Here is a 57,671-nt window from a genome sequence, read left to right as displayed (position 1 = left end):
GTCGCCACATCCCGGCCGGCGGGCGGGCGGACGTTGCCGTCCCCGTCGGCGAGCAGGGTACCGAGGAATCGTTTCCGCGAGGCCCCGACCAGGATCGGGAATCCGAGACCGACCAGCGTGGGCAGCGCATGCAGCAGCGCCCAGTTGTGTCCGGCGGTCTTGGCGAAACCCAGTCCGGGGTCGAGGATGATCCGGTCGGGATCGACACCCGCGCCGACCGCGGCGTCGACCTGCGCCAGCAGTTCCCCGCTGACCTCGGCGACCACATCACGGTAGCCGCCGACATCGCCGATGCGATGGGTGAAGTGACGGTCGGAACTGTCCCCCGCGGGACGCCAGTGCATCAGGATCCAGGGCACACCGGCGTCGGCGACGACACGCGCCATGTCGGCGTCCGCGCGACCGCCGGAGACGTCGTTGATCAGCTGCGCGCCGGCCTCGATGGCTGCGGCGGCGACCGATGCACGCATGGTGTCCACCGAGATGCGGGCACCTTCGGCGGCCAGCACGCGGATCACCGGGGTCACCCGGGCGGCCTCGAGTTCGGGGTCGATCCGCACCGATCCAGGGCGCGTCGACTCGCCGCCGATGTCGATGAGGTCGGCGCCTTCGGCCAGCAATGTGCGGCCGTGCGCGATGGCCGCGTCGGTGTCGAGGTAGCGACCGCCGTCGGAGAACGAATCGGCGGTCACGTTGATGACACCCATCACCAGGGCACGGGCGTCGTCGGCCGCCGGGGTCACCGCGAGATCAGGTCGAGTGCTTCGCCTCGCGACACCGCACTGGTCTTGAACAGGCCGCGGACCGCCGAGGTGGTCGTCGTCGCACCGGGTTTGCGGATGCCGCGCATGGCCATGCACAGATGTTCGGCCTCGATGACGACGATCACGCCGCGCGGGCTGAGTCGCTCGACCATGGCATCGGCGATCTGGCTGGTCAGCCGCTCCTGGACCTGCGGTCGCTTGGCGTACAGGTCGACCAGCCGTGCCAGCTTCGACAGGCCGGTCACCTGCCCGCTCTCACCGGGGATGTACCCGACATGGGCGACGCCATGGAAGGACACCAGGTGATGCTCACAGGTCGAGTACATCGGGATGTCCTTGACCAGCACGAGTTCGTCGTGGTCCTCGTCGAAGGTGGTCGCGAGCACGTCGCTGGGATCGGTGTACAGGCCGGCGAACATCTCCCGGTAGGCGTTGGCGACTCGGGTCGGGGTGCGGCGCAGACCCTCGCGATCGGGGTCCTCACCGACGGCGAGCAGCAGTTCCCGAACCGCGGCCTCGGCACGCTCCTGGTCGAATGCACCCACCGCCTGCGTGTTGCGTCGCTCCGTGTCGAGACGCACCGGGTCGATCCCGGTCTCGGTGTCGTCGCGTTCGCTGATCGTCATCTCCCCTGCCTTGTCGTCACCGACCGCCGTGGGCGGTCGCGTTTCGGTCTGTCGCCGGCCGCGTATGCGGAGTCAGCTGTCCTGGTCCCGGCCCGGCTGAGGGTGACCGTTCTGACCGCTGCCGTTCTGACCGTGCTGACCGGCACCGTTGGCGTGGTGCTGACCGGGTGCGGGCGGTGTGGCCGGCGGCCAGCCCGGTGCCGACCAGTCGCGCGGGGCGCCATAGTCGGGCCGGGTGCCACCGGCACCTGGGTACTGCCCCTGCGGCGGATAGCCCGGCTGGGCGGCTCCCGGTGTGCCACCGGTGTAGGGCGGGTAGCCCTGGTACTGCGGATACGGCTGGTCCTGCGGCGGATAGGCGGGCACCTGGCCGGGCACCTGCGGACCGCCCGGATACGCGGGGGCACCGACCGGTTCCGGAACCGGAGCCGGTTCCGGCGGCCACGGCTCGCCACGTTCGATGGCCAGCTCGCCCGGCGTCTTGATGGGCGGCTTGTCGCTCGGGGTACGGTCGCCGAACTCGTTGAACGCGGTGATCCGCGGGCGTTTGACGACGTTCTCGAAGATCTTCTCCAGATCCTTGCGGGTCAGCGTCTCCTTCTCCAGGAGTTCGGTGGCCAGCACGTCGAGGGTGTCGCGGTACTCCGACAGGATCGCCCAGGCCTCGGTGTGCGCCGCTTCGATCAGTCGGCGGACCTCGTCGTCGATCTCGCTGGCGATCTCGGCCGAGTAGTCGGTGTGGTTGCCCATCGACCGGCCGAGGAACGGATCGCCCTGGTCCTGGCCGTAGCGCACTGCACCGAGCTTCGCGCTCATGCCGTATTCGGTGACCATCGCCCGGGCGATCTTCGTCGCCTGGTCGATGTCGGAGGACGCGCCGGTGGTCGGCTCGTGGAAGACGAGTTCCTCGGCGGCGCGACCACCCATCGCCATCACCAGCCGGGCGATCATCTCCGAACGGGTGAGCAGATCCTTGTCCTGCTCGGGGACGGCGAGCGCGTGACCGCCGGTCCGGCCTCGGGCCAGGATGGTGACCTTGTAGATCGGGTCGAGGTCGGGCATCGCCCACGCGGCGAGGGTGTGTCCGCCCTCGTGGTAGGCGACGACCTTCTTCTCGTGTTCACTGATGATCCGGCTCTTACGCCGCGGCCCGCCGATCACCCGGTCGACGGCCTCTTCGAGCGCCTCGGCCGTGATGACCTGCTTGTTCTCACGGGCGGTGAGCAGCGCGGCCTCGTTGACGACGTTGGCCAGGTCGGCGCCGGACATACCCGGGGTCCGCTTGGCCAGACCGTCGAGATCGGCGTCGGGATCGATCGGCTTGCCCTTGGCGTGGACGTGCAGGATCGCCTTGCGGCCCGCGATGTCGGGGTTGCCGACGGGGATCTGGCGATCGAAACGGCCGGGACGCAGGAGCGCCGGGTCCAGGATGTCGGGGCGGTTGGTGGCCGCGATCAGGATGACGCCGGAACGGTCACCGAAGCCGTCCATCTCGACCAGCAACTGGTTGAGGGTCTGTTCGCGTTCGTCATGTCCGCCGCCGAGCCCCGCGCCGCGCTGACGGCCGACGGCGTCGATCTCGTCCACGAAGATGATGCACGGACTGTTGTTCTTGGCCTGTTCGAACAGGTCACGCACGCGCGAGGCGCCGACACCGACGAACATCTCCACGAAGTCCGAACCCGAGATCGTGAAGAACGGCACGCCGGCCTCACCGGCGACGGCCCGCGCGAGCAGCGTCTTACCGGTTCCGGGCGGACCGAACAGCAAGACGCCCTTGGGGATCTTGGCGCCGAGCGCCTGATACCGCGTCGGGTTCTGCAGGAAGTCCTTGATCTCGTAGAGCTCCTCGACCGCCTCGTCGGCGCCCGCGACGTCGGCGAAGGTCGTCTTCGGCATGTCCTTGCTGAGCTGCTTGGCGCGGGATTTGCCGAAGCCCATCACCCCGCCACGGCCGCCGCCCTGCATCCGACTCATCACGAAGAAGAACAGGCCGAACAACAGCAGCATCGGCAGCACGAAGATCAGGATCTGCCAGATCGCCGACTGTTCGTTGACGTTGGTCGTGTACTGCGAGCCGGTCGCCTTCACCGCGTCGAACACCTGATCGCCGGCCTGGGCCGGGTACTTGGCGCTGATCTTGTCGGCTTCGTCCTCGCCGACCTTGATCGGCTTGTTCAGCTCGATACGCAGCGTCTGCTCGCGGTCGTCGATGCTGATGAACTTGGTGTTCTTGTCGTTGAGCTGGGCCAACGCGATGGACGTGTCGACGCCCTTGTACTCGCGGTTGGAGTCACGCAGCACCGTCCAGCCCCACACGGCAAGCACGAGCAGCACGACGATGACGACGTTGCGGATGACAGTCTTACGTTTCATGCCAGTTGGTGGAGGTCGGGTTCCGCGGCCAGTTCAGGCGATCGCGGGACGCCCGGTCCCGTGTCCTTCCGATCGGTGTGTGAACGAAGTGAACGGGCACAACCCGCATTCGTCCCTATAGAGGCTACCGGTCAACGATCACGCGGGCGAAACCGTTCCCGGAGATACGGCGTACCGATTGTGCTGGGCCGATCCGATCGTGAACGCCGACGGGAGCCGCGTCAGGACGAGTAGACGGCCGACTTGAGGCGGCCGATGTAGGGCAGGTCGCGGTAACGCTCGGCGTAGTCGAGTCCATATCCGACGACGAATTCGTTGGCGATGTCGAACCCGACCTCGGCGACACGCACCGGCGAGCGCACCGCCTCCGGCTTGCGCAGCAGCGTGCACACCTCCAGGCTGCGGGGCGAACGGGTCGCGAGATTCTTCATCAGCCAGGACAGGGTCAGCCCGGAATCGATGATGTCCTCGACGATCAGGACGTCCCGGCCCTCGATGTCGCGGTCGAGATCCTTGAGGATGCGGACGACGCCCGACGACGAGGTCGCGGATCCGTAGCTCGACACCGCCATGAACTCCAGCTGCGACGGAATCGGCAACGCTCGAGCGAAGTCGGTCATGAACATGACCGCACCCTTGAGAACCCCGATGAGCACGAGATCCTCGTCGATGTCGGCGTAGCGGGCGGCGATGGCGTCGGCCAACTCCTGGGTCCGCTGCCGGATCTGATCCTCGGTGATCAGGATCGCGTCGATGTCGTCGTGATAGGGATCGACCCGGCTGCGATCGGTGGTGGGATCGGTACCCGTGGGATCGGTGCTGGTGGAATCGTCGCGCTGCACGCTTCCAGGGTGCCATGCCGCCGCGTGCCGCAGTGCAACCACCCGCCAACCCGGCCCGCCGAAAGTAGGGGACGAACATTCCTCCCCGACTTCCGCGCTCCTCCCGTACTTACACCTCGGGGACGACTACAGACCTCGGGGACGAACAGTCGGCGCCAGAAGACCCGCGAGGTGTGGTCCGAGCAACGTCAATCCGACACCCTGACCGGCGCCAATAAATATCACTAGCCCAATTTGCCGATAACTAATCACGTCGATTAACAATCTCCAAACAACGGTTAGTAATTGTTGAATGCGACGACAATTCCACCACTTCCGATTGGCACACTTCACCACGCCAATGACCAGAGAGTAGAAATATTCCACGACTATTTACAGCCAGCTAATCACGCTCAGATAACTGCTGTTATCATCTGAAACTTGGGCAACATTTTTCGACATTTATCCGTCCGGAATCTGTGATTGTGTTGCCAGGCGGCAGCCGCCGTCCGATATGTCCACCGTCACCGAGATCGCCACCGTCAGCCCCGGTGCAGTCCCCCAAGTTGCACTGGCAGAGTCGATTTCGCGTGCACAGAAGCCGAAAGTCGAGGATCATCTCCATGCCAGATCACCAGCGGTGCCCGCATGTCCGCGTGCCCCGATCAACCAGTGCAGCCCCGTCGACAAAGATGTCGGTACTGGCCGCCCTATCCCTAGCGGTGGCCGCATTGTCGTTCTTCGCCACCACCGCGACCGCGGCTCCACGCTCGGCCCCAAACGTCGGATACACCCTCTCCACCACTGCGACGACCGTCGATATCACCGTCCGCGACGGATCCGTCGGAGTCGCCAACGGCATCGCGTCGATCCGCAACCTGGCCGGTCGAGAGGTATTTCGTCTACCCCTCACCTATCGGATGGAAACCCATCAGTTCCCGATCGACGCACGCACCGTCGGTAAGACGTTGACCCTCACCCCGTCGAAGAACCTCGCCCGCTCGACGCCGGTGAACCCGATCGAGGTCGAGGCCGTCCGCGTCGCCGCACGCACCCAGGTCGACGCACCCACGACCCGGCAGGAGCGCGACGACGCCGCGTTGGGCCGCCTACTCCAGACGATCAGTGCCGGGATGACGATCTCCTCCCTCGTCGGCCTGGCCCTCGGCGCGGTGGCCGGCGGTGTCATCGGATGCGCTCTCGGACTGTCCATCGGCGGATTCGGATGCCTGCCCGCGATCCCCTTCGGCGCGTCCATCGGCTCGATCATCGGGACCATCCTGGGCGGTGGCGGCACCGTCGTCCTCGCCGGTATCCAGTACCTGCAGACGATCACCTCGCCCTTCGTCCCAGGTCGCTGAGTTCGCTCGTTTCGATGCTCACGGGTGTCGATATGTGGCGGCACCTGGCCACATATCGACACCCGAGCCGACGCTCAGCGCGGAACCGAGCCGACGACCAGCACACCCCCGACGTGGCGGACCACCAGCCGCGCCGACGGATCACCGCCGATGGCGACCGTGGCCGTCGGCGGTCCCGACGCCAGGTCGTCGACAGCCCCGATGACACGCGACGTCGGCTCCGTCGCCCCGACCTCGATCAACCACGCGCGCAACACCCGGGTCCGCAGCGCGGTCGGCACGCCGCGCATCGGCGCGAGGTCGAGTCCGTCGGTCCGACGTGCACGCTCCAGTAGATCGTCGGCCAGCACGTCCAGCGCCTCGGCATCGGCGCGCAGCTGCTCGGCAGTGCGGGCCAACGCGCCGACGACACCACCGCTCAGCACGTCGTCGAGCAACGGCATCACCTCGGTGCGCAACCGGACCCGGGTGAATCGTGGATCGCCGTTGTGCGGATCGGTGTGCGGATCGAGTCCCCAGGCGGCGCACGCGTCATGGGTCTGCGCGCGGCGAATACCCAGCAGTGGCCGCCCCCACGGCGACCGCCACGCGCGCATCCCGGCGATCGACCGCGGCCCCGACCCGCGGGCCAACCCCAGCAGCACGGTCTCGGCCTGATCGTCCATGGTGTGTCCGAGCAGCACCGGAACCTCGTCGCGGGCCGCGTCGAGTGCCGCATAGCGAGCGGTTCGGGCAGCGGCTTCCAGACCACCCCGCGCGCCGACGTCCACCGGCAGAATCGTGGCGCTCGCCCCGAGATCGCGGGCCGTCGCAGCCGCATCCGCGGCGACCTGAGCCGACGACGATTGCAGTTGATGGTCGACGACCAGCGCGTGCACGCGCAGTCCGGCCCGCACCGCGGCGGCGGTCAGCGCCAGGGAGTCGGGTCCGCCGGACAGACCGACGCAAACATCCCTGTGGGTCAGGTGGGCGGCCGCGAAATCGGCGACCGCGCGGGTTACAGCACCCGCCGGATCCATGCCTGCGGCTCGTCGATCTCGGCGGGCAGGGGCATCGTCTCCGGCGACGTCCAGATCACGTTGAAGCGGTCCATCCCGACGGTCCCGACGACCTCGTCGACGAAGGCCTTGCCACGGACGTACTGCGCGATCTTGGCGTCCATGCCGATCAACGCCCGGATGATGCGCTGGATCGGATTACTCGGCGACTGCCTGCGCTTGTCGAAGGCCGCGCGAATCGACGCGACGGTCGGAACCTGCGCGGGGCCGACGGCATCCATCACATGATCGGCGTGCCCCTCCAGCAACGTGCCCAGCACCATCATCCGCTGGAAGGCGGCATACTGCTCGGGCGACTGGAGCAGCTGCATCGCCCCGATGATGCCCTTCTCGCGCGGCTCGTCGGAATCCTTGAGCGTCTTGGAGATCCGGGCCATCACCGCACCCGCGGATTCACCGGTGTCGGTGGTCAGGGTGGCGACGTTGTCCTGCATGTAGCCGCGCAGCCAGGGGTTGGCGGAGAACTGCACGCGGTGGGTGACCTCGTGCAGGCACACCCACAGCCGGAAATCCGACGGCACCACCTTCAGTGCGCGTTCCACCGAGATGATGTTGGGGGCCACCACCATCAGAACGCCGGGTTCACCGGTCTCCGGGTCCGGGGTGAACGGATCGTACTGACCGAGGATCGCGGTGGACAGGAACGCCAACAGACCACCTGCCTGCAGCCCGGCGAACTTTCCTGCCAACCCGGTCGATTCCCCAGCACCGGCGTCACCCGCGCCCAGCATCGAGCGCATCGACTGCGACGACGCATCGATCCAGCCCTTACGGTCGAGGATTCGTGTGGTCGGCACGCGCAGACCGTCGGCGAGTCGGGTGACCTCCCGAACCGGCCCCTCCGCGCGCGTCGCGGCGTCGGCGAGTTCAGCATGGGCCGCCTCGATCGTGTACGTGGTGACCTTCGGTCCGGGACGGGTCAGCCGTTTGGCCGTGGACGCCGCGAACGACCAGTCGATCTGGGCGCCGATGGACGCACCGTCGTCGTCGGCGTCACGCGTGAGCGCATTCTCTGCTGATGTCACCGGCACCCACACTCCCTCAGTTCACCGATCACCGCGTCGAGTGCGGGCCGGGCGTCGGCCGGGGAGGTGCCGCCCGACATCATCGCGAACGACAGGACCCGGCCGTCGACGGTCTGGACTATCCCGGTCAACGAACTGACCCCGGTCAGTGTTCCGGTCTTCGCCCGCACCCAACCCGCACCCGGATTCGTCGTCGGGTCGAAGCGGTCGGCGAGGGTGCCCGTTCCGCCCGCGATCGGCAGTCCGTCGAGCATCGGGCGCATCGTCGGCTGTCCGGGGCCGCTCGCGGCACCCATCACCGCGTCCAGCAGCGCGGCCGGGACCCGGTTGGCGTAAGAGATCCCCGACGCGTCGTGCAGCGTCGTGCCCTTCCACTGCGCGGCGAAGGTCTTGGAGAGCGTCGCGACGATCGCGTCGACACCACCGTCGAGGGTGGCCGGGCCGCCCAGGTGTGTGGACAGTTCGATGGACAGGGTCTCGGCCAGCACGTTGTCGCTGTAGCGCAGCATGTCGTTGACGCGGGTCACCAGCGGTGCCGAGGAGACCTTGGCGACCACCCGGGCGGTAGCCGGAGCGGTGGCCTCGGTGACGTCGCCGTCGACGCCCAGGGCGGCGGCCAGCGCCTCCCCGGCCGCGATCGCGGGACGTTCGTGGCGTGGGGAGAACTCGTCGAGCGGATCGATGCGTGCGCCATCCGCCATCACCGGCTGGATGGGGGCCAGGTCACCACCGGCGATGTCCCGACGATCCCAGGTGGTGTCGTAGTCGGGGCCGTCGTAGGCACTCAGGTCGACCGCCACCGACGTCACCGGGATCCCGGACGCCTTGATCTGCGCGGCCAGATCGGAGATCCGCGCGGGTTCGGTGTAGAAGGTGTCGGCGCCGGGCGGCTGCGCACTCAGCGTCGGGTCACCGGCGCCCTTGAGGATCACCTGCCCGCCGGTGCCGGTCACGACGGTGGTGGTGAGTCGCTGATCGTGCGGCAGTGCCAGCAGGTAGGCGGCCGCACTGAGCACCTTGTCGTTCGACGCCGGGATCCGCGGCGTCGTCGCGCCCTTCGACCACAGCACCTCGCCCGTGATCGAGTCGCTGATCTGCCCGGTCAGCTCGCCGAGCGCCGGATTGCGCAGCCGCGCGGCGATCTCCTTGCGCACCCCAGCCGGGGTCGGGACGGGTGCGGTGTCGGCGACTGGGGAGATGTCCGGTGCGACGACGATCGGTGCCGGTTGCGGACCGATCCCGGCGGGTAGCGGCGGTTCCGGATCGTCGTCGATGCGCAGCGCGACCACGACGACGCAGACTGCCACCAGGGCCAGGGCGATCACACTGACCACGGTCCACAGGACGGTTCGACGACGCCGACGAGGCGCAGGCGAGACGGGTGCGACCACAGAACCTCCGGGTCAGTGACATGGGCGGGTTGCTCACAACAGTATCGTTGTGGCAGCGCGCGGCCCGCCGCACCGGCATCTTCTTCGCGCTGCGCCGCTTGACCCCACTACCGCACACGCCAGGAGGAACCGTGGAATTCGATGTGGTCATCGAGATCCCCAAGGGCAGCCGCAACAAGTACGAAGTCGATCACGAGACGGGCAAGGTCTTCCTCGACCGCTACCTGTACACCTCGTTCGGCTACCCCGCCGACTACGGCTACATCGACAACACCCTCGGCGAGGACGGCGACCCGCTCGACGCGCTGGTCCTGCTGCCCGAGTCGGTGTTCCCCGGTGTCACCGTCAAGGCCCGTCCGATCGGCATGTACACCATGACCGACGAGGCCGGCGGCGACGACAAGCTGCTGTGCGTGCCCGCAGGCGACGTCCGCTGGGATCACATCCAGGACATCAGCGACGTGTCGGAGTTCGAACTCGGCCCGATCGCCCACTTCTTCGAGCACTACAAGGACCTGGAGCCCGGCAAGGAGGTCCAGCCCGGCGGTTGGGTCGGTCGGGCCGAGGCCGAGAAGACGGCCGACGAGGCCGTCGCCCGGCTGGCCGAGCAGGGCCACTAGGCCGACCGCGAACCCGGTTCGCCCGCTGCAGAACGACGATGCCCCGCCATTTGGCGGGGCATCGTCGTGTGTGGGTATCGCGTCATCGGCGGGTGTTGCGCGGGAGTCCGCTCGGGTGTGTGTCAGGCGGAGAGTTCGGAATTCGGGTCGCCCAGCGGTTTACCCTGCCGCAGTGGCAGTTCCCGCCAGGTGACGGTGCCGATGATCGCCAGCAGCGAGATGATCGAACAGACCAGGAACACGGTGTCCATCGAGTTGGCGAACCCGGTCTTGATCGGATCCCCGAGCGCGACAGGCAGTTTGTCGATGACCGAGGTATCGGCCATCACCGAGTCCGACGACGCCGACGCACCGCCGCCCTGCTGGTTGGCCTCGATCAGCGCCTCCGCGAAGCCCCGGACCTGGCCGTCGTCGCTGTGCGCCGCCTCGACCACGGCCGTCCGAAACTCCGGGGTCTGCGCCGCGGATGTCATCTCGTCCTTGATGTTCGGGCCCATCAGCGAGAACAGCAGCGAGAAGAACACCGCCACACCCAGCGTGCCGCCGATCTGACGGAAGAAGGTCGCGGTACCTGTCGACAACCCCATATCCTTGGGCGGCAACACATTCTGCAGGGCCAGCACCAACGGCTGCATCAGATTGCCGAGGCCGAAGCCCAGCCCGAAGGCATAGAGCATGACCACCGCAACCGGCGTCTCGATACCGACCGTGTGCAGCAGGAAGGTCATCACCGCGATCAGCACCGAGCCGATGATCGGGAAGATCTTGTAGCGTCCGGTTTTCGCTATCAGCTGGCCGGACACGATCGAGGCACTCATCATGCCGAGTACCATCGGCAGCATCTGCAGACCGGCCACCATCGGCGACGACCCGCGCAGCACCTGGAAGTACTGCGGCAGCATCGAGATGGCGCCGAACATCACCGCACCCACGATGACCGCGATGATGATGCCCTGCGCGAACACCCGATTCTTGAAGACACGCAACGGGATCAGTGCGTCGTCGCCCATCAGGTGTTCGATCCAGATGAAGGCGGCGATGCCGACCACGCCGATGGCGTAACAGATCATCGAGGCGGCCGAACCCCAGCCCCACGTGCGGCCCTGTTCGGCGACGATCAGCAGCGGAGCGACGGCGACGGCCAATGCGCTCGCACCCCAGTAGTCGGTCCGGCCGCCGTCGGCCTTGTACTGGTCGTAGTTGAGGACCCGGTAGACCACGAACAGCGCGACCAGCCCGATCGGCACGTTGACCAGGAATACCCAGCGCCACCCGGACACCCACAGGATCGACGCCTGCCCGGCGAAGAAACCACCGAGGACCGGACCCAGCACACTGGAGGTACCGAAGACCGCGAGGAAATAGCCCTGATACTTGGCGCGTTCCCGCGGCGGCACGATGTCGCCGATCGTGGTGAGCGCCAACGTGAACAGACCGCCCGCTCCCAAACCCTGCAGCGCGCGGAAGGCGGCGAGCTGATACATGGTCGTGGCCATCGAGCACAGCAGCGAACCGACGACGAAGATCGAGATCGCCAGCAGGAAAAAGGGTTTGCGGCCGTGCAGGTCGGACAGCTTGCCGTAGAGCGGCGTGACGATCGTCGAGGTGACCAGGTAGGCGGTGGTGACCCACGCCTGGAGGTCGTAGCCCTGTAGATCGTCGGCGATGGTGCGGATGGCGGTGGACACGATGGTCTGGTCCAGGGCGGCCAGGAACATTCCCATCATCAGGCCGGCCAGGATGGTCAGGATCTGCCGGTGTGTCAGCCCCGCCCCGGCCACCTCGTCATGCTCCGTGTCATGTGCCGTCCCCCGCATCGGGGCGGCGTCGCGTTCACTCATCGACAACCTTTCAGCGGGCCCAGTGCCCCGGTCCACCCTACCCACGCGCACAAGCCCCTGACCTGCAAATACGTACATTTCAGACATCGCTGCGCGGACGGCTTCCTCGGCGAGGTGGGCGTGGGGCACCTACCATCTGACTGGTGACGCCACAGCCGCCGACGACGTCGGGTACCCGCCCCCACTTCACCTCGATGCCCGACCTGGCCTTGCGTGACCTGGGCGGTGCGGTGGTGTGGACCAACGACGAATTGTTCGCCGAATCCCAGAATCTGATCACCACCGCTCCGGCGCAGTACCAGCCGGCGACCTTCGGCCACAAGGGTCAGGTGTACGACGGCTGGGAGACCCGACGCCGTCGCGAACCCGGGGTGGATCAGGCGATCATCCGGCTCGGCGCGCCCGGCGTCGTCTACGGGGTCGTCGTGGACACGTCGTGGTTCACCGGCAACTATCCGCCGGCCATCTCGGTGGAGGCGACCGCGGTCGAGGGCGTCGTACCGGCCGAGAGGCTGGTGCAGGACGCCCAGTGGACGACCATCGTGGCGCGCACCCCGGTCGAGGGCGACACCCGCAACCCGTTCAAGGTCGACGCCACCAGCCGGTTCACCCATGTCCGGCTGACCATGTACCCCGACGGCGGGGTGGCCCGCTTCCGCGTGCACGGCCGCGGGGTCCCCGATCCCCGGTTCTTCCGCTACGGCCATTTCGATCTGGCCGCGCTGGAGAACGGCGGACTGATCACCGCGTGCTCGAATATGTACTACAGCTCACCGAACAACCTGCTGATGCCCGGCCGGGCCCGGAACATGGGCGAGGGCTGGGAGACGTCTCGCCGCCGCGACGACGGCAACGACTGGGTGCAGGTGCGGCTCGCCGGTCAGGGCCGGGTGAGTCTGATCGAACTCGACACCAGCTACTTCCTCGGCAACGCACCGGGATCGGCGCGGATCCGGGGCCGCGACGGTGACGGCGAGTGGTTCGAACTGCTCGCGCGCACCGATCTGCAGCCCGACACCCGACACCGATTCGCCGTCGACCTGGACCGGCCGCTGACCGAGGCGCGGATGGACGTCTACCCCGACGGCGGTATGGCCCGACTCCGCCTCTACGGCACGCTCACCGACACCGCGGAGACCACGCTGCTGGAGCAGTGGGAGCGAGGCGAGGCCTGAGGCGCGGCGGGTTCTTCCTACTTGTGCGTTGGGCGTTGCTGTCAGGTGGGCGTTGCTGTCAGGTGGGCGTTGCTGTCAGGCGACCCGACGGGCCGAGTCCCCGAAGGCGGGCAACACCTGTTCGCGGATGCGGCCCGCGGTGGCCGAACCGTCGATCGGGACCAGGATGACCGCGTCGGCCACCTCGGCGGCGTAGACGTCGCGGATCAGCGTGACCAGACCATGCGACGTCCCGATGTAGCGGATGGTCTCGGGGCGATCGGTTCCGGCGGCATCGGCGATCGCATCGGCGTAGGCGACCGCCGCGCGGGCCGACGCGGGATTCGGGGCGATGGCGACCTCGATCTCCAGCGCGACCGAATAGTTGGCCGGGTCATGGGATCCGGCGCGCAGCAGCGACCGGGCACGCTGTGCGTCGCGTAGCAGTTCGCGGCGCACGACGATGGGCAGCGAGGCTGCGGTGTCATCACCGGCGACGCCGACGCGCAGCGCCGGACGGCCGATGCTCACGGTCGCGCCGGGATAGCCGGGATAGCCGGGGGCACCGTGGGAGCTGGGATGCAGGGTGACGGTCATCGACGACGTCCTTTCGTGAATTCGGTGAGTGCGACGAGCAGGCGATCGATGTCGGAGGTACGGGTTCCGGCCCCGAAGCTGGCGCGAACCGCGCCCTCGGGATGACCGAGTCGTTTGAGAACCGGGTGGGCACAGAACTTTCCGTCCCGGACGCCGATCCCGTGCCGGTCGCTAAGATACTCGGCGACCTCGCGCGGTGTACAGCCCTCGACGGTGAACCCGGCGATGCCGACCCGGTCGGCGGCGTCGTCGAAGATGCGTAGCGGCGCCACGCCGTCGATGGCGGCCAGCCCGGCGTCGAGTCGGGCGCGCAGCGCCTCCTCATGCAGCCCGATCGATTCCGCACCGATATCGGTCAGAGCTGTGCAGGCGGCGGCGATCGAGATGGCGCCCAACACATTCGGCGATCCGGCCTCATGCCGCGCCGCTCCGGTGTGCCATATGGTCGACGCGTCGAGCTCGACGTCGAGGCTCGCGCCCCCGCCGGCAAGATACGGCGACGCCGCATCGAACCAGTCCGGCCGGCCGATCAGCACGCCAGATCCGAACGGCGCGTAGGTCTTGTGTCCGGAGAAGGCGAGGTAGTCGATGCCGTGGCTGACGATCGACACCGGCCGGTGCGCCACCAACTGGGCCGCGTCGACGAGGATGCGCGCGCCGTGCCGATGCGCGAGCGCGGCGAGCCGCCCGATCGGCAGGACCTCGCCGGTGACATTCGACGCCGCGGTCACCGCGAGCAGTGCGGTCGGCGCTGCGGCGAGTTCGGCGTCGAGGGCGATCAGGGTGTCGGCGATGGTCGCCTCGGCGGTGACGATCCGCACCCGCGACCGGCCGTCGACCGGCGTGCACCAGGGCAGCAGATTCGCGTGATGCTCGATGTCGAGGACGACGACGTCGCCGGGGGTGATGTGGGCGGCGAGATTGATGGCGTCGGTGGTGTTTCGGGTGAAGACCACCGTGTCGGTGGTCCGGCCGCGCACGAATCCCCGCACGGTGTCGCGGGCCGCCTCATAGCGGGCGGTGGTCACCTGCGACAGATGACCGGCTCCGCGATGGACGCTGGCGTAGTCACCGAGGGCGGTGGTGACCTCGGCGGCGACGCGGCTCAGCGCGGGAGCGCTCGCGGCGTAGTCGAGGTTGGCGTACCGGATGTGCTTGGCCCGGATGCCCTCTGGGGCGGACGAGGCGATCGGGACCTGCACATCGGCGCCGACGACCTCGGCGAGTGCCGGGCAGTCGGCGACACCACTATCGGCGTCGATCGGTCGAGGGGTGGTTGCGGCACCGGAAACGGGTGCACTGAGGACAGCGGTCATGACAAGGCTCCTGAGGAATCCGCGCTTGCCGTGTTCACCTCGAACACGGCCGGGTCGTCACCCGGAGCACCCCACCGCGGAGGAGGGTTGCCGACCAGCGAGCCGGGGCTTGTCACTGGCACTCATGACCCGCAATCAGATTCGCCGATCCCACCCGGACCGGTCAATTTAGATTCAAGGTGATTGCAACTTAGGGCACACTTACCTGTAGCGTGGCGGGCGTGACCACGTCTGCATCCGCCGATCCGGTAGTCCACGACGCCGAACCGCTCGACGACGTCTTCGTCCTCTCCCGCCCGCACGGCACGGTCCGTGCGCGCGGCGTCGAACAGATCTTCACCGATGTCCACGCCGCCGCGGCCGCACTGCGCGGCGGACGGGTCGCCGGCCTGACCGGCGCCATCGGCTTCGACGCCGAGAGCACCGCCGCACTCGTGGCACCGACCGCAATGTCGGTGTCGCAGTTGCCGATCGACGGCGAAGCGCCACGCACCCACACCGTCACCGCGGCCGCCCTCGTCCCCGATGTCACCGAACATCGCAGCCGGGTGGGGCACACCATCGAACGCATCCGCGGCGGCGAGGTGGACAAAGTCGTCCTCGCACGACGCGTCGACCTCACCGTCGAACCCGCGGTCTCCCCCGCCCATCTCGTCGAATCACTGGCCGGCGGCAACTCCGAACGCAATGCCTTCGCAGTGAATCTCGGCGCGGTCACCGGCTCGGGGTCGTGGCTCCTGGGTGCGAGCCCAGAACTGCTCCTGCGCAAGCAGGGCGACGAGGTCACCTGCCGACCGTATGCGGGCTCCGCCCCCCGCTCGACCGATCCGGATGTCGACCGGGCCACCGCCGAAGCCCTACGCGGATCGGCAAAGGACCACGCCGAACACGCCTTCGTCATCGACTTCCTGACCGAACGGCTGACCCGCATCTGCGACGACGTCGAAGTCCCGGCCGAACCGGAGGTCCTCGCCACCGGTGAGGTCTGGCATCTGGCCACCCCCATCAAGGCCCGGTTGTGCGACCCGAAGATGACCGCCCTCGACCTCGCGCTACTACTCGGTCCAACCCCCGCCGTCTGCGGTAGCCCCACCGAGGCCGCAGCCGAGATCATCGCCGAGGTGGAGGGTGACCGCGGCTTCTACGCGGGCGCCGTCGGCTGGTGCGACGGCAACGGCGACGGTGAGTGGATGGTGACCATCCGGTGCCTGGAACTCGCCGCCGACGGACATCATCTGCGCACCTGGGCCGGCGGTGGCATCGTCGCCGACTCGGACCCACAGGCCGAGGTCGACGAGACGTCGGTGAAGCTGCGTACCGTCCTCAACGCGCTCGGCGTCGACAGTCTGGACTGACCCGACCACGCCTCCCGGAATCGCGGTTCGGGCGCGTCCGTGCCCGCGCCGGATGATCGACCGACACCAGTCGACGGTCGACACGGTGACCGCCGTCGCGCTCAGGTAGATTGACCCGGACTTACAAGGGGGAATCTGACGTGCTGGAAGCGGGTTCGGCATTCGCCGGATACACCATCGAACGCCTGCTCGGCGTCGGTGGCATGGGTGAGGTCTACGCCGCCCGCCATCCGCGGCTGCCCCGCTCCGAAGCCCTCAAGGTGCTCTCCGCGCAATATGCGAACGACGAGACCTTCCGCAAGCGTTTCGAGCGCGAGGCCGACCTCGCGGCATCGCTGACCCACCCCGCGATCGTCGCCGTCTACGACCGCGGCGAAGAAGACGGTCACCTGTGGATCGCACTGGCACTGGTCGACGGCACCGACGTCTCGGTGACATTGCGCGACAACGGGCCACTGGCCGGGTCGAGTACCGCGAAGATCATCACCACGATCGCCGACGCACTCGACTACGCCGGACGCGTCGGGCTGGTCCACCGCGACGTCAAACCCGCCAACATCCTGCTGTCCAACGACGGCCACATCCTGCTCACCGACTTCGGTATCGCCCGGACCGGAACCGAGGACACCGGCCTCACCGCCAACGGAACCGCGATCGGCACCCTCGACTACGCCTCCCCGGAACAGTTGCGCGGCTTGGACCTCGACGCACGCTCGGACCAGTACTCGCTGGCCTGTACCGCGTTCGCGATGCTCACCGGCCGCCCCCCGTTCCACCCGCAGACAGGTGTCGCCGCGATCACCGCCCATCTGCACGACCCGCTGCCCAGCGTCCGCGCGCGCCGCCCCGATCTGTCCCCCGAGGTGGATACCGTTCTCGCTCGGGCCACCACGAAGGATCCGGCCGGGCGTTACCCGAGCAGCACCGCCTTCGCCGCCGCGCTCGACGCCGCGCTGTCCCGGCCGCCGGTCACCACCGGCGCGCGCCGGGCCCCGGCGGCCCCACGCGGCACCGGACCGATCCCGAGCGGCCGACCGATGCAGGCCAGTGGTCCGATTCAGGCCAGTGGTCCGATTCAGCGCAGTGGTCCGATTCAGCGCAGTGGTCCGATCAATCCCACCTCGCCGCCGTTCCCGGCCGCCGGTGGCTCCGGGCGGGGCGCAACCGGCGGTATGGCGGGCGCCCCGCGGGGCCGCGCGCCGGAGCCGCGTATCACCTATGACTGGCGGGCCCCGTTCGCCGATCGTCGTCGGGTGTTGATCATCGCCGCGATCATCGCGGTGATCGTGATCGTGGTGACCACCGTCGTACTCGTCACCGGCGGCGACGACGAGACCGCGGGCGGCGCTCCCGCCGATCCGGGTGCCGGCTTGCCTCGCACCCCGACGACGCTGCTCGTCTCGTCGTTGGAAACCAAACCGGCACAACCGCTCTGGACATATACCGCGCCACGCGGCTCGTACACCGACAACAATCCGATCGTCGGCGGTAACGCGCGGTATGCCTTCGCCGCACGGGTGAGTGGCCGCGACGTCATCCTCGACATCCTCGGCGCGGCCGATGGACGGACCATCCGTTCGGTGGTGCTCACCCAGAACCGCAACGGCACCGTGACCCGATGCGCGAGCGATCGCACCGGCGCGTTTGCCGCCTGCGAACTGCCCGGCACCGGCATCGTCTTCGTCGACCTCGAACGCGCCGAACGCACCGGCAAGTTCGCCGGACACAACATCACGCCCGCCTCGGACGGCTTCTGGGCCGAGGCGATCATGCCTGCGAAGTCATCGCAGACCGTCGTCGTCAGTCTCGACGCACGCGGCACCGAACGCTGGCGGGCCACCCCGTGGCTGTCCGTCTCGAGCGCCGGTTCGGCCGATCTGGTGGCCGGTGCGGGCGTGACGCCGATCAGCGTCGCCCGCACCGACGACCCGCTCACCCGAGACGGCACCGACTTCCGCCGGGACGTCGACGGCAAGGTCGTGGTGAGCATCGGCCGCGACAATCCGTTCGCACCGACCCGCTGGTTGCCCTTTGTCGGCGGATTCGTCGTCGGCGACTCGGCCTTCTACCTCGACGACGGCACCCGCACCGCAGAGCTCCCGGCGGGTTGGCATCCGGCTCGCCTCGGCGACGATCAGCCGGTCGCGCCGAGCGTGCCCCTGCTGTACCGGCAGGCACCGCCACTGTCGGAGACCATCCCGCGCGTCGAGGTGGCGACGATGAATCCGCGGACCGGTGCCGTGCTGTGGGTGCGCGGACTCAACGGGGATGCCGCGCAGCCGGTCGGGGTGAGTGCCACCGGCACCGCGCTGATGGCGTCGTCGCGGGATGCCGGCAACCCGTACAACGCGGTCGCGAACGCGTATACGGGCGGCTTCGACGCCGGTGACGATTACGGACCGCATCTGCGCATCATCGCGACCGACGGTTTTCGGATCCTCGTCGCCGACGAGAAGGACGGCAATGCGACCCTCGCCGCCCTCGGACCGTCGGCGGCCGCACCGCTATGGACGATGCCGCTGGCCGATGAGGTGGCCGATGTCGTCACCGTCGGCGGCAAGGTCTATGTCGGGGCCCGACGGATCATCTGACAGTCGGGGCCCGACGAATCATCTGACAGTCGGGGCCCGACGTTCGGGTTCAGCCGAGCGCGCGATCGAGGTCGGTGAGCAGGTCGTCGATGCCTTCCAGCCCGACCGACAGGCGAACCGCGGCGTCGGTGAGCCCGATCGCGGCGCGGCCGTCCGGCCCCATCGCACGGTGGGTGGTGGTCGCCGGATGGGTGATCAGCGACTTCGAGTCGCCGAGGTTGTTGGAGATGTCGATGACCCGCAGGCCGTTGAGTACCTCGAAGGCGCGCGCCTTGCCGTCGATGCCTGCCCGATCGTTGAGTTCGAAGGTGACCACGGTGCCGCCACCGGACATCTGGCTGCGTGCCAGTTCGTACTGCGGATGTGAGGTCAGGAACGGGTACTTCACCCACCGCACGCGCGGGTCGGCCTCCAGGAACTCCGCGATCCGCAACGCCGACGACACCGACGCGTCGAGCCGCAGCTGCATCGTCTCCAGCCCCTTGACCAGGGTCCACGCATTGAATGGGCTCATCGCCGGACCGGTGTGCCGCATCAGTTGCTGCACCGGCCCCTCGATGTACTCCTTGCTGCCGAGAACCGCACCACCCATCACGCGGCCCTGGCCGTCGATGTGTTTGGTCGCCGAGTAGACGATGACGTCCGCACCGAGGTCCATCCCGCGCTGCAGCAGCGGCGTCGCGAAGACGTTATCGAGCACCACCTTCGCGCCGGCCGCGTGGGCGAGTTCGGTCACCTTGGCGACGTCGACGAGCACCTGCATCGGATTCGACGGGGTTTCGAAAAACACGGCGGTGGTGGGTGTGGACAGCGCCTCTTCCCACTGATCGAGGTCCTCGCCGTCGACGAAGACGGTCTCGACGCCCCAGCGGGGCAGGATCTCGTTGCAGACCACGAAGCAGGAGCCGAACAGGCTGCGCGCGGCGACCAGCCGGTCACCGGCCTTGAGGAGTGCGCCGAGCGCCACGAATACTGCGGCCATTCCGCTGGCGGTGGCGAAACATGCCTCGGCACCGTCGAGCAGCCGCAGCCGCTCCTGGAACATGGCGACCGTCGGGTTGCCGTAGCGGGAGTAGACGAAGCGCTCGTCCTCACCGGTGAACGCACGTTCGGCGGCTTCCGCCGAGTCGTAGACGTAACCGCTGGTCAGATACATCGCCTCGGAGGTTTCGAAGAATCCCGAACGCGCCAAACCACCGCGCACCGCCAAGGTCTGCGCCGAGACGTCGTCCGGCAGCCGATCACTCACAGAACTCCCCAACCACTCACAGAACTCCCCAACCGCTCACAGCCGCGCGCAGGATGTCCGCGCGGGATTCGACATGATTCATGACCATCAAGCTCACCGGGACCACACTCATCAGGACTGACGCCACGGCAGATTCTCGGCACGCCATCCGGTGCGCCCTCGGTGGTCGTTCTCGTCGAGCGCACCTTCGAATCCGTCGAGGACGTTGTAGGCCGCGCGCACCCCGTCGGCGGTGGCCGCCTGCGCCGCACCGATCGAACGATGGCCCGACCGGCAGATGAACACGACCTCGTTGTCGTCGGTGATGCCCGCCTCGCGCAATTGGTCGACGAAGGCGGCGTTCGGCTGGCCCGACGGGAACGTCGTCCACTCGACGAAGATCGTCCGCTTGCCCAGCACCTCCAGATCGGGCACTCCGACGAAAGACCACTCCGCCTGGGTACGACAGTCCACGAGGACCACGGCCGGATCGTTCTCCAGCTTCTCCCACGCTTGACGTGGTGTCAGATCTCCCGCGTAAGTCACGACGTGCACACCTTCCAGTCGCCGTCCTCCCGGACCACGATCGTCGGCACGATCTGGGTGTTGTCCGAGCTGTTCTTGAAATGCCAATGTACGTCTGCGGTGGCACGATCACCGGTCACCACCAGGTCGGTGATCTCCGGGATCTGGATCGGCCCGTTGGTGTCCAGCGACCGCTGGTTGTCGGCCACGAAGGCCGCTTCGGTCACGAATTCGGGGTCCGCCAGGTCCTTGGCGCAGGTGTGTTCGCGGTACGACGCGTAGTCCGGTCCGTTGCGCGCGGTGTACTGGCCGTTGATGGCCCACTGCACTTTGGCGTCCTCGCTGACCCGTTCCTCCGGCGGCCGCATCAGATAGGAGATGCCCAATCCGCCGACGGCCAGCACGATGACGACGACCGCCGCCAGGAACGGCCAGGCCGCCTTCCAGTCACGTGGTGCGCCCGGCTCCGCCGACGATTCCGGATCCGATCCCGTCGGTGCGGTGTTCTGGGGTGCGGTGTTCTTCGACGAGCCGACGCGCGGGGACGAGGCGCCTTGCGGACGCCGCTTCGCACTCTTGGCCATGGGACGCGATTCTATCGGCGGCCCGGCACCCGAGCTGGCCCGGGGCGGGCGTACCTGGGCTGACCACGACAAGTGAGGCAACCCTCACCCTAGATTTTGGTGGCGGGCGCGCAACGCCTACCGTAGAAGGGATACGCCATACCCATCAGCGCTGACCTGGCCGGGACTTCCCGGTCTGAACCGGCCAGCGCCGCGAAAGCCAGAGTCACGGAAAGCGCCTAACTCTATGAGCGACAACAGCCGACCCCTCCGGGTTGCCATCGTCGGTGCGGGTCCCGCCGGGATCTACGCCGCTGATGCGTTGATGAAGTCCGACACCGCCAAGGATCGTGGCGTCAGCATCGATCTCTACGAGCGTATGCCTGCCCCGTTCGGACTGATCCGTTACGGCGTGGCCCCCGACCATCCGCGCATCAAGGGCATCATCACCGCGCTGCACAAGGTCCTCGACAAGCCGCAGGTCCGCCTGCTCGGCAACATCGACTACGGCACTGACATCACCCTCGATGACCTGCGGCGTCACTACGACGCGATGATCTTCTCCACCGGGGCCACCGATGACCGCGCTCTCGACATCCCCGGCGTCGACCTGGACGGCAGCTACGGCGCCGGACAGTTCGTCGCCTGGTACGACGGGCACCCCGACTTCCCGCGCACCTGGCCGCTGGAGCAGGAGAAGGTCGCCGTGATCGGCGTCGGCAACGTGGCGCTCGACGTCGCGCGCGTGCTCGCCAAGACGGGCGACGAACTGCTGCCGACCGAGATCCCAGCCAACGTCTACCAGGGACTCAAGGCGAACAAGGCCATCGAGGTGCACGTCTTCGGACGTCGCGGACCCGCACAGGCGAAGTTCACCCCGCTCGAGCTCAAGGAACTCGACCACTCGCCCAATATCGAGGTCGTCGTCAATCCCGAGGACATCGAATACGACGAGGGTTCGGCCGTCGCACGACGCAGTTCCAAGATCACCGACCAGGTCGCGACGATCATCGAGAACTACGCGATCCGCGAGCCCAAGCAGGGTGCGATCCACAAGCTGTTCCTGCACTTCTTCGAGAGCCCGACCGAGATCCTCGGCGAGGACGGCAAGGTCGTCGGACTGCGGACCGAGCGCACCGAACTCGACGGCACCGGCAACGTGAAGTCGACCGGCAAGTTCACCGACTGGGAGATCGGCGCCGTGTACCGCGCGGTGGGCTACTTGTCGGACAACCTGCCGCAGATCCCGTTCGACCAGCAGGCCGGCGTCATCCCCAATGAGGCCGGACGCGTCTTCGACGAGGGCCGGCATCTGACCGGTATCTACACCACGGGTTGGGTCAAGCGTGGCCCGGTCGGCCTGATCGGCCACACCAAGGGTGACGCCAACGAGACGGTCGACTGCATCATCGAGGACATGACCAACGGCGCCCTGCTGAACCCGGAGCATCCGGGCGAGGACGAGATCATCGAACTGCTGGAGAGCCGCAGCATCCCGTTCACCACGTGGGACGGCTGGTACCGCCTCGACGAGCACGAGCGCGCACTGGGTGCCGCCGAGGGCCGCGACCGGATCAAGGTCGTCGAGCGTGAGGACATGCTGGCCGCATCCGAGCCGCACAAGGTGTCCCCGCCCAGCGCCTGACACAACTGACGAACACAAGAGCGGCGACCGGATTATCACGGTCGCCGCTCTTCTTCGTGGCCCGGACGACGGGTGCGGTTGCGGGGGCGTCCTCCCCGAACCGCACCCGTCCCCGGGGCGTGGATCAGGGGTTGTCGATGCGTCGCCAGTTCTGCCAGTAACCGAAGTTGTTGGTCAGGTTCTCGGCCTCGGCTCCGACGGTGAATCCGGAGATCGAACTCGGGAAGCAACCGAACCAGCGGGTCTCGATCGGACGCACCCAGCGGTTCTGCTTGGCGTTCCACTTGGACATGCTCTGGCCGGGCTTGAGTTCCTTGATGTAGACCTGGTTGCCGTTGATCTCGGTCAGGGTCACATTGTGGATCGTGGTGCCGCCGACATTGCGCACGGTCATCCAGCGGTACATGTACCAGGCCTGGTTCCAGGGCTGGCCCCACTGACCGAAGTGGCATTCGACGTTGCCGGTGATCTGCAGATCACCCGGGATAGCGGCCTGGGCCGGTGTGGTCGCGGCAAGCGAGCCCGCGGCGATGCCCACGGTTGCCAGCACTGCGGCGCCGGCTCGTTTGAGTGCAATCTTCATTCGGTGATCTCCTCGTTCCGTTCGTCGGCGGGGTGCCGCCACCTCGTTCGATGAAGGCCGACGATCCGCCCCGCGCTCGGAATCCCGGTGAAGTCCACCGTCTTCCATCCACTGACGTGAATACGCGGGCCACGATAGTGATCGTCGACACAAGGACTATCGGTGAGCCCACCAGGAATCGTTACGCACCGCACAGACGAATCCCAGAATGTTCTGCACTGTCGTTACCCGATCGACGCCTCACCGGTCAGAGAACGAACGCTCCGGCCAGCCAGATCGCGGTGGCGAGCAGCGCCGCCAACAGTTCGATACCCATCGTGATGGCCGCCGCTTTGCACGCGGCCACCGCCCCGCGCCAGGCCGGCCGTGGATGGCGGGTGCGAATGAGTTCGGTGACGGCCGCACCCAGCAGAAACCCGAGGAACAGACCGATCACGGGCACTACGAAGAACCCCACGATGCCGACCACACCGCCGACGATGATCGTCGTACCGGGGACCCCACCGGCACGCAACGAACGTCCGGCTGCGAAGTATTTGACCACCTCACCGATCACGATGACGGCTGCCGCCGCCGCGAACACCGCCCATCCCGCACCGCCCACGATCGCCGCCCACACCCCGATGGCCACCCCGACGACCAGACTTCCCGGCAACACCGGGATGACGATGCCCAGCAGACCCACCCCGATCGCCAGCGCGACGATCAACTCGCCATAGAGCGGCACGGCGAAGGTCAGCCGACCGTTTCGCGCACCGACATGGGTGCGGTTGCGGTCACTCGGCCCCCGCGCGGGACGGACGTGGCCCGGACGCGTCGATCATCTCGGTCGTCGCGTCCACCACGGCGTCGTCGTGCAGGTCGGGGATCCGAGGTTCTGGTGCCGGGACCTCGCGCGGCGGCGACGGCTGGGACCACTCCGACTGCGCACGATCAGCGGCGTCCGGCGCCTTCGGCTGTCCTCCCGCTCCCGGGGCCCGCGGTGTGCCCGGCCGCGACGACGGGCCCGGCTGGGGCGGGCGCCCCGGACCTCCGGTCGGCGCTGGTCCCGGACGTCCGGGACGTGGCGGCAGCGGCCCACCCGCCCGCGGCGCATCGGGACGGGGCGCATCGGGACGGGGTGCTGGGCCGGGACGCCCCATCCCCGGCGGCGGGCCGGGCCGCGGACCGGGACCGGCGAACGGCGGTGGCCCCACCGGACGCGGCGGCGGCCCCGGCCGTCGGGGCGGCATCGGCGGGGCGGCTGGTGGCAGCACGGGTGCCGGGATGCGCCGTTGCGCCACGCGCCCCGACACCGGCGAGACGATCGAGGCCGCACGCACCGCACGTTCGCGGGCCGCGGGCACATCGTCGGCGGTCGCGGTGACGACACCCATCCGACGACGGTGAAAGCTCTCCGGCTTACCGAACAGCCGGATGTCGGTCTCCGGCACCGTCAGCGCCGAAGCCACGTCCTCGAAGCCGATGGCCGGTTCGTCGAGCTGCCCGTAGATCACCGCCGACGCACCCGGCGACGCCAGGGTGACGTCGACGGGCAGGCCAAGGATCGCCCGCGCATGCATCTCGAATTCGCTCAGCCGCTGCGTCGCCATGGTGACCAGGCCGGTGTCATGTGGTCGCGGGCTCACCTCGGAGAAGTAGACGTCGTCGCCCTTGATGAACAGTTCGACACCGAAAACACCACGGCCACCGAGGTTGCCGTCACCCAGGCCGGTGGCGACACGAGCTGCGATGGAGGTCGCCGAGGCCAGCGCATCGGCGCTCATCTCCTGCGGCTGCCAGCTCTCCACATAGTCGCCGTTGATCTGCCGATGCCCGATCGGCGCGCAGAAATGGGTGACGACGCGGCCCGAGGCGGGATCGACGGCTCGGACGGTCAGCAGAGTGATTTCGTAGTCGAATTCGATGAACCCCTCGACGATGACCCGCTCGCTAGCCACCCGCCCGCCGGTCGACGCGGTCTCCCAGGCGGCATCAACGTCGTCGGGGCCCTGCAGGATCGTCTGCCCCTTGCCCGACGACGACATGACCGGTTTCACCACACACGGGAAACCGACCTGCTCGGCGGCCACCCGCAGTTCGTCGAGGGTGTCGGCAAACAGGTAGGGCGAGGTCGGCAGGCCCAGCTCCTCGTCGGCCAGCCTGCGGATGCCCTCCCGGTTCATCGTTGCGACGACCGCCGCGGCCGTCGGGACGACCTCGGTCAGGCCGCGACGCTCGGCGTCGGCGAGGGCGTCGGTGGCGATCGCCTCGATCTCGGGCACCACGTAAGCGGGCCGGTGCTTGTCGATGACGGCCAGCACCGCGTCGCGGTCGGTCATGTCGATGACCTCGGCGTGGTGGGCGACCTGATGGCCGGGGGCATTCTCGTACCGATCGACGGCCACCACCTCCACGCCCAGGCGCTGGAAGGCGATCACCACCTCCTTGCCCAGTTCACCGGCGCCGAGCAGCATCACCTTGGTGGCTGTCGGACTCAGCGGCGTACCGATGATGTCGGGTGGTCCGACGAGACGGGTGGGCTCCTCGGGGTTGCCGTCGCGCTCGCTGTTCGAGGTCATCCTCAAATCCTACTTTCCCGCCGCCGACGACCGGCCGACGTCGGTCGCCATGTCTCTGTCCGCACCCGTCGTCTGCCGACTGCCGGGCTCAGCCCATCGCCTCATGGATATAGCACCAGCGCCAGGACTCCCCCGGTTCGGCCGAGCGCATCACCGGATGTCCCGTCGCCTCGAAATGCGCGGTCGCGTGCCGTCGCGGACTCGAATCGCAACACGAGACATGCCCGCAGACCAGGCATTTGCGCAGGTGCGCCCAGTGATGCTCACCCATCGCGACGCAGTCCTCACAGCATCTCTGCGCGCCCGGTTCGGGATCCGCCGACGGATCGACACCGATCGCGGCCAGTTCTGGGCAGCTGGTCGGGGTCGACCCGCGCTCACGACCGGCCCGGTCTGCTCGATTCCTGCGAAAGATCTGCACGTCGCCATTATCCGCGTCGGCGGCGGTCCGTGCGGCCGCTCGGCGACACCTCGCCACCGCCTTCGGTAATCCGCGCGGACGCATAGGGTCGTGCGGGTGAGTGCCCCGTTGCTGCTGGTCGCCATCGCGGCCGTCGCCATCGCAGCCGTCTGTCGTCGATTCGGACTGTCGGCACCGTTGATCCTGGTCGTCGTCGGACTGGCCGTCGGCTGGATCCCCGGGTTCGGCGATGTCGATCTCGATCCGGACCTGGTGCTGTTCCTGATCCTGCCGCCGCTGCTGTACTCGGCCGCCCAGGACAGCTCCTACGGCGCCATCCGCGCCAATCGTCGGGCGATCGGCCTGCTGGCGATCGGGCTGCCGCTGGCATCGGCGGTCGTGATCGGCTTGGTCGCCTACTGGGTGGTGCCGGGAATCCCACTCGCCGCCGCGCTGGTACTCGGTGCGGTCGTGGCGCCGCCGGATGCGGTATCCGCGCAGGCCATCGGCCGTCGCCTCGGTCTGCCCCGACGCATTATGACGCTCCTCGGCGGCGAGAGCCTGCTCAACGACGCCACCGCCCTGACCGCGTACCGCATCGCCCTCGCCGCGGCGATCGGGACCACCGCGAGTCTGACCGAGGGTCTGGTCACCTTCCTGGCCGCAGCACTCGGCGGACTCGTCGTCGGACTGGTGGTCGGCTATGCGGTGTCCTGGGTCCGCACCTGGCTCGACGATCCGCCGATGGAGACGGCGATCGGGATCATGGTGTCCTTCGGCACCTACTTCCTCGCCGAGGAAGTCGAGGCGTCGGGGGTGATCGCGGTGGTGACGGCGGGCCTGTTTCTCGGCACCCGCTCGATTCGCCTCGGCTACGCCACGCGTCTGCAGGACGACGCGGTCCGAAAGTCCATCGACGCCATTCTGGAGGCCTTCGTCTTCCTGCTGATCGGCCTGCAGATGCCTGCCCTGGTCCGCGGGCTCTCCGGCGAATCCTGGCTGCACATCGCCGTCGACGCGGTGGTCATCCTGGCGGTCACCATCGGCGTGCGGTTCGTCTGGATCTATCCGGCGACCTATCTGCCCCGGCTGCTGTCGCGGCGGATCCGGGAACGCGAACAGGCCCCGAAGCCGAGTTGGGTCTTCATCGTCGGCTGGGCCGGCATGCGCGGCGTGGTCTCACTGGCGGCGGCCTTCGCGATCCCGGTCACCGTCGAGGACGGATCCCCCTTCCCTGCCCGTCCCGAGATCCTGTTCGTCACGTTCGTGGTCGTCGTCGGAACCCTGCTCATCCAGGGCACCACGCTGGGCTGGTTCATCCGCTTCTTCGGTGTCGCGGGGAACGAGGACACCGAGGACCGCATCGCCTTCGCCGGCGCCCAGGACCGCGCCAGCCGCGAATCCGAACGGCTACTCGACCGCTACGCGACCGAGATCGACGCGGAAGCCGCCGATCGTGACGACCCCCGCCGGATACAGGTCGCGATCCTGCGCAAGTGGGTCACGACTCAGCGCAATGTCGCGTGGGAGGAACTCGGCCGCGGACCGGAGACCATCGGGGAGAGCCCGACCGCCGCCGGACATCGAATGCGCATGGAGATCCTCAAGGTCCAGCGCGCGGTGTTCGTCGCCGAACGCGACGCCGGCCGCATCGACGACGAGGTTCTACGAAAGGCGTTGCGCCAGTTGGATCACGCCGAGGCACAGGCCGATCCGGACGGAGCCTGACGCAGTTCGGGCCCGCGATCACGCGATCACGGCGAGGGGAGTTCTGCCCATGTCCGGGGACTTCTCCCCATGTTCGCGCCGACGATCCGCCCTTAGCGTTGTCGCCATGACCGCCACACTGATTCGTTCCATGGCCACTCTCGCCGCAACCGTCGCGGCAGGCGCCGGACTCCTGTTCGCCTCGGCCCACGCCGACGCCGACACCGGCGCACCGTCCTGCGGCCCCGGCCAGTTCCACGTCACCTCGGTGATCACCGCGAACTCGGCGGCGACGATCTGCCAGTGGAAGGGCGACGGTCGGTTCGAGTACCGCGGCGTCGGTCGGCAGACCGGCAACGCGATCACCCTGCCGGTCGCCGAGGTCCACCAACAGGAGAACGGCAGCGGGAACTACTACTACGTGGCCTACAACAACGGCTACACGTACCGGCTCTTCGTCGACCTCGGTCTGAGCATCGTGGGTCCCGACGGCCGACTGGTCTCCTCCGAACCCGCCATCTGACAGCCGACAGCTGAGTCGCGACGTCAGTCCGGCGGATCTATGACGGCCGCGTAGACGACGGTCGTCGCGGTCCGCCCGCGCAGTTCGACCGTCTCCTGCTGCTCCCAGCACGACGCTTCCGTCGCGGCAGCGGCATCGATCGCCCGCCCCGACCCCAGCGGACGGCGCGGGTCGCGTTTGGCCAGTTCGGACAGCCGGGCGCTCTCGTTGACCGGATCGCCGATCACCGTGTATTCGAACCGCTCGATGGCCCCGACGTTTCCGGCGACGACCGGTCCGTATCCGACCCCGATACCGGCCTTGAGCTCCGGCACCTCGTTGACGAGTTCGGCAGCGATCCGCCGGGCCGCCGACAGCGCCGCACCCGCCGGATCGTCGAGACCGATGGGCGCTCCGAAGATGGCCAGCACCGCATCACCCTCGAATTTGTTCACCAGCCCGCGTTCGGCATCGACGGCCGCCACGATGACCGCGAAGAAGCGGTTGAGGATCTCCACGACCTGCGCCGGGGTGCGCTGGGCGGCCAGCGTGGTCGACCCGATGACATCGACGAACATGGTGGCGACGACGCGTTCGCTGCCACCGAGTTCGGGATCGGACGCCAGGGCCGCGGCGGCGACGTCCCGACCGACGTGCCGACCGAACACGTCCCGCATGTGTTCGCGTTCCCGCAGTCCGGAGACCATAGTGTTGAAACCGACCTGCAGATCGCCGAGTTCGGTGCCGTCGTAGACGACGAGGTCGGCTTGCAGGTCACCCGCACGAACACGATTCATGCCGCTGCGCACGCTCCGGATGGGTCCGGTGATGCTCAGGCTCGTCAGCAGGGTGAGCAGCAGTCCGGTGAACAGCGCGGTCAGGCCGAGCACGGTGACCCCGATGAAGACGTCGAGTTTGGAGGTCTCGGCTCTGGACAACCCGAAGCCGACGACGAGCAGGATGCCGACGATCGGAATGGCCGAACCGATGATCCACGACACCACCGACCGTGACCGCACCCCACTGCGTTTGCGCCGCCGATAGCCCGCGCTGAGCAGGTCCGCGGCCACCGGCCGCAGGGTGAACTCGATCAGCAGATGTGAGATGGCGACCACGACCACACCCGACATGGCCACCACGAACAGCGTTTTCGGGATCAGCTCCGGATCGACGATGCCGTACATCAGGGTGAACATGACGGTCGCGCCACCCCACAGCAACCCCTGCATCCGCGTCAGCCGCCAGCTCGCGCGCATCGTCCGCCGGGCGTCTCGTTCGGTGGGTTGCAGACCGCGAATGGCCCAGCGCAGGTCGCGGGTGATGACGACGGTGCCCCACCCGATCCCGACGACGAAGGCGACCGCGATATAGACCGGGACCGCGATGAAGTTGACCCACCACAGCTCGGACTGGAACACCGACGGCTGCGGAATCCCGACCGCTGCGAGGGCCACCGCGACCAACGCCCCGACCAGGTTTGCCACCACGATCGACGCGGTCATCAGGGTCTGGATCCGTACCCGCTGGACGACGGAACTCTCGTCGGCCGACCCCAACAGGATCGAACCGTAGTCACGACTCCCCCGGCTGAGTTGCATGGCAGTCAGCTTCTCATGACGCAACACCCATCGGGACGTATGCATCGCCTCTACGCTGACACCATGCCGCGTCACCTGCCGTGTGACGGGCGTGCGCCGATTCGGAGAAGCCATGGCCACCGCACACATCCCCGCACCCGTCGACCTCGCCAACGCGCAGTTCCTCAGCGGCGTGTTCGCCCCGCAACGGACCGAGACCACCGTCGACACACTCCCGGTGACCGGGGAACTTCCCGCCGGACTGCGTGGCAGTTACCTGCGCAACGGGCCCAATCCGCGGTTCGACCCGATCGGCTCGTTCGTCTACCCCATCGACGGTGACGGCATGGTGCACGAGATCGGTTTCGACGACGGGCGCGTGTCCTACCGCAACCGATTCGTGCGGACGCCCATGGTGATCGCCGAGGAGGCCGCCGGTCACGCGATCTGGTCGGGGATCACCGACGGCTACACCCCGTCGGCAGCCGAGGCCGGTCCGCTCGCCGGGACCACGCGCGAGTTGCCCGACATCAACATCGTCCGCCATGGCGGCCGACTGATGGCGATGGCCGAGGCCGATCAGCCGTATCTGCTCGATCCGGCCGGTCTGGCCACCCTCGCCCGGACCGACTGCGACGGCGCGATGCGCGTGGGCAGCACCGCCCATCCGAAGATCGATCCGGCCACCGGCGAGATGGTGCTGTTCAACTACACCCTCGAGGCACCGTTCCTCACCTGGTCCACCGTCGACGCGGACGGTCACGCAACCCGCACACCTACCGCTGTCGACGGTCTGACCGAACCGGTGATGATCCACGACATGGCGTTGACCACCAGCTACATCGTGCTCTTCGTGTGTCCGCTGATCTTCGATCTCGAGGCCGCGATGACCGGCGGTTCCCTGCTGAGCTGGCGACCCGACGACGGCACGCGCATCGCGCTGATCCCCCGCGACGGTTCACCCGTGCGCTGGCTGCACACCGACCCCTTCTGGGTGTGGCACTTCGCCAACGCCTTCGACAATCCGGACGGGACCGGGGTGACGGTCGACTACGTCGAATGGACATATCCCGGCGGCTTCGCCGATCAGCCGACTCCCGCGGCATCGACGCTGACCCGGGCGGTCCTGCACCCCGACGGCACGGTGAGCCGTTCGGCCGTCAGCGACAACGCGATCGACATGGAGTTCCCGCGCGTAGACGACCGTCTCCTCACCCGCGATCATCGCCGGATCGCGACGGTCGCCAAAGGGCCGCACGATCGTGACGCCCTCGACAGCTTGTGGTTTCACGATCTCGCCGCAGGCACCGAGGAGTTCTGGAGTCCGGGCGTCGCGATCGGTGAGCCGATCTTCATCCCGGGCGTAGAGCGCGACCACTGGGGTGCGATCGGTACCGATCCCACCGATATGCGCTCGCGGTTCTACCTGCTCGCGGCCGACGACCCGTCGTCCGGGCCGGTGGCCACCGTCGACCTCCCGATCCGCGTACCCGCGGGTCTGCACGGTGCGTGGCTGCCGAAGCCCGTCGCTTCCTGAAGCTCACCGCCCTGCCCGCTGAGCTGCTGGAGCGCAGCCGACGAACACGGCAGACGAACACCTGAGGGGATCAGGCGATCTCTCGACGCACGATCGTCTGCTCGCGGCCGGGGCCGACGCCGATGCAGGAGATGTAGGCCCCCGACAGCTCTTCGAGCCGGAGGATGTAGTCCTGGGCGTTCTTCGGTAGGTCCTCGAAGGTCTTGCACTCGGAGATGTCTTCCCACCAGCCGGGCATCGTCTCGTAGATCGGCTTGGCGTGGTGGAATCCGGTCTGCGTCATCGGCATGTCCTCGACGCGTTCTCCGTCGACCTCGTAGGCGACACAGATCGGGACCCGATCCAGACTCGACAACACGTCGAGTTTGGTCAGGAAATAGTCGGTGATGCCGTTGACGCGGGTGGCGTAGCGCGCGATGACGGCGTCGAACCAGCCACAGCGCCGGGCGCGCCCGGTGGTCACGCCGACCTCGCCACCGGTCTTGGCGAGGTACTCACCCCACTCGTCGAACAGTTCGGTCGGGAACGGTCCCGATCCCACGCGCGTGGTGTAGGCCTTCAGGATGCCGAGCACGGTGGTGATCTTGTTCGGGCCGATACCGGCGCCGACGGCAGCGCCGCCCGCGGTCGGGTTCGACGACGTCACATACGGGTAGGTGCCGTGGTCGACGTCGAGCAGGGTGCCCTGCGAACCTTCGAGCAGGATCGTCTCGCCGGCTTCGAGCGCCTTGTTGAGCAGCAGCCGGGTGTCGGCGATGCGGTGTTTGAACCCCTCCGCCTGGGTGAGGACCTCATCGACGACCTCGGCCGGGTCGAGCGCCCGGCGGTTGTAGATCTTGACGAGGATCTGGTTCTTGAGTTCGAGCGCCGCCTCGACCTTCTGGCTGAGGATCTTCTCGTCGAGGACGTCGGCGACCCGCACGCCGACGCGGGCGATCTTGTCCTGGTAGCAGGGACCGATGCCGCGGCCGGTGGTGCCGATCTTCTTGTTGCCCAGGAATCGTTCGGTGACCTTGTCGATCGCCACGTGGTAGGGCATCAGCAGGTGCGCGTCGGCCGAGATCAGCAGGCCGGTCGTGTCGACGTCGCGATCTTCGAGACCGCCGAGTTCGGTCAACAGCACACCCGGATCGACGACGACACCGTTGCCGATGACGTTCTTGACGCCGGGGGTGAGGATGCCGGACGGGATCAGGTGCAGGGCGAAAGTGTCGCCGGAGGGCAGCACGACGGTGTGCCCGGCGTTGTTACCGCCCTGGTAGCGGACGACCCAGTCGAGCTTCCCGCCGAGAAGGTCGGTGGCTTTCCCCTTGCCCTCGTCGCCCCATTGGGCTCCGATAAGCACGATCGCGGCCATGTCGGGTGCTCCTTATTACTCTGTGACGCGCTCAGACAACCTGTCCAACACTACTGGTTCACGTCGGTGGATACGCTATCCGCGTGCCGATAGCGCTCATCTCACAGTCCGCCCCCGCCGACGACAAGCCCGCCGTGAAGGCCGCTGTCGCCGCCGCGCTGGCCGATCCGACGGTCACCCGGCTGGTCGTGCACCCGCAGATCGTGCACCCGGTTGCGCCCACCGTCGAAGATGAGACGGACTTGTTCTTCGCGCAGGTCCTGGCCGTATTGATGACCTCGGAGCGGCTCGATGTCGAGGTTGCGTTGGTGGCCGAGCAGGCCACCGCGGGCACCCGCAGGCTGGGTTTGCCGCACGGTCGGGCGGCGTCCGAACTCGCCTCGCACGGCACCGCCGTCGACGTCCCGCTCATCCGCGACGACGCGGCAACTGTTCTCGTCGGCCGGGCGCGTCATCTCGGTGTGGACGGGCACAAGCTGCACGGCGAGACCTACGTCGACAATGTGCGCCTGTTCACCGGCGAGGTGCGGGGTATCCGGATCGAACCGGACGGCGACGCGCCTGGGGTCCGGGCACGGGTGGAGCGGCCGCTGCGGGCGGGGCGCTGGGTCAGCGGCCGGGCGGCCCAGACCGGCGGCACCAACATCGTCGTCGAACGCGAGGGCGTGCTGAATCCGCGGGTGGTCAAACGGTCGACGTACTACCCGCATCACGTCGATCTGAAGCTGGTCCGCGCGTGACCCCTCCGGTGTGGGGCGCGCCTCGACGTCCCGGGATGGGTGAGATCGTCCGCGCGGTACGGCCGGGCCCGGTGTTCGGCGGACTCGTCGTCGTCGCGGTGGTCGGCGGCTGGCTGTGTGCGCGCGCCGAACCCGGCCGCAACGGTGAGGCCGTCGGCGGCACGATCTTGCTGGTGCTCGCCGGGTGGGTGATCTCGTTGTGCCTGCACGAGTTCGCGCACGCCGTCACCGCCTTCCGATTCGGTGACCGCAACACCGAGGTCCGCGGCTATCTGACGCTGAACCCGTTGCGCTACACCCATACCGGCCTCTCGATCGGGCTGCCACTGTTGATCATCCTGCTGGGCGGCATCGGTTTTCCCGGAGGCGCGGTCTACGTCCAGCAGGCCGGGTTCAGCCGGGCCGAGCGCACCACCGTGTCGTTGGCCGGACCGGCGACGAACCTGGCGATCGGGGCGATCCTGCTCGGTGTCGTGGCCGCCTTCGGGTCCACCGACGGTACGTGGATGACCGGCGGACTGTTGATCGGGTCGGACCACATCGTGTTGTGGGCGGCCCTGGCGATGCTGGCATTCCTGCAGATCACCGCCGCGATCCTCAATCTCATCCCGATGCCCGGCTTCGACGGGTACGGCGCGATCGAGCCCTACCTGTCGGATCAGACGCGGGTGTCGGCGAACAAGATCGCGCCCTACGGGTTCCTGATCGTCTTCGCCCTACTGTTCATTCCGGCACTCAACAAAGCCTTCTTCGACGGCATCTACGCGCTGTTCGAACTGTCCGGCGTGCCGTCGGAGTTGTCGAGTTACGGCTGGTATCTCTTCGCCTTCTGGCGCTGACCGCCCGACGATCGGGGACCAAAGACCCACGGCCGCAGCCGGTGTACCGACTTACGATGCCGATATACGCACAGTTTTCCGGGAGGTCTGCGGTGAGCGAACACCAGGTCAAGATGATCGTGCTGTCCACGGACGACATCGACGAGTCGATCGCGTTCTACCGCGACACACTCGGCATGCCGCTGAAGTTCCGCGACGGAACGCATTTCGCCGCGCTCGACGGCGGTGGCATCACGCTCGCGCTGGCGACCGCGGTCGACCATCCTATCCACGGGCAGGTGGTCGTCGGGATCAAGACCGACGACGTCGATGCCGCGGCGAAAGCGATCGAAGCCGCGGGCGGCGGGATAGTCAGCGGCCCGTACGACGACGCCCATGAACGTCGCGCCGTCGTCTACGACAACAAGGGCAACGGACTCGTCTTCTACAGCCCGCTGGCGCGTTCCTGACGGGCACACTCACCAGGTGAGTTCGTCGCGGCATCGCTTCTGGGAGCCAACCGGATCCACCTGAATGGTCGCGTGATGCAGTCCGTGGCGCGCCAGTACCTGCTGCGCCCCGGCGAGTACCTGCGCGTTGGGACAGCCGCTGCCCAGGTGGACGGTTGCCACATCCATGCCGGTGGTGAGCGACCAGACGTGCAGGTCGTGAACATCGTCGACGACGTCGAGGTCGGCGAGTTCGGCACGCAACGCCTCGACGTCGACGTGGGCGGGCGCCTGCTGATTGAGGATGCGCAGGGCGTCGGTGGCCAGGCGCAGGGCGCGGGGTACCACCCACAGGGCGATGAGGACGGCGACGATCACGTCGGCATATCCCCAGCCGGTGGTCAGGGCCACGACACCGGCGATGAGCACCCCGACGCTGCCCACCGCGTCGGCGAGCACCTCCAGGTAGGCGCCGCGAACCGCGATGGATGCTTTCGAGTCGGCGCGTAGCAGCAGCATCACGATCACGTTGATCGCCAGCCCGATCAGGGCGACGACGATCAGCGTCATCCCGGGCACCTCGGGGTCGGTACCGAGGCGGGCGACGGCCTCGTAGAGCACGAAGGCGGCCACCCCGATGAGCAGGAGCGCGTTGGCCACCGCAGTGAACACCTCGGCGCGATGCCATCCGAAACTACGGACGTCGGTGGTGGCGCCGTGCCGTGCGAGCAGGAGCGCGACCAGACCCATGACGAGTGCGACCACGTCGGTCAGCATGTGCCCCGCATCGGCGATCAGGGCCAGCGAATTGACGGCGATACCGGCGACGAGTTCGACGACGAAGAAGCCGCCGATCAGCGCGACGGCCAGGGCCATCGGCCAGATGCGACGGTGCCCGTCGGCGGCGACATCGGCGGCCGACGGTCCATGCGAATGTGAATGCGAATGGCCCATGACCCCACCAATGTATGCAGACTTTCGCATATATTGCAAGGATTGCTCCCCCTTGCGGAACCGCCGGTACAGCCCCGTCAGCGCAGGGTGGCCAGCGCCGACGATCGGCGCAGCCCGGCGACCATGAGCAGGTCGACGAGCAAGGACCGGATCTCGGCGAGCAGCGCGGTCTCGGACATGTCGCTGCCGTCGGCGAGTTCGCGCCGGGCCTTGCGGGCGATGCTGCGCAGCGCACGCGCCGCGTCGGCCTCGTCTGGTGCGGCACCGGGTGGCGCCATCATCATCGCGCGCAGGGTTTCGAAAGCGTCGGCGATGTCGGAGATGATGTCGATGATCTCCGGCCGGACAACCTCGCCACGCTGCGATTTCGCCAAGGCGCGGCGGGCGATGATCCGGAAGTTGCGCACACCGTTGTCGATCGGGTCCGCAGTGGCCGCGATCCGGCCGATCCGCTCACGCGAACTCCAGTAGAGCGGCGACATCGTCGCGATCTCGCGGCCGCCGCGCATATCCGAGCGCATGGTGTTGATCGCGCCCTGCGTGCCACGGGCGGATTCCAGGGCCGCGGACACCTGCTCGGGGTCGGCGTCCCGCAAGCCCTGCGCGAGGCCGTGGGCGGCGTCGCGGATGTCGGCGAGCACACCGGCCGCGTCGCGCACCGCACGGGTGGCCGGATTGGCCGGCAGCAGCACGCTGACCAGCAGACCGATCAGCCCGCCGATCAGCGCGTCGATGGTGCGATGGAAACCTGCCACTCCCCCGGGCGGCAACAGGGTGGCCACCAGGGTCGCCGACGACGCGGCCTGCATGGGGATCATCTTGCCGTCGTCGAGAAAGACGGCGACGGTCATCGCGAGCGCGACCACGACGATGATCTGCCAGGAGCCGGTGCCGATCTGGCCGATGATGAGGTCGCCGATCAGGATCCCGATGATCGCCCCGCCGACCAGTTCCAGCGACCGGCGCCAGCGCTGGCCGAGTGCGAGTCCGAGCGAGATGACCGCGGCGATCGGCGCGAAGAACGGCTGGATGTGGTGGAACACGTGGATCGCCACCCACCAGGCAAGACCCGCGGCCAGCGCGCACTGCGCGATCGGCAGCATCGACAGCCGCAGGCGGCGGAGCCGTTGCCGCAGCGGGGCGGGCAACGCCGCGAAGACCCGGCGCGGCCAGCCGGTCACCGCGGCGAGTGCGCTCACTCCAGGCCGAGATGCGCGATCGCGGTCGGATCGCTGTCGTTGAGCAGGTCGAGGCAGCGCAGGTATTCGTCTTCCTCACCGATCGCCTGCGCGGCCCGCGCCAGCACGCCGACGGCCCGCAGGAAGCCCTGGTTGGGTTCGTGGCTCCACGGCACCGGGCCGAAGCCCTTCCAGCCGTGGCGACGCAGCTGGTCGAGTCCGCGGTGGTACCCGGTACGTGCATAGGCATATGCGGCGATCACGCCGGCGACGTCGGGTTCGGCGCCGTCGGTGGCGGCGTTGATGGCCGCTTCGGCCAGATACGCCCACGCGATCGAGGCGGTCGGGTGGGCGGCGGCCACCTCGGCCGGGGCCGCACCGTTGAGCAGGTCCGATTCGGCCTCGTCGTCACCGGTGAGCAGAACCGGCTGGGGCCCGAGCAGATCTCCGAAAGAAGTCACCCGTCCATTCAAGCATCGACCGACGCTCGACGACCGCCCGGCGGGAAGGTGACGGCAGGTTCAGCCAAACGCCGGAGTGCTCGACGGGAGGGGTATTCGCTAGGGTGAAGGGCGCGATCGGAGACCTGACGCAGCATAAGCCAGGTCCGGCGCACCGACTCACGATGTACGGAAAGCGGGGTGACGATCAGTGCCGTCATCAGAGGACGCGAAATCCGCTGTCACCAAGGCTTTCTCGACGGTTCGTCGGCTGGCCGAAGAACGACGCACCCGACGCGCGACGTCGGCGGGGTCGTTCGCGCGACCGCAGACGGCGCAGGGCCACGCTACCCACGTCCCCACCTCCGATCCGGGCGACACGCCCAAATCCGGCAGTGACGCGACCGACCGAGCCACCCCGACACCGGCGGACACGCCCGTGCGACCCACCTCGACCAACTCCCCCCAGGACACCCCCGCCGGATCGACCGGCGACCGCAGAGAGGCTGACGACTCCGCCGTGCACGATCCGACCGACACCCCGACCCCGGATTCCAGCGACAAGCCGGAGTCGCCCGCCCCGACGTCGCGCCCCACGCCTCGCGGCGGCCGCGGCATCGACAGCGCCACCAAGGTGATCCGCCGCGATCAGCTGCCGTCTTTCGACGACCTCCCCCCGCTGGAGGACATCGACACCGTCGCCGCGACCGACTTCGCCGACGACGACAGCTCTGCCGAGGCCGAGCTCAACGAGTCTGCTGAGCCCAACGAGCCTGTCGACGCCGATTCCGGCGACGATGCGGCAGCCGAGAACGCGGGCGAGCTGGACCGGAACACGGCGGACGAGCCCACCCCAGCAGCCGATGAGACTGGCGCTGATGAGACTGGCGCTGATGAGACTGGCGCTGATGAGAATGACGACACCGACGGCACCACCGCCGCCGTCGCGGGTGCCGCGGTCGTGGCCGTGGCCTCCGCCGGGGCGGTCGCAGCAGCGGTGAGCGGCGACGACACCGACGAAGACGCAGGGGCAGCGTCCGCCGGCGACAGCGCCCCCGAGGAGAACGCCCCCGGGGAGGACGCCACCGGGGAGGACGCCACCGAGACCGACGCGACCGCCGCGGATGAGGCGGCTGCCGAGGAGACCGGAGACGATCCCGGAGACGCAGCACCGGCCGGGGCAGCCGTGGAAGAGGTTGCGGCAGCCGACGAAACAGAAGACGTCGCGGCCGAGGACGTCGCGGCAGAAGACAGGGCAGCAGAAGACAGGGCAGGGTCGGCCCCCGAGGCAGACGTCGACGCCGTCGAGGCTGAGGGCGCCGACAACGAGGGCGCCGACAACGAGGCTGCCGACAACGAGGCTGCCGACGACCAGACAGGCGCCGACACCGACGCTCCCGAATCCGCGGAGTCCGACACCGCCGAGTCCGAAGAAGCCGAAGATCCCGAGGCAGAACAGTCCGGGGCAGGAGCCGACGTCGAGGCCACCACCGACGACACCGAGTCCGAGGAGCCCGCCGAGGCTGTCATCGAGGGATCGGACGAGGCGACCACCGCATTCGCGGTGCCCCCCGACACCGAGACCCCCGACGCGGAGACCAAGGTCATCAAGACCGGTCCTGCGGTGGCTGCGGCGGCTGCGGCCGCGGCAGCTGCGGCATCGGCGAAGGCGTCCAAGTCCCCGTCCAAGCCGTCGTCCAAGCCATCCCCCGCGCCGGCACCCACGGCCTCCGCACCCCAGCAGGCCGCACCCCAGCAGACCGCCACCGACGCCGAGTGGACGACGACCGTTCACGAGACGCCGAAGGTCATCCCCGGCGACCAGGGGGCCTCGACAAAGAGCACGACAAAGAGCAAGAAGGGCTGGCTGATCGGCGCGGCCGCGCTGGTCGTCATCGCGGTGGGTGTGGTGATCGCGCTGGTCGTCGCCCTGGGCGGCAGCGAGGAGCCCGTCGAGGACCAGGCCGCGGCGGCCGCACAACGGTACGTCACCGCCTTCTCCACCGGCGATCTGCCCACCTTGCTCGACGTCACCTGCGGCGACCGGCTCAAGCACTTCCAGAGTTTCACTCCGCAGGACTTCCAGAGCACCTACCTCGCGCAGAAGAACCGCAACGAGTTGACCCGATTCGGGGAGATCAAGGCGGTACGCGTCGACGGCGATCAGGCCACGGTGGAGATTCTCGCCGCCGACGGCGCCGACACTCAGCTGCAGGCGGTGGGCCTCATCCTGATGAAGACCGACGGCACCTGGAAGGTCTGCACTCCGAAGCAGTGAGCCACGTCAGACCTGCCGCCCACGAAACGCCTGCCGGTCCGGTCGCGGAGCCGGGCTCCCGGCGTGTCTTCGATCCGGTGGCACATCGAGCCGCGCAGCCGACGCAACGGTTGTCCGTGGTGACACCACCTGCGTGGAAGGTGTCGCAGGCACCCAACACAGCGCAAGCACCCAACACAGCGCAGGGGCCCAGCACAGCCCCACCTCTACCCCGACGTTCCGAACGCGTCCACCCGGCGCCCCGCCGGGCGTCGGCGACCGATCCGCAGGTCATCGTGGCTGCCGCGGTTCTCATCGCGCTCGCGGTGGCGGTCCTGGTCGGTCTCGCCACCATGTGACCGGAGTGCTCCGACTCGTGAGCACCGCCCGTCACCCAGCCGCGGGACACACAGCAAAAGTGACACAAAGCCAAAGTGACACAAAGCAAAGGGCCGCCACAGATGCGTGGCGGCCCTTGCTGTGCGCGGGTGACGATCAGGCGCTGATCGACTTGCCGTTCGACTTGAGGTCGTTGCAGGCCTCGACGACGCGCTCGGACATGCTGGCCTCGGCCTTCTTGGTCCAGCTGCGCGGGTCGTAAACCTTCTTGTTGCCCACGTCGCCGTCGACCTTCAGGACGCCGTCGTAATTGGCGAACATATGGCCGGCCACCGGGCGGCTGTAGGCGTACTGGGTGTCGGTGTCGACGTTCATCTTGACCACGCCGTAGCTGAGCGCCTCTTCGATCTCGCTCTTGAGCGAGCCCGAACCGCCGTGGAAGACGAAGTCAAAGGGCTTGGAGCCCTCGGCGAGACCGAGCTTGGCGATGGCTGCCTTCTGCCCGTCGTCGAGCACCGACGGCTTCAGCTTCACGTTGCCGGGCTTGTAGACGCCGTGCACGTTGCCGAAGGTCGCGGCGAGCAGGTACTTACCCTTCTCTCCCACGCCGAGCGCGTCAATGGTCTTCTCGAAGTCCTCGACCGAGGTGTACAGCTTGTCGTTGATGGCGTTCTCGACACCGTCTTCTTCACCACCGACGACGCCGATCTCGACTTCGAGGATGATGTTGGCGGCCGCCGACTTGGCCAGCAGCTCCTGTGCGATCTGCAGGTTCTCATCGATCGGCACGGCACTGCCGTCCCACATATGCGACTGGAACAGCGGATTCTGACCGGCCTTGACGCGTTCGGTCGAGATCTCCAGCAGCGGACGGACGAAGCCGTCGAGCTTGTCCTTGGGGCAGTGGTCGGTGTGCAGGGCGATGGTGACGTCGTACTTGGCGGCGACGACGTGCGCGAACTCGGCCAGCGCGACCGAACCGGTCACCATGTCCTTGACGCCGAGACCGGAACCGAACTCGGCACCACCGGTCGAGAACTGGATGATGCCGTCGCTACCGGCGTCCGCGAAACCCTTGATCGCGGCGTTGATCGTCGACGACGAGGTGCAGTTGATCGCCGGGAATGCGTAGCCGCCCTCCTTCGCCTTCTTGTACATCTCGGCGTACTGCTCGGGAGTGGCAATGGGCATTTCACGTCCTCCAACCGGGTAGGTTTTCGCGCTGGCGAGTCGATCACTCCCGATCAGTATGTCAAGCCTGTTCCACGCCCGCGCAGTGCGCCCGGAGCAGGACATTTCCGTCGACGCGCTATCCTTGGACCCCGTGATCGATACTGCGCTGGCCAGCACCACGACCAACGTCGCCCTCATGCCGGGCTTCCTTGACCCGGTGACCCTCCTCGGCTACTTCGGCAGCTGGGCTCTCGTGGGTCTGCTGCTGGTCATCCTGATCGAATCGGGTGTTCTCTTCCCGGTGCTGCCCGGTGATTCGCTGTTGTTCGTCGCCGGCATGGTCGTCGCCGCAGGTGGCAAGGAAGACATCGAACAGTTCGCCTCATTGTGGGAGCTGCTGATCTACATCCCGATCGCGGCGATCATCGGCGGACAGATCGGCTACTGGATCGGCCGCTACGTCGGCACCAGCATGTTCAAGCCGGATGCCCGGTTCCTGAAGGATCGCTACCTCACCGAGGCACACGAGTTCTTCGAGAAGCACGGCCCGATCACCATCTTCCTGGCCCGCTTCGTGCCGATCGTGCGCACCATCGCGCCGATCGTCGCCGGTGCGGCCCGCATGAAGTACTCGGTGTTCTTCATCTACAACGTCGTCGGTGCGATCGTCTGGGGTGCGGGTATCACCCTGCTCGGCTTCTGGCTGGGCCGGTTCGAGGTCGTGCAGAAGCTCATCGAACCGATCTTCATCCTGATCGTGCTGCTGTCGGTGGCCCCGATGCTCATCGAGTGGTATCGCCGTCGCCGCGCCGCCAAGAACGCCCCGGACACCGTGGCCGACGCGGCGCTGGAGGATCAGACCGACGCCGTCTGACGGTTCGGAGCGCCCGAAACTACCAAGCCCTGCCGAGGTCGGCGTGTGCGCGTACCCACGCGTGCATGGCGATACCGGCGGCCACACCCGCGTTGATACTGCGGGTCGAGCCGAACTGGGCGATGGACACGGTCAGTTCCGCATATTGCTGAGCGTCGTCGCTGACGCCGGGTCCTTCCTGGCCGAACAGCAGCAGGCAGTTGCGCGGCAGGTCGACGGTTTCCAGTGGCTGCGCACCGGGCGTGTTGTCCACGGCCACCACGGTCAGTCCCTGCGCCCGCGCCCAGTCGAGCAGATCCCCGACCGTCGCGTGATGCATGAGGTGCTGATAGCGGTCGGTGACCATGGCGCCCCGGCGATTCCACCGCCGCCGGCCGACGATGTGCACGGCCCGCGCGCCGAAGGCGTTCGCGGTGCGCACCACGGTCCCGATGTTGGCGTCGTGGGCGAAGTTCTCGATCGCCACGTGGAAGTCGTGCCGCCGGGTGTCCAGGTCGGCGACGATCGCCTCCCGCGTCCAATACCGGTAGGCGTCGACGACATTGCGGGTGTCCCCCTCGTCGAGCAGTTCCGGGTCGTAGCGCGGATCGTCGGGGACGGGCAGATCCGGATATTCGACGGCCCAGGGCCCGACGCCGACCGCCGGTGCGGTCCCCGACTGCCATTCGGTCGGTCCCGGTTCGTCCGGCTGCGCGCCTGAAGCATCAGGTGGGCTGGGTTGGGATCCGTTCATCCGGGCACCGATCTCCGACGCTGATCGACGCGTGTCAGGCCAGACCGAGGTCGGCGAGGTCGAGCAGCGAACGGTAGGGCACACCGAGTCCGGTGATGACCGCGTCGGCCCCGGTCGCCCGGTCCACCACGGTGGCCACACCGATGACATTCGCACCGGCTTCTCGGGCGGCTTCGACGGCATTCGACGGCGACGCCCCGGTGGTGGAGGTGTCCTCGACGACCAGCACGTTGCGTCCGGTGATGTCGGGTCCTTCGATCCGGCGCTGCATGCCGTGCGTCTTGGCCGCTTTGCGCACCACGAACGAGTCGATCGCCCGGCCGTCGGCATGCATGATCGACGTCGCGACCGGGTCAGCGCCGAGCGTCAGCCCGCCGACCGCCGCGTAATCCCAGTCGGCGGTCAACTCCCGCATCAGTGCACCGATCAGCCGCGACGCCTCGCTGTGCAGAGTGGCCCGCCGCAGGTCGACGTAGTAGTCGGCTTCCTTACCCGAGGACAGCGTCACCTTGCCGTGGACGACGGCCAGTTCACGTACCAGTTCGGCAAGTCGCTGCTTGGCGACGCCATCCACGGTCGGGGTGGTTTCGGGCATGACGGGACACTCACTCTCGCTCGGCGGCGCGGGGATCGGTTCGGGTGACGCGGTCAGTCGCGTTCGGGACGGCTCGGGCGTTCGGCGTTCCGGCGCACCGGCATGGGGCTCAGTCCGCGGGCACCACGGGTGCGCGGCGATGCGGCGGGCCCTGCCGCCGAGGATTCTGCGGCCTTGGGATCGAGGGCCGGTCCCTTGCGGGTGGCGTCGGGCAGGTCGCGATCGTCGGCGGAGACCCGACCGCGGGCCGGGGCATCGGGACGCGACGACGTGTACGGCGGTGGCGTACGTACCGAGGTCGCCGCGGTGCGAGCCGGTCGCTCCGGGGTGGCAGCGGAGGCCTCGGCGGCCCGGCGACGAGCCTTGTCCCGCATCGACTCGGTCTTCTCGTCGGCCAGTTCGGCGCGGGTGGGACCGTGCGGGTCGCGCGGGTCGGGCGGGCCCTCCGGGTCGCGGACCGGTGGCAGCACCCGCAGCAGGTCGGCGAAGCGTCGGACGACGTCCAGCGCGGTGTCCAGGTCACGGCTGTCATTGGTCAGCGGCAGCGAACCCAACGCCCAGTTGCCCTCGTTCCACAGCACCTCGATGTAGGCGGGCGCCTTGGTGGCCAGGGTCACCATCCGGCGGTCGCAGACCCGGCGGGCGACGTCGAGGTTGTTGGAGAACATGACGCGCGGCCCCATCGCCCCGAGGAGTTCGACATCCTCTTCGACGGGCGCGAGCACATCTTCATGCCGCAGGTCGACGACGACCCGGGACGGCGACGACCGGCGCACGCCGACGACGGTCGCGGTGTCGACGAGGTCGAAGACGACCGCCTCGGCGCCCTCATACTCACCGAAGGCGACGTCCTGCACGAGCACGTGGTCGGGGACGTTCATGGTCGCCCGGCGGAAGACTTTGCGCAGCTTCGTATCCGATTCGCGGAACTTGAAGGAGTGCGTATCTCCCCAGACGGCGCGCTGGTGACGTGCGACGCTCGACCGTCGCCGATCCAGCCACAACAGGGCGGCGGCACCGGCCAGGGCCAGCACTGCGATGAGGAAGTAGGCGAAGGTGGTCATCGCGCTACAGCCTACTATCGGCACCTCCCCGATCGCCTCGCACGACCCACATCCGCCCGAATCCGCCCTGTTCCCGCTGCACGGGGACGCCATCGCGCGAGTAGCGCCGACCCCCACCTGCCCCCTGCGGTGCGAGGTGTCGGCCGAGCCGCAGCCGAATCCGACACGAATCCGCCGGCGCTCCACGCTCGCCGGTCACCGCCTGCGAAGATGGCGGGGTGAGTGACGTCAGAATCCCAGCGAGCGGACGAGACCTGACCGACGCCGAGAAGGCGGTGTGCGCACTGATCGACCGCGACTTCATCATCGAGCTCACGTCGGCGCTGATCGAGTCACCCAGCGAGAATCCCGGCGGAACCGAGGCGGGCACCGTCGAGATCCTGCAGAAGGCGTGCCGCGATCTGGGGCTGTCGGTGAGTATCGGCGAGGTCGCGCCCGGCCGCCCCAATCTGATTGCCACGTTCTGGCCGCCTGCCACCGATGCGACCCCTGCCACCGGACCCGGGTTGATGTTCCTCGGGCACTCCGACGTCGTACCGGCCGGCCCCAACTGGACCGCCGACCCGTATCGGGCGCGGCTGACCGACGGCCGGATCTACGGCCGGGGTGCGACCGACATGAAGGGCGGGCTCGCCGCCGTCGTCGCGACGCTGGCCGCATTGCGTGACGCGCACGAGAACGGGCTCGCGCTGACCGGACCGATCCGGCTGGTGTGCACGGTCGACGAGGAGGAGCACGGTATCGGCGTCCGCGACCTCGTCGCGCACCCCGCCGATCACGACTTCCTCGGCTGTATCGTCGCCGAGCCGACCGATCTGCAGGTGGTCCGCGGATGTCGCGGCGCCTCCTACTTCGAGATCGACGTCGCCGGTCGGGCCGCACATTCGGGCCGTCCGTCCGACGGCCGCAGTGCGATCAACGCCGCCGCGCAGATTGTCGGCCTGATCGGGCGGGATCACGACCGACTGGCACAGCAGCTCGACGATCTCCTCGGTTGCGGCACCTGGAATGTCGGGACCATCAGTGGCGGACAAGGCATCTCGGTGGTGGCCCCGATGTGTTCGCTCGGGATCGATCGTCGTCTGATGCCCGACGAGGATCCCCTACTGATAGCCAACGACATCCGAAAAGCCATCGCCGACAGTGGAATTGACACCGACGGCATCGACGTGGAGGTGCGGGTCACGATGGCGATGCCCGGTTTCGCCACCCCCGCCGACCACCCGCTGGTGACCACCGCGGTCACAGCGGTCACCGACGTCGGCGCCGACACCAGCGTCGGCGGCTGGAGCGCCGCATGCGACGGCGGCTTCGTCAGCCGCGATCTCGGCATACCGGCAATCGTGTTGGGCCCCGGCGACATCAACTCCGAGGCCCATCAGCCCGACGAGTCGGTCGCCGTCGACGATCTGGTGACTGCGGCGCGCGCCTACACACTCGCCGCGCTGCGCCTGCTCACGACCCCCTGATCACCGATCGTCCCCGGAAACCTGTCGCCCCGCCCGAAAGTAGGGGAAGAACGTTCCTCCCCGACGTTTGTGTTCCTCCCCTAGATGCACCTCGGGGACGATCGCCAAAGTAGGGGAAGAACAGCGACTAGGAGCCGGCCTTCATTCCGACCAGTTCCCGAAAGTCGTTCTCCTGACTGGGAATATCGGTTCCACGGATCGACGCACCGGCGGTCTCCTTCAGGAAGCAGACCGCGATCATACCGATCACGCAGGCGATCATCATGTACAGCGCGGGGAAGAGATCCCATCCCGACGAGTCGACGACCGCTTCGTTGATGAGCGGTGCGGTACCGCCGAAGGCCGCGGTGGACACGTTGTAGGAGATGGCGAATCCCGCGTAGCGGACCTGGGTGGGGAACATCGCCGGGAAGGTTGCCGAGATCGTCGACAGCTGCGGGATGTAGAGCAACCCCAGCACCACGAATCCGAGGATGGCCCAGGCCAGGCCCTGGCCCATCAGCCAGTACAGCGGCAAGGCGAGCAGGAACAGGCCGATCAGCGACGACCACCACATCGGTTTGCGTCCCACCCGATCCGACCACGAGCCGAAGAACGGGATCACCGCCATCATCGCGAGTTCGCCGATCAGGATGACCAGCGTCGAGGTGTCGGTGTCCATTCCGATGGTGTTCTGCAGGTAGGTCGGCTGATAGGCGAGCAAGGTGTAGTTGGCGACGTTGAGTGCCACCACCATGCCGGACATCACCAGCACCGGACGCCAGTACTCCCGCACGAGGTCGATGATCTCGCGACCCGGTGACGCCTCGATCTTGTCGTCGTCCTCGAGCTCTTCGAAGACCGGCGATTCGTCGACCTGACTCCGCAGGTACAGACCGATCAGGCCGAGTGGCAGGGCGAGCAGGAACGGGAGACGCCAACCCCAGGTCGACATCTGATCGTCGGAGAGCAGCAGATCCAGCAGCAGCACCACGGCCGAACCCATGACGAATCCACCCAGGGTCCCGAATTCCAGGAAACTACCGTACTTTCCACGTTTGTCGTCGGGAGCATGCTCGGCCATGAAGGTGGCCGCACCGCCGTATTCGCCACCGGTCGAGAACCCCTGCACCACCCGGAGCAGGATCAGCAGCACCGGCGCCCACACCCCTGCGACGGCGTGGGTGGGTAGCAGTCCGATCAGGGCGGTGGCCAGTGATATGAGCACAATCGTCAGGGCCAGAACGGATTTACGGCCGATCCTATCCCCGATCGGCCCCCAGATGAATCCTCCGACCGGACGGAGTACGAAGGAGATCGCGAAGCCCAGCATGGTGCCGAGAGTGCCCAGTTCACCGGGGAAGAAGGCGTCGGTCAGATAGGTGGCTGTCGCGGCGTAGACGCCGTAGTCATACCATTCGGTCGCGTTGCCGATCGCCGATGCGGCAATCGTCCTGCGCAGCATACCTTTCTGCGCGGAGTCACCAGTGTCGGCCGAACCCCCCACCTCAGTCCGCCCTGCGGGCGGAATAGGTTCTCGTCGTGCAGATTTCGCCGTCGGAATTCCGTCTGGCATGCGTGTCTCCGTCGTCAAGGTCCGCAGTCTCGCCACGAACCGATGGCGCCCACGCGACTCGACAGACCGGTCGAGCCCTCTTAGATCGAAAGACGGCTGACTACAGCCTCTTTCATGGCCAAATCACCACAGCGAATCCACCGAAGGACTCACCGATTGCAGCGCGGCCGTGGACGTTGTCCCCACTTACCGGGATCGGGTGAACCGATGACACCGGGACCATCGACGCAGAGCGCATTAGTCCCGCGGTGAGCAGAAGAGGCCCACTCGTTAGCGCCGCTCAGCAACCTACTCTTCAGTTCTACCCCGAATCACACCGACGAAACAACCGAACGCCGAACACAATTCGGTCAAGACACGGTTGACCAGCAGTTTTTCAACGGATCGCGTCGGCGTGTCGGAAACCCACGTCACTGCCGTGCGTGAATCGCAATCCCCACAGTGCCCGCCGTTCCACGCCGAACCCGGCTGCCGAACAACAGCACTTTCCCGATCAGTCCGTACTTGCGACCGATGAGATCGCGGACATGTGCGCTGCCCGCCGCATCGAGCACCTCCGCGGTACCGGCAGCGGGCTCACCGTCGACCTTCTTGCCCCGGGCGTCACAAGCCTGCACCACCACCCGGCTGTCCCGGCGGATACGACGCACCTTCCACGACTCGGTCTCCGTCCACACCACCAGCCGGTCACCGTCGACAGCGGCCCACACCGGGGTGTCGACCGCCGATCCGTCCTTCTTGAGCGTCGTCAACCGCACGTACTTGGCCGTGGCCGCGGCACCGAAGTAGGACGCATCGTGGGGGGTCATGGGTCGAGTGTATGGTGCTGGCGTCAGCGCCGGAACCTATATCCCATCCCGGCTTCGGTGATCAGATGGCGAGGCCGAGAGGGATCTGGCTCCAGCTTGCGGCGCAGGCTGGCCAGATAGACACGCAGGTAGTTCGTCTGGTCGTCGTAGTTCGGCCCCCAGACTGCCCGCAGGATCTCCTTCTGCCCGACCAGTTTCCCTTCGTTTCGGACGAGCATCTCCAAGATGCCCCATTCGGTCGGGGTGAGGTGGACCGCCTCCCCCGCCCGGGTTACCGACGTGGCAACGAGGTCGACGGCGAAGTCCCCGACGTCGACGACCGGTTCGGCAGCTTCCGCCGCACTCACCGCCCCGCGCCGGATGGCCGCCCGCAGCCTGGCCAGAAACTCCTCCATGCCAAAGGGTTTGGTCACATAGTCGTCGGCTCCGGCGTCGAGGGCGGCCACCTTGTCCGCCGAATCGGCCCGCGCGGACAGTACGATCACCGGAACGGTCGTCCACCCGCGCAGACCTTCCAGAACGGTCAGCCCGTCGATGTCGGGTAAGCCGAGATCGAGCACGACGACCTGCGGGTTCACCCGGGCCGCCGCAGCCAGCGCGTCAGCACCGGTGGAGGCCGTGGTGACCGCGAAACCGCGGGCGTTGAGATTGATCCGCAACGCCCGCAGCAGCTGCGGTTCGTCGTCGACGACGAGGACGCGGGTGCTCATCGGGCCGTTCCCTCCGAGTCGCGGCCGGGTTGCCCGGACGAAACCGGCGCCGACGTCGGCAGCGACACCACCATGGTGCACCCGCCGCCAGGTGTCACGCGCGCCTGCAGGGTGCCCCCGACCGCACCGACGAAACCCTGCGCCACCGACAACCCCAAACCGACGCCCGACGCCCCACTGTGCTGATCCCCCGACTGGTGGAACGGACTGAACACGCGATCGCGTTCGTCGGCTTCGATACCCGGTCCATGGTCGATGACCTCGACGACGCACCGCGGTGCGGCCTCGGTGTCGTCGGCGGAAGCATCCTCGACGTCGATCCTGGAACGGATCGTCACCTCTCCCCTGCCGTGCCGGACGGCGTTGTCGATGAGATTCGCCAGCGCCCGTTCGAGCAACCCGGCGTCGGTGTAGGCCCATTCCTGGGCGAGATCGACGGTGATGTCGGCGTGGTTTCCGACCCGCGGAACCGCCGCCAGCGCACGGTGAATGACCTCCGCGAGGTAGGTCCGGCGCAGTTCTGGACGTACGACGCCGGCGGCCAGCCGCGACGAGTCCAGCAGGTTGCCGACGATGGCCGACAGATGATCGACCGATTGCTCGATCGTCTCCAGCAGTTCGGCGGTGTCCTCCGGGGAGAAGGTGACGTCAGTGCTGCGAAGGCTGGACACCGCCGCCTTGGCCGAGGCTAGCGGGGTCCGCAGATCGTGGCTGACCGCGGACAGCAGGGCCCGGCGCAGTTCGTCGGCGCGGGTCAGCGCGGCGGCGGCGGCGGCCTCGGTTTCGAGTCGATGGCGGGCGACCGCACCGGCCGCCTGGGTTCCGACAGTGGTCAGGACACGCTGGTCGCGCGCCCCGAGTTCCGGTCCGGTCAGCCACAATTCGAATTCGCCGCCCGGTACCGGGCAGACTGTCACGGCTTCCCGCTCGCGGCGCGGCGCTTCGTCTCCGATGGCCGATTCGACGACGATCTCGCCGCGTGCGGGTCGCCGGACCAGGGTCACCCCGTCCTGTCCGTAGGTTTCGCGGACCCGCTCCAGTAGACCGGGCACGTCGGCACCGGCGAGCACGGCGCTGGAGAACAGCGCCAGCAGTTCCGCGTCGCGACCCGCCTGCTGTGCCTGTCCACGCCGCAGATTGGCCGAATCCACTAGTGCCGCAACGGCGATCGCGATCACCAGCATCACCAGGATGGTGATGAGGTTGTCCGGTTCGGCGACGGTGAAGGTGAAGCGCGGATCGGTGAAGAAGTAGTTCAGGAGAAGTCCGGAGATCACTGCCGACAATGCCGCGGGTGCGACGCCACCGAGCATCGACACCGCCAGGACCGCGACGAAGAAGAGCGCCGTGTCGCTGGCGAAACCCAACCACTGGTCGAGCAGTCTCAGCACGCCGGTCACCAGCACCGGAGCCACCACTGCCGCCGCCCAACTCAGTGGTCGCCGGATCCGGGTCGACCGCGCGGGACGACGCGGGGCCCGCGTCTCCTCGTGGGTCACCATGTGAACGTCGATTCGTCCGCTGCCGCGGACGACGGCGGCGCCGACCCCCTCGTCGAAGACTCGCTGCCAGCGCGGTCGCCGGGACGTGCCCAACACCAGTTGGGTGGCGTTGACTCCGCGGGCGAAGTCGAGCAGCGCGGCGGGCACGTCGTCGCCGACGACGGTGTGGATCTTCGCCCCGAAACCGGCTGCGAGTTCCCGCAACTGCGAGATGTCGACGGTCCGCGGATTGGCGAGTCCGTCCCCGCGTACCACGTGCACGACGACGAGGGCCGCGCTCGACCGGGAGGCGATGCGGCTGGCGCGACGGATCAGCGTCGCCGACTCGGCACCCCCGGTGATCGCCACCACCACTCGCTCGCGCGTCTCCCACGTGTCGGTGATCGAATGTGCTGCACGGTAATCGGCGAGACTGTCGTCGACGCGGTCGGCCAGCCACAGCAGCGCCAGTTCCCGTAGCGCGGTCAGGTTGCCCTGCCGGAAGTAGTTGGACAGCGCGTCGTCGACGCGTCCGCCGGGATACACTTTTCCGGCGACGAGCCGCTGACGCAAGGCCTGCGGGGCGATGTCGACGAGTTCGATCTGGTCGGCGGCGCGAACCACGTCGTCGGGGACGGTCTCGCGCTGGATCACCCCGGTGATCTGGGCGACGACATCGTTGAGGCTTTCCAGGTGCTGGATGTTGACGGTGGTCACCACGTCGATACCGGCGTCGCGCAGTGCTTCGATGTCCTGCCAGCGTTTGCCGTTCAACGAACCCGGCGCGTTGGTGTGGGCCAGTTCGTCGACCAGCGCTACCTGCGGCCGTCGCTCGAGCACCGCGGCGAGGTCCATCTCCGCCAGGACGGTTCCGCGATAGTCGACACGCCGGCGCTCGACGACTTCGAATCCCTCTACCAACGCCGCCGTGGCCGTACGTCCATGTGATTCGACCACGGCCACAACGACATCGACACCCTCATCGACCAGCAGCCGCGCGGTGGCGAGCATCTCATAGGTTTTGCCGACACCCGGGGCACAGCCCAGAAACACCTCCAGGCTGCCCCGAGCGTCGGCTTCGTTACCCATACGTCCAGCCTATCGAGCCGGCGCGCTCGAACGCGTCGCTATCGACATGCGACCGAACCGTGTCCCAGGGCGAGGTTCACCTCGAGTACGTTCACGCGCTCCTCCCCCAGGAAGCCCAGTTGTCGTCCGTCGGTGTGACTGTCGATGATCGCCTCGACCTGAGCCGAGGTGAGGCCATTGGTCCGAGCCAGCCGCGGTACCTGCAGTCGCGCATAGGCGGGACTGATGTGCGGGTCGAGCCCGGACGCCGAACCGGTGACGGCGTCGGCGGGTACCGCGGTGGGCGGCACCCCTTCGCGCCGGGCGATCAGCTGACGACGTGCATCGATCCAGGACCGCAGGTCGGTGTCGTTGGGCCCTTTGTTGCTGGCCGCCGACGCCGCCGGGTCGCCCGGCGACATCGGGTCGTCGGCCGACCCGCTCACCCGGGCGTGGAGATACGGGTCGGGCGCCCCGGCGCGAACCTGCGGGTCGAGCCCGATCAACGACGATCCGACCACACACCCACGTGCGTCGTGGAGCTGCGATCCTTCGGCGGCTCCCGGATCGATACGCGAAAGAGCCCACACCGCAGCGGGATACACCACGCCGAGGATCACGGTCAGCACCGCGAAGATCACCAGGGCGGCACTGCACTGCCGGAGGAAACCGGTGACGACGGAAGCCTGCGAACGAACGGACATCGTGGATGTCACCCCATTCCGGGTAGTAGACGGACGAGAAGATCGATGAGCCAGATCCCCACGAAGGGGGTGATCACGCCGCCGAACCCGTAGATCAGCAGATTGCGTCCCAACAGCCGGCTCGCCGACGACGGATGGTAGCGAACCCCGCGCAGCGACAACGGGATCAAGGTGACGATGATCAGCGCGTTGAAGATCACCGCCGAGGTGATGGCCGACTGCGCCGAACTCAGCGACATGATGTTGAGGGTGTCCAGCTGCGGGTAGATGCCGCTGAACAGGGCGGGCAAGATGGCGAAGTATTTCGCCAGGTCGTTGGCCAGTGAGAAGGTGGTCAATGCGCCACGGGTGATCAGCAACTGTTTACCGATCGCCACAACGTCGATCAGTTTGGTCGGATCGGAGTCGAGGTCGACCATGTTGCCCGCCTCTTTGGCCGCCGAGGTGCCGGTGTTCATGGCCAGTCCGACGTCGGCCTGGGCGAGCGCCGGGGCGTCGTTGGTACCGTCGCCGGTCATCGCGACCAGCCTTCCCCCGGACTGTTCGGCACGGATCAACGCCAGCTTGTCCTCGGGGGTGGCCTGCGCGACGAAGTCGTCGACCCCGGCCTCAGCAGCGATGGCCCGCGCGGTGACCGGATTGTCACCGGTGACCATCACGGTGCGGATTCCCATCGACCGTAGTTGTGCGAAACGTTCTGCCATACCGGGTTTGACCACATCCGAGAGTGCGATCACGCCGAGAACCACCGGCCCACCGGCGGCTACGTGGTCGTGCCGCGCCACCACGAGTGGCGTACCACCACGTCCGGACACCTGCGCGACATCGGCCTCCACCTGGGTGGGCACGGTTCCACCCTGGGCGCGTACCCAGCGCACCACCGCGTCGGCGGCGCCCTTGCGCAGTTGGCTGACCAGCTGGCCATCAGCACTCGTGTCGACCCCACTCATCCGGGTCTCGGCGGTGAAGCCGATGATCTGCCGGGTTGAGTGGACACCGGATTGCGCGGCGGCCACCTCGCCCGAGTCGTCCCGTGGGACACCGAAGTCGGTGACACAGAGGTCGACGATGCTGCGGCCTTCGGGGGTGTCGTCGGCGAGGCTGCACCGGTAGGCGGCGTCGGCCAACTCGGCGATGGGCACGCCGGCGGCGGCCAGCAGATCGGTGGCGCGCCGGTTGCCGTAGGTAATGGTCCCGGTCTTGTCCATCAGCAGGGTGTCGATATCCCCGGCGGCCTCCACCGCACGCCCCGACATGGCCAGCACGTTGCGCTGAACGAGTCGGTCCATACCGGCGATGCCGATGGAGGACAACAGTGCGCCGATCGTCGTCGGGATCAGGCAGACCAGGAGGGCGATCAGTTTGATCGGATCCGGCGACTGCCCGGCGTAGGTCTGCATCGGCCCTACGGCCACCACGGCCAGCAGGAAGATGATGGTCAGGCTGGTGAGCAGGATGTCGAGTGCGATCTCGTTGGGCGTCTTGGCCCGCGCCGACCCCTCGACGAGCGCGATCATCCGGTCGACGAAGCCCTGACCCGGCGCCGTGGTGATCTTGACGACGATCCGGTCGGAGAGCACCACGGTACCGCCGGTCACCGCACACCGGTCACCGCCCGATTCGCGGATGACGGGGGCGGATTCACCGGTGATCGCCGATTCGTCGACCGTCGCGATACCCTCCACGACGTCACCGTCTCCGGCGATCACCTCACCCGCTTCGACGACGATCAGATCGCCGACCCGCAATTGCGTTCCAGGTACCTCCTCGAACGAGCCGTCGCCCTTCAGGCGACGGGCAACGGTGTCCTGCTTGACCTTCCGCAGGCTGTCTGCCTGCGCCCGTCCACGTCCCTCGGCGACAGCCTCGGCCAGGTTGGCGAAGACCACGGTGAACCACAGCCAGGCCACCACCGCCCAAGCGAACAGGCTCGGATGCCAGCAGGCCAGGACGGTGGTCACGATCGCGCCGAGATAGACGACGAACATCACCGGGTTGCGAGCCTGTGCGCGGGGCGTCAGCTTGGTGACGGCCAGCGGCAGCGACGTGACCAGCTGACGGATGTTGAAAGCACCGGTGGTGACCAGCGAGGGGGCGGCATCTTCGGAGGTCGCGGTCGCCGACGCCTCCGGTGCGCGTTCATCCACGATTGGGGCGTTCACAGCAGTGCCTCCGCGATCGGTCCCAGCGCCATCGCCGGGAAGAAGGTGAGTCCGGCCACCAGCAGGATGGTGCCGAACAGGAGTGCCCCGAAGAGCACACCGCTGGTCGGGAGCAGTGAGGCGTCCGGGCCGGTGTCGGCGGAACCCTCGGCCGCATCCCCGGACGCCTCGTCCGCCCGGGTATGTCCGACGACCGGCGTCAGTGCCGACGTACCCCCGCCGACCGCGGCGAGTTCCGGATGTGTCGGCGCCGCCGCGGTTGCCGCGCCTCGTGGACGTTGTCGCGCCAGCAGACCGGCCAGCGCGAGCACCAGCACCATCGGTAGGAAGCGGCCGAACAGCATCGCGAGCCCGAGCGAGGTCTGGAACCAGTCGCTGGTCACGGTCAGACCGCCGAAGGCGCTGCCGTTGTTGTTCGCCGCCGAGGCGAAGGCATAGAGAATCTCGCCGAATCCGTGGATGGCGCCGGGAGATCCGGGATCACCGGTGTTGCCGAGGAATCCGGTGGTGGAACTGAGGATGGCCGTGATCGCGGTGCCGGTGAGCACCAGCGCCGGCATCACCAGCACATAGAGCGCGGCCATGGTGATCTCGTGCTGGCCGATCTTCTTGCCGAGGAGTTCTGGGGAGCGTCCGGCCAGAAGTCCACCGACGAAGACGGTGATGACTGCGAGCACCAGGATTCCGTAGAGCCCCGATCCCACTCCGCCAGGGGCGATCTCGCCGAGCAGCATGTTCCAGATCAACGCACCGCCGCCGGCCGCCGTGTAGCTGTCGTGCGCAGAATTGACGGCACCGGTGGATGTTCCGGTCGTCGAAACGGCAAACAGCACCGAGCCCGGAATGCCGAAGCGTTGTTCCTTCCCCTCCATCATGGCTCCGGCTGCCTGGCCGGCAACCCCGGCGACGTGTGCTTCGGCGATCCACACGATGCTCAGCATGGCGCCCCAGAGGGCAACCATCACGCCCAGCAGGGTGAGCCCCTGGCCACGATCACGCACCATCGTGCCGTAGGTCCGCGTGAGACACACCGGGATCAGCAGCAGCGCCAGGATTTCCACCACATTCGACAGTGGGGTCGGATTGGCGAACGGATGCCCCGCGTTGGCCGACAGGGTCCCGCCGCCGTTGGTGCCGAGCTCCTTGATCGCCTCCTGCGAGGCGAACGGACCGATGAACGAATGCGCCTGTCCGCCATCGAGAGTGGCGAAGTCGAAGCCGGTACGCCAGGACTGGACTACACCCTGCGTCAGCAGGATGAATGCGACGAGCACACTGAGCGGCAACAGGATCCTGATCGTGCCCCGAACCAGGTCGACCCAGAAGTTCCCCAGTTCACCGTCACCGCGCCGGTTTATCAGCGCCCGGATGAACGCGATCGCGACCGCGATCCCGACGGCGGCGGAGACGAAGTTCTGGACCGCCAAACCCAACATCTGTGTCAGGTTGCTCATCACCAACTCCGGCGAGTACGACTGCCAGTTGGTGTTGGCCACGAAGGAGATGGCGGTGTTGAACGCCATCGACGGCGCGATACCCGGCTTGCCGTCCGACCAGGGCAGAACGCCTTGCAGTCGTTGCAGCAGGTAGAGGCCGAGGAAGGAGATGACCGAGAAGGCCAACGCGGCGAGAGCGTAGCCAACCCAGGTCTGTTCTCGGCGCGAATCGATCCGCCCGACCCGATAGATCAGCCGCTCGACCCGCAGATCGCGGGGGGAGGTGAACACCCGCGCCATATAGTCGCCGAGCGGCACGTACACGGCCGCGAGGACGACGACGAGGAAGCCCAGTTGCAGGAATCCGGAAGTTGTGTCGGACAACGCGATCAGAACCTTTCCGGCGAGAGGAGGGCCACGAGCAGGTAGCCGACGACCGCGGTGGCCAGGGCAAGCAGGACGATGTCGGTCACGCCGTCGGCGGTCATCGGTTGATCCTGGAATCGATGCCGCGCACCGCCAGCAGGCAAAGTCCGAAAGCTGCGAGCGCCGCCAGCAGATACACCACGTCGGCCATGGCCGTCCCTTCTCACGTGTCACCACGCGCCGGCAATCGCTCGGCGCCTGCTACAGCATCGGTTCGGCGTCGGCGGTGGCGTCGTTTCTTAACGCCATCCATACGGCGGGCACGCAGATCTTGACGATCCATATGCAGCGGTGGATGGGTCGTCAACGCCGCGTCAAGATCGGGGCTGCCGGTGTGTACATCGCGTCGAGAAATCGGGTACTGCCATCAATTCGGGGTACGCCTGAACCATGACCGAGTTGTCCCAGCCCACACCTGTTGTGCCCGTTGAGCAGCCGTCGAGGCGGCTCACCCTGGCCCGACTGACCCCGCCGGCCCCGCGGTTCGGTCACCCGTTGCGCGGTGGCGACTCGTGGGGGTTTCTGCGGGTGGGTTACGCCCGACACTGGGTGCAGTACCGGCTGGCGGTATATCCACCCGGGACCGCCGTCGGTCAGCGACTTCGGCTGCGGGTCTGGCACAGTGCGCCCATCTGGGCGATGGCGGTGTGGCTGGTGTGCTGGCCGCTGCTGGCCACGACAGGGGTCGCGCCGGTGTGGTCGATCGGGGTGGCCGCGGTGATCGCACTGTGTGCGGTGCTGGCCGCCGCCCGGGCCGCCGGACCGCTGCGCCGGCGGGTGCGGTGGCTGGTCGTCTGGGTCGACGACGACGAGGATCCCGCCGTCGCGGCGCGCGTCGACCGTCTGCTGCGAATCGCCGACGACCTGCGCGTCGCCGATCGCGATCTAGCGGTCGGCCGGATCGACCCGGTGGCACACGAAACCATCTGGGCCCGAGCCTATGACGGGCTCGACATGCAGGACTGACCACCAAGGTCACCGCCACGAAGGGACCCTTCGTGATTGACGGTGCGTCGCACGATGTGGTTCATGATCGAGCATCGCGACCCAGCATCGCCGGGCGACGCAGCATCAACGGGAGTCACGGTGCTGCTGGCGCGACTCGATGATCTGGTCGATGAACTCGCCGAGACGGATTTGACGCGGTGTTCAGATG

51 protein-coding genes and 1 riboswitch (1 of these 52 running past the window's edge) are annotated in these 57,671 nt (G+C 67.7%); of the genes, 17 read left to right on the top strand and 34 right to left on the bottom strand.

Annotated features, from left to right (window positions below):
• The 4 genes from folP to hpt all read right to left on the bottom strand — a co-directional run.
• Window positions 1-707, bottom strand: partial view of a dihydropteroate synthase gene (gene folP, locus QSJ18_RS17775; protein ID WP_286327981.1) — the 5' portion only. Its footprint begins 160 nt before the window's first position; the window shows 707 of its 867 coding nt (coding positions 1-707); its start codon is at window positions 705-707; the stop codon falls past the left edge of the window.
• A gap of 32 nt (window positions 708-739) precedes the next feature.
• Window positions 740-1,390: a GTP cyclohydrolase I FolE gene (gene folE / locus QSJ18_RS17770; RefSeq protein WP_286327957.1), complete on the bottom strand. Its 651-nt coding sequence runs from the start codon at window positions 1,388-1,390 to the stop codon at window positions 740-742.
• Between the two features lie 72 nt (window positions 1,391-1,462).
• Entirely contained in the window at window positions 1,463-3,766 is a 2,304-nt protein-coding gene (gene ftsH / locus QSJ18_RS17765; RefSeq protein WP_286327956.1) for an ATP-dependent zinc metalloprotease FtsH, read from the bottom strand.
• A 221-nt stretch (window positions 3,767-3,987) separates the two neighbouring features.
• Window positions 3,988-4,521 carry a hypoxanthine phosphoribosyltransferase gene (gene hpt / locus QSJ18_RS17760; RefSeq protein ID WP_286327980.1) on the bottom strand — a complete coding sequence of 178 codons (534 nt, stop codon included), beginning with the start codon at window positions 4,519-4,521 and terminating at the stop codon, window positions 3,988-3,990.
• 788 nt (window positions 4,522-5,309) lie between these two features.
• Here hpt and QSJ18_RS17755 point away from each other — a divergent pair.
• Window positions 5,310-5,948 carry a glycine zipper family protein gene (locus tag QSJ18_RS17755; protein ID WP_286327955.1) on the top strand — a complete coding sequence of 213 codons (639 nt, stop codon included), beginning with the start codon at window positions 5,310-5,312 and terminating at the stop codon, window positions 5,946-5,948.
• A 74-nt stretch (window positions 5,949-6,022) separates the two neighbouring features.
• On the opposite strand, the gene tilS is transcribed toward QSJ18_RS17755, so the two are convergent.
• From tilS to dacB, 3 genes are read right to left on the bottom strand one after another with little or no spacing between them, the layout of a single operon-like run.
• On the bottom strand, window positions 6,023-6,967 hold the full coding sequence (gene tilS / locus QSJ18_RS17750) for a tRNA lysidine(34) synthetase TilS (RefSeq protein ID WP_286327954.1): 945 nt from the start codon (window positions 6,965-6,967) through the stop codon (window positions 6,023-6,025).
• Complete coding sequence (locus tag QSJ18_RS17745) at window positions 6,946-8,031, bottom strand: zinc-dependent metalloprotease (RefSeq protein ID WP_286327953.1); 1,086 nt, start codon at window positions 8,029-8,031, stop codon at window positions 6,946-6,948. The genes tilS and QSJ18_RS17745 overlap by 22 nt, the downstream gene beginning before the upstream one ends.
• Window positions 8,028-9,353, bottom strand: a complete 1,326-nt coding sequence (gene dacB, locus QSJ18_RS17740; RefSeq protein ID WP_286327979.1) for a D-alanyl-D-alanine carboxypeptidase/D-alanyl-D-alanine endopeptidase — start codon at window positions 9,351-9,353, stop codon at window positions 8,028-8,030. Before dacB ends, QSJ18_RS17745 begins: the two co-directional genes overlap by 4 nt.
• A gap of 200 nt (window positions 9,354-9,553) precedes the next feature.
• Here dacB and QSJ18_RS17735 point away from each other — a divergent pair, with 200 nt between their 5' ends.
• Window positions 9,554-10,042 (top strand): inorganic diphosphatase, encoded by a 489-nt coding sequence (locus QSJ18_RS17735; protein WP_286327978.1) that lies wholly within the window; start codon window positions 9,554-9,556, stop codon window positions 10,040-10,042.
• Window positions 10,043-10,164: 122 nt separating this feature from the next.
• Here the strand turns inward: QSJ18_RS17735 and QSJ18_RS17730 are convergent, their stop codons facing one another.
• The gene (locus QSJ18_RS17730; protein ID WP_462476113.1) at window positions 10,165-11,883 is read right to left on the bottom strand and encodes an MDR family MFS transporter; all 1,719 of its coding nucleotides are present in this window, start codon (window positions 11,881-11,883) and stop codon (window positions 10,165-10,167) included.
• A gap of 194 nt (window positions 11,884-12,077) precedes the next feature.
• Between QSJ18_RS17730 and alc the strand changes: the two genes are divergently transcribed.
• A complete protein-coding gene (alc, locus tag QSJ18_RS17725) occupies window positions 12,078-13,058 on the top strand; it encodes an allantoicase (RefSeq protein WP_286327976.1) in 981 nt (326 codons plus the stop codon).
• A gap of 75 nt (window positions 13,059-13,133) precedes the next feature.
• Here the strand turns inward: alc and QSJ18_RS17720 are convergent, their stop codons facing one another.
• A complete protein-coding gene (locus QSJ18_RS17720; RefSeq protein ID WP_286327952.1) occupies window positions 13,134-13,634 on the bottom strand; it encodes a hypothetical protein in 501 nt (166 codons plus the stop codon).
• On the bottom strand, window positions 13,631-14,950 hold the full coding sequence (locus QSJ18_RS17715) for an aminotransferase class V-fold PLP-dependent enzyme (RefSeq protein ID WP_286327951.1): 1,320 nt from the start codon (window positions 14,948-14,950) through the stop codon (window positions 13,631-13,633). The genes QSJ18_RS17720 and QSJ18_RS17715 overlap by 4 nt, the downstream gene beginning before the upstream one ends.
• Before the next feature lie 16 nt (window positions 14,951-14,966).
• Window positions 14,967-15,080, bottom strand: a riboswitch (SAM riboswitch).
• A gap of 91 nt (window positions 15,081-15,171) precedes the next feature.
• Between QSJ18_RS17715 and QSJ18_RS17710 the strand changes: the two genes are divergently transcribed.
• Together QSJ18_RS17710 and QSJ18_RS17705 are read left to right on the top strand one after the other, a co-directional pair.
• Window positions 15,172-16,305 carry an isochorismate synthase gene (locus tag QSJ18_RS17710; protein ID WP_286327950.1) on the top strand — a complete coding sequence of 378 codons (1,134 nt, stop codon included), beginning with the start codon at window positions 15,172-15,174 and terminating at the stop codon, window positions 16,303-16,305.
• A 140-nt stretch (window positions 16,306-16,445) separates the two neighbouring features.
• Window positions 16,446-18,896: a serine/threonine-protein kinase gene (locus QSJ18_RS17705; protein WP_286327949.1), complete on the top strand. Its 2,451-nt coding sequence runs from the start codon at window positions 16,446-16,448 to the stop codon at window positions 18,894-18,896.
• 49 nt (window positions 18,897-18,945) lie between these two features.
• On the opposite strand, the gene QSJ18_RS17700 is transcribed toward QSJ18_RS17705, so the two are convergent.
• From QSJ18_RS17700 to QSJ18_RS17690, 3 genes are all read right to left on the bottom strand, one after another.
• Entirely contained in the window at window positions 18,946-20,145 is a 1,200-nt protein-coding gene (locus QSJ18_RS17700; RefSeq protein WP_286327948.1) for an O-succinylhomoserine sulfhydrylase, read from the bottom strand.
• A gap of 111 nt (window positions 20,146-20,256) precedes the next feature.
• Window positions 20,257-20,670 carry a rhodanese-like domain-containing protein gene (locus QSJ18_RS17695; RefSeq protein ID WP_286327947.1) on the bottom strand — a complete coding sequence of 138 codons (414 nt, stop codon included), beginning with the start codon at window positions 20,668-20,670 and terminating at the stop codon, window positions 20,257-20,259.
• A complete protein-coding gene (locus QSJ18_RS17690) occupies window positions 20,667-21,233 on the bottom strand; it encodes an Rv0361 family membrane protein (RefSeq protein WP_286327946.1) in 567 nt (188 codons plus the stop codon). Before QSJ18_RS17690 ends, QSJ18_RS17695 begins: the two co-directional genes overlap by 4 nt.
• 226 nt (window positions 21,234-21,459) lie before the next feature.
• Here QSJ18_RS17690 and QSJ18_RS17685 point away from each other — a divergent pair, with 226 nt between their 5' ends.
• Window positions 21,460-22,857, top strand: a complete 1,398-nt coding sequence (locus QSJ18_RS17685) for an FAD-dependent oxidoreductase (RefSeq protein ID WP_286327945.1) — start codon at window positions 21,460-21,462, stop codon at window positions 22,855-22,857.
• 124 nt (window positions 22,858-22,981) lie between these two features.
• Here QSJ18_RS17685 and QSJ18_RS17680 read toward each other — a convergent pair whose 3' ends face one another.
• From QSJ18_RS17680 to QSJ18_RS17665, 4 genes are all read right to left on the bottom strand, one after another.
• On the bottom strand, window positions 22,982-23,440 hold the full coding sequence (locus QSJ18_RS17680; RefSeq protein ID WP_286327944.1) for a hypothetical protein: 459 nt from the start codon (window positions 23,438-23,440) through the stop codon (window positions 22,982-22,984).
• A 247-nt stretch (window positions 23,441-23,687) separates the two neighbouring features.
• Window positions 23,688-24,167, bottom strand: coding sequence for a DUF456 family protein (locus tag QSJ18_RS17675; RefSeq protein ID WP_286327943.1), 480 nt, complete (start codon window positions 24,165-24,167; stop codon window positions 23,688-23,690).
• Between the two features lie 49 nt (window positions 24,168-24,216).
• Complete coding sequence (purT, locus tag QSJ18_RS17670; RefSeq protein WP_286327942.1) at window positions 24,217-26,001, bottom strand: formate-dependent phosphoribosylglycinamide formyltransferase; 1,785 nt, start codon at window positions 25,999-26,001, stop codon at window positions 24,217-24,219.
• An 88-nt stretch (window positions 26,002-26,089) separates the two neighbouring features.
• Window positions 26,090-26,422 (bottom strand): UBP-type zinc finger domain-containing protein, encoded by a 333-nt coding sequence (locus tag QSJ18_RS17665; protein ID WP_286327941.1) that lies wholly within the window; start codon window positions 26,420-26,422, stop codon window positions 26,090-26,092.
• Between the two features lie 96 nt (window positions 26,423-26,518).
• Here QSJ18_RS17665 and QSJ18_RS17660 point away from each other — a divergent pair, with 96 nt between their 5' ends.
• Together QSJ18_RS17660 and QSJ18_RS17655 are read left to right on the top strand one after the other, a co-directional pair.
• Window positions 26,519-28,129: a Na+/H+ antiporter gene (locus QSJ18_RS17660; protein WP_286327940.1), complete on the top strand. Its 1,611-nt coding sequence runs from the start codon at window positions 26,519-26,521 to the stop codon at window positions 28,127-28,129.
• Between the two features lie 106 nt (window positions 28,130-28,235).
• Window positions 28,236-28,631, top strand: coding sequence for a hypothetical protein (locus QSJ18_RS17655; protein ID WP_286327939.1), 396 nt, complete (start codon window positions 28,236-28,238; stop codon window positions 28,629-28,631).
• A 23-nt stretch (window positions 28,632-28,654) separates the two neighbouring features.
• Here QSJ18_RS17655 and QSJ18_RS17650 read toward each other — a convergent pair whose 3' ends face one another.
• On the bottom strand, window positions 28,655-30,208 hold the full coding sequence (locus tag QSJ18_RS17650) for an adenylate/guanylate cyclase domain-containing protein (protein WP_286327975.1): 1,554 nt from the start codon (window positions 30,206-30,208) through the stop codon (window positions 28,655-28,657).
• Window positions 30,209-30,320: 112 nt separating this feature from the next.
• Here QSJ18_RS17650 and QSJ18_RS17645 point away from each other — a divergent pair, with 112 nt between their 5' ends.
• Window positions 30,321-31,724, top strand: a complete 1,404-nt coding sequence (locus QSJ18_RS17645; protein ID WP_286327938.1) for a carotenoid oxygenase family protein — start codon at window positions 30,321-30,323, stop codon at window positions 31,722-31,724.
• A 70-nt stretch (window positions 31,725-31,794) separates the two neighbouring features.
• Here QSJ18_RS17645 and QSJ18_RS17640 read toward each other — a convergent pair whose 3' ends face one another.
• Window positions 31,795-33,081 carry an adenylosuccinate synthase gene (locus QSJ18_RS17640; protein ID WP_286327937.1) on the bottom strand — a complete coding sequence of 429 codons (1,287 nt, stop codon included), beginning with the start codon at window positions 33,079-33,081 and terminating at the stop codon, window positions 31,795-31,797.
• Window positions 33,082-33,164: 83 nt separating this feature from the next.
• Between QSJ18_RS17640 and QSJ18_RS17635 the strand changes: the two genes are divergently transcribed.
• From QSJ18_RS17635 to QSJ18_RS17625, 3 genes are all read left to right on the top strand, one after another.
• The gene (locus QSJ18_RS17635) at window positions 33,165-33,821 is read left to right on the top strand and encodes a hypothetical protein (RefSeq protein ID WP_286327936.1); all 657 of its coding nucleotides are present in this window, start codon (window positions 33,165-33,167) and stop codon (window positions 33,819-33,821) included.
• On the top strand, window positions 33,818-34,660 hold the full coding sequence (locus tag QSJ18_RS17630) for a site-2 protease family protein (protein WP_286327934.1): 843 nt from the start codon (window positions 33,818-33,820) through the stop codon (window positions 34,658-34,660). Before QSJ18_RS17635 ends, QSJ18_RS17630 begins: the two co-directional genes overlap by 4 nt.
• Before the next feature lie 92 nt (window positions 34,661-34,752).
• Window positions 34,753-35,109, top strand: coding sequence for a VOC family protein (locus QSJ18_RS17625; RefSeq protein WP_286327933.1), 357 nt, complete (start codon window positions 34,753-34,755; stop codon window positions 35,107-35,109).
• Window positions 35,110-35,118: 9 nt separating this feature from the next.
• On the opposite strand, the gene QSJ18_RS17620 is transcribed toward QSJ18_RS17625, so the two are convergent.
• The 3 genes from QSJ18_RS17620 to QSJ18_RS17610 all read right to left on the bottom strand — a co-directional run bounded on the left by QSJ18_RS17620 (window position 35,119) and on the right by QSJ18_RS17610 (window position 37,681).
• Window positions 35,119-36,042 carry a cation diffusion facilitator family transporter gene (locus QSJ18_RS17620; RefSeq protein ID WP_286327932.1) on the bottom strand — a complete coding sequence of 308 codons (924 nt, stop codon included), beginning with the start codon at window positions 36,040-36,042 and terminating at the stop codon, window positions 35,119-35,121.
• Window positions 36,043-36,119: 77 nt separating this feature from the next.
• The gene (locus tag QSJ18_RS17615) at window positions 36,120-37,223 is read right to left on the bottom strand and encodes an FUSC family protein (RefSeq protein WP_286327974.1); all 1,104 of its coding nucleotides are present in this window, start codon (window positions 37,221-37,223) and stop codon (window positions 36,120-36,122) included.
• Window positions 37,224-37,237: 14 nt separating this feature from the next.
• Window positions 37,238-37,681 carry a DUF3151 domain-containing protein gene (locus QSJ18_RS17610; RefSeq protein ID WP_286327931.1) on the bottom strand — a complete coding sequence of 148 codons (444 nt, stop codon included), beginning with the start codon at window positions 37,679-37,681 and terminating at the stop codon, window positions 37,238-37,240.
• 190 nt (window positions 37,682-37,871) lie between these two features.
• Here QSJ18_RS17610 and QSJ18_RS17605 point away from each other — a divergent pair, with 190 nt between their 5' ends.
• Both QSJ18_RS17605 and QSJ18_RS17600 read left to right on the top strand, forming a co-directional pair.
• Entirely contained in the window at window positions 37,872-39,938 is a 2,067-nt protein-coding gene (locus tag QSJ18_RS17605) for an Rv0361 family membrane protein (protein ID WP_286327930.1), read from the top strand.
• Entirely contained in the window at window positions 39,935-40,276 is a 342-nt protein-coding gene (locus QSJ18_RS17600) for a hypothetical protein (protein ID WP_286327929.1), read from the top strand. The genes QSJ18_RS17605 and QSJ18_RS17600 overlap by 4 nt, the downstream gene beginning before the upstream one ends.
• A 136-nt stretch (window positions 40,277-40,412) precedes the next feature.
• On the opposite strand, the gene fbaA is transcribed toward QSJ18_RS17600, so the two are convergent.
• Complete coding sequence (gene fbaA, locus QSJ18_RS17595) at window positions 40,413-41,447, bottom strand: class II fructose-bisphosphate aldolase (RefSeq protein WP_286327928.1); 1,035 nt, start codon at window positions 41,445-41,447, stop codon at window positions 40,413-40,415.
• A 133-nt stretch (window positions 41,448-41,580) separates the two neighbouring features.
• On the opposite strand from fbaA, the gene QSJ18_RS17590 reads away from it, so the two are divergent.
• Window positions 41,581-42,303 (top strand): DedA family protein, encoded by a 723-nt coding sequence (locus tag QSJ18_RS17590; RefSeq protein ID WP_286327927.1) that lies wholly within the window; start codon window positions 41,581-41,583, stop codon window positions 42,301-42,303.
• 19 nt (window positions 42,304-42,322) lie between these two features.
• On the opposite strand, the gene QSJ18_RS17585 is transcribed toward QSJ18_RS17590, so the two are convergent.
• The 3 genes from QSJ18_RS17585 to QSJ18_RS17575 are packed head-to-tail and all read right to left on the bottom strand — an operon-like array spanning window position 42,323 to window position 44,695.
• Entirely contained in the window at window positions 42,323-43,036 is a 714-nt protein-coding gene (locus QSJ18_RS17585; protein ID WP_286327926.1) for a TrmH family RNA methyltransferase, read from the bottom strand.
• A gap of 34 nt (window positions 43,037-43,070) precedes the next feature.
• Window positions 43,071-43,631, bottom strand: a complete 561-nt coding sequence (gene pyrE / locus QSJ18_RS17580) for an orotate phosphoribosyltransferase (RefSeq protein ID WP_286327924.1) — start codon at window positions 43,629-43,631, stop codon at window positions 43,071-43,073.
• A 53-nt stretch (window positions 43,632-43,684) separates the two neighbouring features.
• A complete protein-coding gene (locus tag QSJ18_RS17575; RefSeq protein WP_286327923.1) occupies window positions 43,685-44,695 on the bottom strand; it encodes a type III secretion system chaperone family protein in 1,011 nt (336 codons plus the stop codon).
• Between the two features lie 233 nt (window positions 44,696-44,928).
• On the opposite strand from QSJ18_RS17575, the gene QSJ18_RS17570 reads away from it, so the two are divergent.
• Window positions 44,929-46,164, top strand: a complete 1,236-nt coding sequence (locus QSJ18_RS17570; protein WP_286327973.1) for a M20 family metallopeptidase — start codon at window positions 44,929-44,931, stop codon at window positions 46,162-46,164.
• A 127-nt stretch (window positions 46,165-46,291) separates the two neighbouring features.
• Here QSJ18_RS17570 and QSJ18_RS17565 read toward each other — a convergent pair whose 3' ends face one another.
• The 8 genes from QSJ18_RS17565 to kdpF form a co-directional block, all read right to left on the bottom strand.
• Complete coding sequence (locus QSJ18_RS17565; protein WP_286327922.1) at window positions 46,292-47,608, bottom strand: MFS transporter; 1,317 nt, start codon at window positions 47,606-47,608, stop codon at window positions 46,292-46,294.
• Between the two features lie 521 nt (window positions 47,609-48,129).
• Window positions 48,130-48,528: a PPOX class F420-dependent oxidoreductase gene (locus QSJ18_RS17560; protein WP_286327921.1), complete on the bottom strand. Its 399-nt coding sequence runs from the start codon at window positions 48,526-48,528 to the stop codon at window positions 48,130-48,132.
• 23 nt (window positions 48,529-48,551) lie between these two features.
• Window positions 48,552-49,238, bottom strand: a complete 687-nt coding sequence (locus QSJ18_RS17555; RefSeq protein ID WP_286327920.1) for a response regulator — start codon at window positions 49,236-49,238, stop codon at window positions 48,552-48,554.
• Window positions 49,235-51,808, bottom strand: a complete 2,574-nt coding sequence (locus QSJ18_RS17550; RefSeq protein ID WP_286327919.1) for a sensor histidine kinase — start codon at window positions 51,806-51,808, stop codon at window positions 49,235-49,237. The genes QSJ18_RS17555 and QSJ18_RS17550 overlap by 4 nt, the downstream gene beginning before the upstream one ends.
• 38 nt (window positions 51,809-51,846) lie before the next feature.
• Window positions 51,847-52,491 carry a potassium-transporting ATPase subunit C gene (locus tag QSJ18_RS17545; protein ID WP_286327918.1) on the bottom strand — a complete coding sequence of 215 codons (645 nt, stop codon included), beginning with the start codon at window positions 52,489-52,491 and terminating at the stop codon, window positions 51,847-51,849.
• An 8-nt stretch (window positions 52,492-52,499) separates the two neighbouring features.
• Window positions 52,500-54,638 carry a potassium-transporting ATPase subunit KdpB gene (gene kdpB, locus QSJ18_RS17540; RefSeq protein WP_286327972.1) on the bottom strand — a complete coding sequence of 713 codons (2,139 nt, stop codon included), beginning with the start codon at window positions 54,636-54,638 and terminating at the stop codon, window positions 52,500-52,502.
• 11 nt (window positions 54,639-54,649) lie between these two features.
• Entirely contained in the window at window positions 54,650-56,473 is a 1,824-nt protein-coding gene (kdpA, locus tag QSJ18_RS17535) for a potassium-transporting ATPase subunit KdpA (protein WP_286327917.1), read from the bottom strand.
• A 5-nt stretch (window positions 56,474-56,478) separates the two neighbouring features.
• Window positions 56,479-56,577 carry a K(+)-transporting ATPase subunit F gene (kdpF, locus tag QSJ18_RS17530; protein WP_286327916.1) on the bottom strand — a complete coding sequence of 33 codons (99 nt, stop codon included), beginning with the start codon at window positions 56,575-56,577 and terminating at the stop codon, window positions 56,479-56,481.
• 328 nt (window positions 56,578-56,905) lie between these two features.
• Between kdpF and QSJ18_RS17525 the strand changes: the two genes are divergently transcribed.
• Window positions 56,906-57,481 (top strand): DUF6611 family protein, encoded by a 576-nt coding sequence (locus QSJ18_RS17525; protein WP_286327915.1) that lies wholly within the window; start codon window positions 56,906-56,908, stop codon window positions 57,479-57,481.
• Window positions 57,482-57,671: the final 190 nt, after the last annotated feature.

The organism is Gordonia heveisoli (assembly GCF_030315745.1).
GTDB lineage: Bacteria > Actinomycetota > Actinomycetes > Mycobacteriales > Mycobacteriaceae > Gordonia.
The sequence above is the reverse complement of the archived record's forward strand: the minus strand, read 5'-3'. Positions and strand labels throughout refer to the sequence as shown.

Coding starts and splice junctions, on each gene's coding strand:
- folE (WP_286327957.1), bottom strand. CDS start 1,390: ATGACGATCAGCGAACGCGACGACACCGAGACCGGGATCGACCCGGTG.
- ftsH (WP_286327956.1), bottom strand. CDS start 3,766: ATGAAACGTAAGACTGTCATCCGCAACGTCGTCATCGTCGTGCTGCTC.
- tilS (WP_286327954.1), bottom strand. CDS start 6,967: ATGGATCCGGCGGGTGCTGTAACCCGCGCGGTCGCCGATTTCGCGGCC.
- QSJ18_RS17730 (WP_462476113.1), bottom strand. CDS start 11,883: ATGAGTGAACGCGACGCCGCCCCGATGCGGGGGACGGCACATGACACG.
- alc (WP_286327976.1), top strand. CDS start 12,078: ATGCCCGACCTGGCCTTGCGTGACCTGGGCGGTGCGGTGGTGTGGACC.
- QSJ18_RS17720 (WP_286327952.1), bottom strand. CDS start 13,634: ATGACCGTCACCCTGCATCCCAGCTCCCACGGTGCCCCCGGCTATCCC.
- QSJ18_RS17715 (WP_286327951.1), bottom strand. CDS start 14,950: ATGACCGCTGTCCTCAGTGCACCCGTTTCCGGTGCCGCAACCACCCCT.
- QSJ18_RS17690 (WP_286327946.1), bottom strand. CDS start 21,233: ATGGCCAAGAGTGCGAAGCGGCGTCCGCAAGGCGCCTCGTCCCCGCGC.
- QSJ18_RS17685 (WP_286327945.1), top strand. CDS start 21,460: ATGAGCGACAACAGCCGACCCCTCCGGGTTGCCATCGTCGGTGCGGGT.
- QSJ18_RS17680 (WP_286327944.1), bottom strand. CDS start 23,440: ATGAAGATTGCACTCAAACGAGCCGGCGCCGCAGTGCTGGCAACCGTG.
- purT (WP_286327942.1), bottom strand. CDS start 26,001: ATGACCTCGAACAGCGAGCGCGACGGCAACCCCGAGGAGCCCACCCGT.
- QSJ18_RS17655 (WP_286327939.1), top strand. CDS start 28,236: ATGACCGCCACACTGATTCGTTCCATGGCCACTCTCGCCGCAACCGTC.
- QSJ18_RS17650 (WP_286327975.1), bottom strand. CDS start 30,208: ATGCAACTCAGCCGGGGGAGTCGTGACTACGGTTCGATCCTGTTGGGG.
- QSJ18_RS17645 (WP_286327938.1), top strand. CDS start 30,321: ATGGCCACCGCACACATCCCCGCACCCGTCGACCTCGCCAACGCGCAG.
- QSJ18_RS17640 (WP_286327937.1), bottom strand. CDS start 33,081: ATGGCCGCGATCGTGCTTATCGGAGCCCAATGGGGCGACGAGGGCAAG.
- QSJ18_RS17620 (WP_286327932.1), bottom strand. CDS start 36,042: ATGGGCCATTCGCATTCACATTCGCATGGACCGTCGGCCGCCGATGTC.
- fbaA (WP_286327928.1), bottom strand. CDS start 41,447: ATGCCCATTGCCACTCCCGAGCAGTACGCCGAGATGTACAAGAAGGCG.
- QSJ18_RS17585 (WP_286327926.1), bottom strand. CDS start 43,036: ATGAACGGATCCCAACCCAGCCCACCTGATGCTTCAGGCGCGCAGCCG.
- pyrE (WP_286327924.1), bottom strand. CDS start 43,631: ATGCCCGAAACCACCCCGACCGTGGATGGCGTCGCCAAGCAGCGACTT.
- QSJ18_RS17575 (WP_286327923.1), bottom strand. CDS start 44,695: ATGACCACCTTCGCCTACTTCCTCATCGCAGTGCTGGCCCTGGCCGGT.
- QSJ18_RS17565 (WP_286327922.1), bottom strand. CDS start 47,608: ATGCTGCGCAGGACGATTGCCGCATCGGCGATCGGCAACGCGACCGAA.
- QSJ18_RS17560 (WP_286327921.1), bottom strand. CDS start 48,528: ATGACCCCCCACGATGCGTCCTACTTCGGTGCCGCGGCCACGGCCAAG.
- QSJ18_RS17555 (WP_286327920.1), bottom strand. CDS start 49,238: ATGAGCACCCGCGTCCTCGTCGTCGACGACGAACCGCAGCTGCTGCGG.
- QSJ18_RS17550 (WP_286327919.1), bottom strand. CDS start 51,808: ATGGGTAACGAAGCCGACGCTCGGGGCAGCCTGGAGGTGTTTCTGGGC.
- QSJ18_RS17545 (WP_286327918.1), bottom strand. CDS start 52,491: ATGTCCGTTCGTTCGCAGGCTTCCGTCGTCACCGGTTTCCTCCGGCAG.
- kdpF (WP_286327916.1), bottom strand. CDS start 56,577: ATGACCGCCGACGGCGTGACCGACATCGTCCTGCTTGCCCTGGCCACC.
- QSJ18_RS17525 (WP_286327915.1), top strand. CDS start 56,906: ATGACCGAGTTGTCCCAGCCCACACCTGTTGTGCCCGTTGAGCAGCCG.